Genomic DNA, 54450 nt, shown 5'->3' on the forward strand with positions numbered 1-54450 from the left:
CGTCCTCGACCTCGGCGCGACGCTGAGGCAGGACTTCATCGGCCCCAACGGCTACGGCTGGCAGGTCTACACCGACCCGATCGGCCACCCCTTCTGCCTGTGCCGCAACAAGGGCGTCATCTGGACCGACCAGGGCCCGGTCTGGCCCAAGCGTGACTGACTGGCCGCCCACTTCCTCACCCACCACTCTCCCCAGCGCGCACACCCCTACGGACCCGCACCCGCGTAGGCCGCCCCCTCCATCCCGGCGCCGGCCGATCCCCCGCCGGAGACATGTTCTTGATCGGGCCGCGATATGCGGTGATCGACTCATGGCCACCGGCCCTATCCATGTGGGCGCGGGTCGGCGCAGCGTGCGCGCAGCGGAGCCGGGACGTGCGCCCGGCGAAGCGGAGCCGGGGCGTGATGAAGCAGGGAATGTCTTGTCCCGCAGGGATGAAACGCCGCCCACCAGAGCCGGAGCAGTCGGCCAAGGAGGCCACGGTGAGGAATATGTCGGGTCGCCTGCCTTGCAGCGCCTGATCGAGGACGCCCAGCTCGGTGTCCGGCCGGCAGAAGGAGCACGGCTCGATGTTCGGATCGGTCAGCGAGACGCGGGCCTCGTGATCGCGGATGGGGTGGGGCGTGCCCTCGATCATCGTGCAGTGAGCCCCCGGTGCGTACTCGCCGTTTCTGATCTGTTCCGCGAGCCGATCCGCCGGCTCGCGCCACTTCGGTGCCACAGCCGAACTCCCTTCGACAGGCATTGAACTTTGCTTCCAGTGGGGTGCGCCGTGGCTCTGCACTCCGCCGGTGAGCTGCGTAGTTGCTGTCGATGACTGTCGTCGTCGGTCGTCGGTCGAACTCATCTCGCGCGGGCGTGCAACCTGCCGTGAGTGTTTGGGAGTACCTACGGGCGGACGTCCAAGCTGCGGCCACCGCTCCTGGTGGTCGCTGCAGGTCGGCATGCGGGCCCAGCGCGCCGGCCGTCGACGACCGCCCGGCATGGCGCCGGGCGGCAGCTTTGAAGGAGAAATGCTCCGTGGCTCTCAGTTTTGCCAGGAAGGCAGCCATGGCGGCCGTCGCGGTCGCCGCGCTCGGAGGGGTCTCGTTCGGCGCCTCCGCGAGCGAGGCGGCGCCGAGCCCGGCCGCCCACCCGGCGTCCGCACCTGCCTCCGCCGTCGCCAAGCGGTCTGCTTCCGCTCACCGGCAGGAGCCGCAGGTGGTCACGCAGGTGATCGGCAGGGGCAGGGTGGACGGGCACCGTTGGTCGGTGGCGCTGGAGTTCCACCGGACGTTGCCCAGGGGCTACACCCTGCCCACGCTTCCCGACGGATCGACGGCCCCCGGCACATCGTTGTTGTGCCAGCGCATGTACATCGGCGGCGTTCGTATTGATCACCAGGGCGGCCGGTGGGCCGACTGCCAGCCCGTCACCGGCACGCAGGACCCCCACGCCTCGGGCGAATTGGGGTTGTGGGGTCTGCACGACAAGGGTCTCAGCGGTAGCCGGCTCATGGTCTCCAACCCCGAGGCCGACGTCGCCTACGGCGTGGTCTCGCTCTCCGACGGCAGCCAGGTCAAGGCCACCACCGTCACCGTCCCCGGCACCACCTACCGCGCCTGGGCCGCACCCATCCCCGACGGACGGACCATCACCGCGGTCGACCAGTACGACACCCACCACAACCGACTCACTCACGACACCAACTGGCGCTGATCAGCCAGGCGAAGGACGGGCACCTCCTGCTGTGCAGCCAAGTGACCGCAAGGCCGCGGACCGCGGACCGGATTCGGAGTTCACCCGGTTCGTCGCCGCCCGTTGGCGAGCCTTGACCCACACCGCGTACCTGCTCACGGGCGACTTCCACGAAGCGGAAGACCTGGTGCAGACGACGCTGGCCAAGGTGTACCCGCACTGGCGGCGACTGGAGCCGGAGCGCGCCGAACACTATGTTCGCCGCGCACTGGTCAACACCAACCGCAGCCGGCATCGCCGCCGCAGGATCACCCACCTCCTTCTCCCGTCACTGCCCGACACCGGCCCCGTCCACGACGACGGGGCCGGTGTCGGAGGCGTGGACGTGTACGACGCCCTGGCTCGCGAGCTCGCCGACCTGCCCGAGCGCCAGCGGGCTGTCGTGGTGCTGCGCTACTGCGAGGATCTGTCCGTCGAGGAAGTGGCAGACGTTCTCGGCTGTTCGGTCGGCACCGTGAAGAGCCAGGCGTCCCGGGCCCTGGCCAAATTGCGCAGCCGGTCGACCCTCGCCTGCAACTACCCGCCCAGTCGCCCTGCAGAGGCACGATGACTCCAGACCACGGCCAAGAAGACTGGGCACGCGCCGCCTTCGCCCGGTCACGCGAGGCCTACCCCTCGTCCCAGGCCCCCGTCGACCAGATCCTGACCGCCGCGCGCGCCCGCAGGAAACGCCGCCGTGCGGCGGCTGCCGTGGCAAGTGCCGCCTGCGTCCTCGGCCTCGGCCTGACGGCTGCGTTCCTGAAGCCACCGGCTGATGCCGTCGAGCCTGCGCGCCGGCCCTCACCCCCCGCGAGCTCCTCCTTCACCCCGACTCCCGGCCCGGTCGGTGTCCGGGTGGCCGAGGGGACGACGGACGGGCACCGTTGGTCGGTGGCGCTGGAGTTCCACCGGACGTTGCCCAGGGGCTACACCCTGCCCACGCTTCCCGACGGATCGACGGCCCCCGGCACATCGTTGTTGTGCCAGCGCATGTACATCGGCGGCGTTCGTATTGATCACCAGGGCGGCCGGTGGGCCGACTGCCAGCCCGTCACCGGCACGCAGGACCCCCACGCCTCGGGCGAATTGGGGTTGTGGGGTCTGCACGACAAGGGTCTCAGCGGTAGCCGGCTCATGGTCTCCAACCCCGAGGCCGACGTCGCCTACGGCGTGGTCTCGCTCTCCGACGGCAGCCAGGTCAAGGCCACCACCGTCACCGTCCCCGGCACCACCTACCGCGCCTGGGCCGCACCCATCCCCGACGGACGGACCATCACCGCGGTCGACCAGTACGACACCCACCACAACCGACTCACCCACGACACCAACTGGCACTGACCACCACCGCCAGTAGATGCGGTGAACGCCAGGATGTGGATCGAGATCGACTTCCTGTACGACAGCCGACCGCCGGGTCAGCTGCCGCCCTTCTCCCTCCTGGCCGGCACGCTCAGCCATGCGAGGACCGCGGCGGCCAGGTAGGCGAGGGCTCCGATGGCCATGCTGGTGCGCACTCCGGCGCCGTAGCCGGTGCTGGTGGCCAGCAGGCTGCCGCCGAGTGCCACCCCGGTGGCGCTGCCGATCTGGCGGGTCGTGTTGAACAGCGCGGACGCGGCCCCCGCGTACGCCGGGGGCGCGGAGCCCATCACGGTGGCGGTCGAGCCGGTGAGGGCGAAGGACGTGCCGAACCCGGTGGCCATCATCGGTGCCACCAGCAACGGGTAGGCGGGGTCGGGTCCGGCCGCGGCCCACCCGCCCAGGCCGAGGGCGCCCAGGAGCATGCCGGAGACCACCAGGGGACGGTCGCCGGTGCGGCGGCTCAGTCGCCCGGAAATGACGGAGGCGAACATGGTCATCGCCACCGCCGGGAACAACGCGGCCCCGGTCTCCAGGGCACTGAATCCGCGGCGGCGCTGGAAGTCCAGGCTGGCGGTGAACACCATGCCGTAGAAGGCGAAGTTGAACAGCAGGCCGACGACGGCCGCGCCGCTCATGGTGCGTGAGCGCAGCAGCCGCAGCGGGAGGGCGGGAGCCCGGGCCAGCCGCTCCCGCAGCACGAACGCGGCCACGGCGAGCGCGGCCAGGCCCAGTCCGGCGAGCACGGCGGGGTCGGACCAGCCGCGCCGCCCGGCCTCGTTCAGCGCAGTGGTCAGCAGGGCGACCGCCGCCACCACGGCGCACTGCGCCGGCCAGTCCAGGGCCCGGGCGGCGTTCCGCGGTGAGGGCGCCACGTACCGCAGTGTCAACGCCAGGCAGACCACACCGACGGGCAGGTTGATCAGGAAGACCCACCGCCAGCCCGCCGTGGACACCAGCAGCCCGCCCAGCAGCGGCCCGGCGGAGGCCGCGATGCCCGCCATCGCCCCCCAGAGTCCGAAGGCGCGCGAGCGTGCCGCCGGCGCCGGGTAGGCCTCCTGAAGCAGGGCGAGGGAGCCGGGGACGATCAGTGCCGCGCCGAGTCCCTCCACCAGCCGGGCGGCGACGAGGAAGACCGCGTTCGGCGCGAAGGCGCACGCGGCCGAGGACACCGTGAACACCACGACGCCGAAACAGAAGACGCGCCGGTTGCCCAGCCGGTCGCCCAGCGCGCCTCCGGTCATCAGCAACCCGGCGAAGACCAGGGTGTACCCGTCCGTGATCCACTGGATGCCGGTGAGCGAGGCCGACAGGTCCCGGCCCACCACGGGCACGGCGACGTTGATGATCGTGACGTCCAGGATGACCATGAAGTACCCGGCGCACACGGCCAGCAGCGGAGCCGTGGAGCGCCGCCCGGCGTCCGGGTCCGGCCCCGGGCGTTCCGGCTCACCGTCGCCCGGCTCCGCGAAGGGCACGTCGTCAACTCCGTCCTGTCCGCGGACCCCCTGAGCACTCAGCATGCCAAGCGGCGCGAAACGCCGCATCGGCGACCTGCGCCCCGGAGAGCACACGGACCCCCTGGAGCGACCTCACATGTCGCCATGCCGTCAGTAGCGCCCGTTCAGATACCCGAGCAGCTCGTCGTGCAGCAGGCCGTTGGACGCGGCCGCGTTGCCGCTGTGCGGGCCCGGGCGGCCGTCGAGGCCGGTGAAGGTGCCGCCGGCCTCGGTGACGATGATCGCGTTGGCGGCCATGTCCCACAGGGACAGCTCCGGTTCGGCGCAGATGTCGACCGAGCCCTCGGCGACCATCATGTAGGGCCAGAAGTCGCCGTACGCGCGCGTGCGCCACACCTCGCGGGTGAGGTCGAGGAAGCCGTTCAGGCGGCCCTGCTCCTCCCAGCCGGAGAGCGAGGAGTACGCGAAGGAGGCGTCCGGGAGCTTGCCGACGCGGGACACGTGGATGCGGGTCGCGGCGGACAGGCTGCGGCCGGTGAAGGCGCCGTGCCCCTTCGCGGCCCACCAGCGGCGGCCGAGGGCGGGGGCGGAGACGACGCCGACGACGGGGTGGTAGCCGCCCTCGCCCGCTTCCGTCAGGGAGATGAGGGTGGCCCAGACGGGGACGCCGCGGACGTAGTTCTTGGTGCCGTCGATCGGGTCGATCACCCAGCGGCGGGGGCCGGTGCCCTCGACGCCGTACTCCTCGCCGAGGACCGCGTCCCGGGGGCGGGCCCGCTGGAGCTGGCCGCGGATGAGCTCTTCCGCCGCCTTGTCCGCTTCGCTCACCGGGGTCATGTCCGGCTTCGTCTCCACCTTCAGGTCGAGGGCCTTGAAGCGGTCCATGGTGGCGGCGTCGGCCGCGTCGGCGAGGACGTGGGCGAGGCGGAGGTCGTCGAGGTAGTCCGGCATGTGAGGAACGGTATCCGGCGAGGGAGTACGGGGCCATAGGGGGGACGGGGGACGGGAGCCGGGCCGGTTCCTTCGGTGCATCGGTGGCGGAGGGCGCCCCTCCGCACCACCGCGAACCCTTGACAGTGCATGTACGCGCGTCAAATCTGGGCGCAGAGTTGCTCGCCCCAGGGAGGCGATGATGCCTGCAGCCCGGGAATCGCTACTGGACGCCGCCCGCACGGCGCTCGGGCGGCGGCCGTGGTCCGCGGTGCGGATGGTCGACGTGGCAGCGGCGGCCGGGGTGTCCCGGCAGACGCTGTACAACGAGTTCGGGAGCAAGGAGGGGCTGGCCAGGGCCCTGGTGCGGCGAGAGGCCGACGGGTATCTCGCCGGCGTGGAACGGGCCCTCGCCGCGCACACCGACCCGCGGGACCGGCTGAGCGCCACCGCCGAGTGGATGGCGACGGCCGCCCGGGACAACGCGCTGGTACGGGCCATGCTCACCGGCTGCTGGAGCGAGCGTCTGCCCACGCCGACCCTGTCCGCCGTGCCGTCCTCGTCCGCCGTACCCGCGCAGCGCCGGGCGGACGGACCGCTGCCCTCGCCCCGCGACTTCGTGCAGATCGTGCGGGACCGGGCGGTGACGGTGCTGGCCGGTCCGGGTGTGGCCACCACGGACACCGCCGAACTGGTCCGCTCCTGTGAGCTGGCCGTACGGGTCGCCCTGTCGTGTGTCGCGGCCCCGCCGGGTGAGGGGGGAGTGGCCGAGCTGGTGCGCAGCGCCCTGGTGCGGCAGCGCGTCGGCTAGAGGTCTGCCGGGCGGGTCAGGGCGCAAAGACTCCGAGTCCCGGGTCCGGGTCGCGGGTCATGCCGGAAGGCCCGGGGCCGGGCCGGCCGGCGAGTCGGGACCCGGAACGCCTAGTGCGCCGACCCCGACAGCTGCAGCCCGATTACGCCGACGATCACCAGGGAGATCGAGACGATCTTCAGGGTCGACACCAGGTCGCCGAGGAAGACCATGCCGTAGATCGCGGTGCCCGCCGCGCCGATCCCGGTCCATACCGCGTACGCGGGACCGACGTCGAGCTTCTTCAGGGAAAGGGTCAGCAGACCGAAGCTGCCCAGCGCGAAGGAGGCGAAGGCGACCGTCGGCCACAGGCGGGTGAAGCCGTGGGAGAGCTTGAGGCACACGGCGAAGCCGGTCTCCAGAATCCCGGCCACGATGACCAGCAGCCACGCCATGTGCTGTCCTCCCGTAGGTCCGGCCGTCCGGCTGGGTGCGATTATGCACTTACCGTCCCGGCACCCCGGCAAACAACGCGATGCTCAGTCGCCTTCCCGACGCTCCCGCGTGGCCAGCAGCCGGCGCAGGGAGAACAGCCGCGCCGGGTCCGCGTGACCCTCCTCGACCCACGCGTCCAGCGCGCAGTCCGGTTCGTCGTGGCTGCACGCACGCGGGCAGCCCTCGGTGCCCGTTTCCAGGTCCGGGAAGGCGTGGATCACCCGGGACGGGTCGATGTGCGCGAGACCGAAGGAACGCACGCCCGGGGTGTCGATGACCCAGCCGCCCGCGCTGTTCAGGGGCAGCGCCAGCGCCGAGGTGGTGGTGTGCCGGCCGCGGCCGGTCACCGCGTTGACGCGCCCCGTCGTACGGCGGCGGTCCTCCGGGACCAGCGCGTTGACCAGGGTCGTCTTGCCGACGCCCGAGTGGCCCACGAACGCGGTGATCTTGCCGTTCAGGTGCTCGCGCACCTGGTCCGCGGCACCACCGCTCTCCAGCTCCTCGCGGCTGGTGACGACGTAGGGGATGTCGAGGGTGCCGTACAGCTCCAGCAGCTTGTCCGGCGGGGCCAGGTCCGACTTGGTCATCACCAGCAGCGGTTCCAGACCGCCGTCGTAGGCCGCGACCAGACAGCGGTCGATCAGCCGGGGGCGGGGCTCCGGGTCCGCCAGGGCCGTGACGATGGCCAGCTGGTCCGCGTTGGCGACGACCACCCGCTCGAAGGGGTCGTCGTCATCGGCCGTACGACGCAGCAGCGAGCTGCGCTCCTCGATGCGCACGATCCGCGCGAGCGTGTCCTTCTTGCCGGACAGGTCGCCGACCAGGGCCACCCGGTCGCCCACCACGGCCGCCTTGCGGCCCAGTTCGCGGGCCTTCATGGCCATGACCGGGCGGTCTTCGACCAGGCAGGTCAGCCGGCCCCGGTCGACGGTGAGGACCATGCCCTCGGCCGCGTCCTCGTGCTTGGGCCGGATGTTCGTACGCGGCCGGTTGCCCTTGCGGTTGGGGCGGCTGCGGATGTCGTCCTCGTCGGTGTGCTTGCCGTAGCGGCGCATGGTTCCAGTCCGCCCGTCAGTTCCCGAGCATCCCGGCCCACAGGTCGGGGAAGTCCGGCAGGGTCTTCGCCGTCGTCGCCACGTTCTCGATCTGCACGCCCTCGACCGCCAGGCCGATGATCGCACCGGCCGTTGCCATGCGGTGGTCCTCGTAGGTGTGGAAGGTGCCGCCGTGCAGCGGTCGCGGGCGGATGTGCAGGCCGTCGGCCGTCTCGGTGACGTCGCCGCCGAGTTCGTTGATCTCCTTGGTGAGCGCGGCCAGCCGGTCCGTCTCGTGCAGCCGCAGGTGGGCCACGCCACGGAGCGTGGAGGGCGAGTCCGCGAGGGCCGCGACCGCCGCGATGCCCGGGGTCAGCTCGCCCACGTCGCCCAGATCGACGTCGATGCCGTGGATGGCGCCGGAGCCGGTGAACTCCAGCCCGTACTCGGTCAGCTCGCAGGAGCCGCCCATCTCGGTGAAGATCTCCCGCAGCCGGTCACCCGGCTGGGTGGTGCGGGCCGGCCAGTCCGGGATCAGCACCTTGCCGCCGGTGACCAGGGCCGCCGCCAGGAACGGCTGGGCGTTCGACAGGTCCGGCTCGATCGTCAGGTCCCGGCCGAGCAGTGCGCCCGGCGTCACCCGCCACACGTTCGGCTCGCCGCCCGACTCCGGGGTGTCCACCTGGGCGCCGACCGCGCGCAGCATGTCCACGGTCATCCGGATGTGCGGCATGGAGGGCAGGGACGTGCCGGTGTGGCGGACCTCGACACCCTGGTTGAAGCGCGGGCCGGACAGCAGCAGCGCCGAGACGAACTGGGAGGACGAGGAGGCGTCGATCGACACCGGGCCACCGTCCAGCGCGCCGCTGCCGTGCACGGTCAGCGGCAGCGCGCCCCGGCCGTCGTCGTCGATCCGGGCGCCGAGCACGCGCAGCGCGTCGATCACACCGTTCAGCGGGCGCTCGTACGACCGCGGGTCCCCGTCGAACCGGATGGGACCGTCGGCCAGCGCGGCCACCGGCGGCAGGAAGCGCATCACCGTGCCGGCGTTGCCGACGTCGACGGTGGCCGGACCGCGCAGGCCCGTGGGCAGCACCCGCCAGGCCTCACCGGAGCCGTCCGGTCCCACCCCCTCCTCGATCTCCACGCCCATGGCCCGCAGGGCACCGGCCATCAGCAGCGTGTCGCGGGAGCGCAGCGGGCGGCGCAGCCAGCCGGGCTCGGAGGCCAGGGCGGCGAGCACGAGGGCGCGGTTGGTGACCGACTTGGACCCGGGCACGTGGACCGTCGCGTCGACGGCTCCGCTCGCGTGCGGGGCGGGCCAGAGGGCGGGGTGGGCGGTGTTCGGGGCCATGGGGCCACTTTATAAGGAGGGCCCGGAGTCAACCTTCCAGCAGCCAGCGGCCCCCACCGATGAGCGAACACAGCGACACCGCGTGGAACAGGAACAGCCACAGCCCCGCCGGTACGTGCGTCAGCCGCGACAACTGGTCCGCGTCCGAGTCCCCCGCGCCTCCCCGCGCCCGCTTGGCCTGCAGTTCGAAGGGCGGTCGTACGCCCCCGAAGAGCAGGAACCACACCACCGCGTACGCGAACGCTGCCTGCACCTGCGGTCCCGCCAGCCAGGACACGAGGAGGAAGGCGCCCCCGGTGAGGACCACGGTCAGGACCCCGTACGCGTTGCGGATCATCACCAGCATCACCACGAGCAGCGCGGTCGCGGCCCACAGCAGCAGCGTGATGTGGCCCGCGGCCAGGAGCGCGGCGCCGCCGAGGCCGAGCAGCGAGGGGGCCGTGTAGCCCGCGGCCGCCGTGAGGATCATGCCGAGGCCGTACGGCTTGCCGCGGCTGACCGTGAGGCCGCTGGTGTCGGAGTGCAGGCGTATGCCCGTGAGCTGCCGGCCCGTGAGCAGGGCCACCAGCCCGTGGCCGCCCTCGTGCGCGATGGTGATGGCGTTGCGCGAGAGCCGCCACAGGGAGTGCGGGACGACGACGGCGAGGGCGGCGACGAGGGTGGCGAGCACCACCCACAGATCGGGGTCGGGCTGGGCGCCGGTGAGCCGGTCCCAGAGGTCGGGCAGCGCGGTGGCGGCGAGGCTGTCCATTCTGGATGTGGCTCCCTGTCGTCGAGATCAGTAGGGGGCGGCGCGAAGCGCCGTCGTTGAGGGGTGGTGGCCGGGTGACGGGTGGGCCTGGCAGTGTGGCACGTATGTGCGGACGGTATGCATCCAGTCGTAGGCCCGAGGATCTCGCAGGAGTCTTCGAGATCGAGAAGTGGGAGCCCGAGGAGACCCTGGAGCCGGACTACAACGTGGCTCCGACCAAGGAGGTCTACGCAGTCCTGGACCGTCCTCTCAAAGACGCGTCCGAGCCCCGGCCGGTTCGGCAGCTGCGCAGGCTCAAGTGGGGACTCGTGCCCTCCTGGGCCAAGACGCCCGAGGGCGGCGCCCGGATGATCAACGCGCGCGCGGAGACCGTGCACGAGAAGCCGTCGTATCGCCGCGCCTTCGCCACCCGGCGCTGCATCCTGCCCGCCGACGGCTACTACGAGTGGGTCACCGGCAAGGACGAGCGGGAGCTGGAGGTCGAGGGGAAGAAGAAGCGGCCCCGCAAGCAGCCGTACTTCGTGCTGCCCGCCGACGGCTCGGTGTTCGCGATGGCCGGGCTGTACGAGTTCTGGCGGGACCGGACCCTGCCCGACGACCACCCGCAGGCCTGGTGGGTCACCTGCTCGGTGATCACCACGGAGGCGGAGCACACCCCGCTGGCCGTCGCCCCCGCCGAGGGCCCGCACACCCTCGCCGAGATCCACCCCCGGATGCCGCTGATGCTCACCCCGGACCGCTGGGACGCCTGGCTGGACCCCGCCCGCACCGACGCGGACGACGTCCGCGAGCTGCTCGCCCCGCCGCCGCCCGGCCTGATGCGCGCCTACCCGGTCGGCACGGCCGTCAGCAACGTCCGCAACAACGGCCCGGAGCTGCTGAAGGAGCTGGAGGCGCCGGAAGTGGGCACCCTCTTCTAGCCTTCTGGTGTGATCGAGATTGTCGAGACCGACGCCGGGACCGCCCGCATCACCTGGCACCGGGCGAAGAAGGCGCGGCTGGTGCTGGCCGTGAGCCACGGGGCCGGCGGCGGCATCGAGGCGCGGGACCTGCGGGCGCTCGCCCAGGTGCTCCCGGGGCACGGCGTGACCGTGGCCCTGGTCGAGCAGCCCTGGCGGGTCGCGGGCAGGAAGGTCGCGCCCGCTCCGAAGACTCTGGACACCGGGTGGCGCGGCATCTGGCCCGCGCTGGCCGGGATGGCGCTGCCGGTGATCTCCGGCGGCCGCAGCGCGGGCGCCCGGGTCGCCTGCCGCACCGCGACGGAGCTGGGCGCGCACGCCGTGCTCGCGCTGAGCTTCCCGCTGCACCCGCCGGGCAGGCCGGAGCGCTCCCGCGCCGACGAGCTGCTCGGCGCCGGGGTGCCCACGCTCGTCGTGCAGGGCGGAAACGATCCCTTCGGCAGGCCGGACGAGTTTCCCGAGGGGTCCTTCGGGCTGGTCGAGGTGCCGTACGGCGATCACGGGTTCGCCGTGCCGAAGCGCGCGGAGATCACCCAGGAGCGGGCGCTGGAGATCGTCACCGGCGGTGTCGTGGAGTGGGCCGCGTCACTCGGCTGACCCCCGGGAATGTTGCACGGTGGAGTGCTGTTGTGGCGGACAGGAGTGCTGAAGCACCGGCACCGACGTCGTGGAGAGGAAGTCCGCCGCATGGGTTCGACCATCTGCCCGCCCGTCGCCCACCACCACCCCGTGGACGGGCTTCGCCCGGCAGAGTCCGATCCGAGCCGCAGCAGCCGCGCTGACCTGGACTGGACGGTGCTGCACGCGGCCAAGGCCGCTCCTATTCGAGCGGCGGCAGGCACGGGTGGTGTTCTATCCTCCGAAACGAGTGGGATCGGTTTCGGTCCTGCCCGGGATCTTGAGGAGGTGGGTCCGGTCACTGGGACCGACGCAGGGACCGACAACGGCCAGGCGGAGCTGCCCGAGGGCCGGGGCGACAGCGCGGAGACGACCGCCGAGCGCAGTGCGCGCTTCGAGCGGGACGCGCTCGAATTCCTCGACCAGATGTACTCGGCCGCGCTGCGCATGACGCGCAACCCGGCGGACGCCGAGGACCTGGTGCAGGAGACGTACGCCAAGGCTTACGCGTCCTTCCACCAGTTCCGCGAGGGCACCAACCTCAAGGCGTGGCTGTACCGGATCCTCACGAACACCTTCATCAACTCGTACCGCAAGAAGCAGCGCGAGCCCCAGCGCAGTGCGGCCGAGGAGATCGAGGACTGGCAGCTCGCCCGTGCCGAGTCGCACATGTCGACGGGTCTGCGCTCCGCCGAGTCGCAGGCGCTCGATCACCTGCCCGACTCGGACGTGAAGGAAGCGCTGCAGGCGATCCCCGAGGAGTTCCGCATCGCCGTCTATCTCGCGGACGTCGAGGGCTTTGCGTACAAGGAGATCGCGGACATCATGGGGACACCCATCGGTACGGTGATGTCCCGGCTGCACCGGGGACGCCGTCAACTGCGCGGCATGCTCGAGGACTACGCCCGTGACCGCGGGCTGGTCCCGGCGGGCGCCGGAGAGTCGAACGAAGCGAAAGGTTCGGGCTCATGAGCTGCGGAGATCCGCACGAGACGGACTGCAGTGAGGTCCTCGACCACCTGTACGAGTTCCTCGACAGCGAGATGCCGGACGTCGATCGCGACAAGTTCCAGCACCACTTCGAGGAATGCTCTCCGTGCCTGGAGAAGTACGGCCTGGAGCAGGCCGTGAAGAAGCTGGTCAAGCGCTGCTGCGGCCATGACGACGTGCCGGCCGATCTGCGCGCCAAGGTCATGGGGCGGATCGACCTGATCCGCTCCGGACAGACCGTCCCCGAGCACGACGTGACCGCCACTCCTCAGGAGAGCTGAGGACCGGCCATCACCCGAATGTGCTAATCCTCGGGTCATGAGCCCCCGGACCCCCCGATTCCCGCCCTAGGCTCCGAGCCCGGACAGGCACGGTCGGGGGAGGGGCGTCATGGAGGCGGTTCCAGCGAGGGCACGGGCCTATGTGGTCTGCGTCGCCCTGCTGGCCGTGGTCTGTGTCCTGCCCCTGCCGGTCACCCGCACGCCCTGGTGGGTGCTCGCCCTGCTCACCGCCCTGTACGCGGCCTGCGAGCACGCCGCACGGCGCCGCCTGGGCGGTACTTTCTACCCCGTTCTGCTCGCCGGGGCGTTCCTGCTGCCCCCGCCCGCCGCCGCCCTGGTGCCGGTGCCGGCCGCCCTGCTCGCCTGTGTGGAGGAGCGGCCTGTGGGGCTGCGCCGCATGTGGCGGGCCGCGCAACCCTCGCTCGCCGTGTGGGGCGCGGCCCAGGTGCACTGGGTACTCGGCGGCCGGGACACCGTCGTGGCCTGCGACTTCCCCCATGCGCTCGTGCCCGCAGGGGCGGCCGTCCTCGCCTTCTGCCTGGTGCTCGCCACGCTCGACGGCGGCCTCCTCGCGGCGGGCGTGGGGGTACCGCCCACGCCGTTGCGGCAGTGGGGCGGGGTGCCCCTGCGCCGGGCCTGGCGCGGGCTGCTGTCCCGCTCCCTCGCGCCGGTCGCCGTGCACGGACTCGCCGGACTGATGATGGCCGTGCTGTGGTGCAGCCGGTACGGACCCGTCGCCGCACTGCTCGTGCTGCTGCCGATGTGCGTCTCCTGCTGGGTCTTCGCCCAGTACCACCGGGAACGGGCCGCCCACCAGGCCACCATCCGCGCCCTGGTGCAGGCCGTCGACCTCAAGGACGGTTACACCCGCGGCCACAGCGAACGGGTCGGCCAGGCCTCGGTGATGATCGCCCGCGAACTCGGCATGGACGACGAACGGGTCGAGGTGCTGCGTTTCGCCGGCATCCTGCACGACGTCGGCAAGCTCGGCGTCCCCACCCGGCTGCTGCGCAAGGACGGCCCGCTGACCCCCGAGGAACGGCGGATCATCGAGCTGCACCCCGAGTACGGCCATGAGATGGTCCGCGGGATCTCCTTCCTCGGCGAGGCCCGCGCCGCGATCCTGCACCACCACGAACGGCTCGACGGCAGCGGCTACCCCTACGGACTGGTGGGCGCTCAGATCCCCGAGTGCGCCCGCGTGGTGGCCGTGGCGGACGCCTTCGACGCGATGACCTCCACCCGCTCCTACAGCAGGGCCCGCCCGGTCGAGGTGGCCGTCACCGAACTGGAGCGGTGCGCGGGAACCCAGTTCGACCCGCGCATGGTCACGGCGCTCGCCCGGGCCCTCGACCGCCACGGCTGGCATCCGGCCGTCACGGCCGACGAGACGGCCCAGCCGGTCCCGGAGCGGCAACCGGTCGCCGGCAGTCCCAGCGGGGCATCCCGGTGACCACCCTCCGGTTCATCCACGCCTGCGCCGCCCTCACCGCCGCCGTCTGCCTCGCCGTCACCCTGTGGACCGGCTTGGCGGACCGGGGCGTCGCACTCGCCTTCGGGGTGCTCATAGCCGTCGGCGAGCTGACCCGGTGGAGCGGAGCCCAGGTACGGCAGGCCGCGCCGCTGGGCACCGCCGGATCGCTGTCGTACGCCCTGCTCGGCGCCGACGCGGGACATCCGAGCCTGCACGACGCGCCGCAGGTCGTCACCATCGTCCTCGCCGCCTCCCTGCTCGGCGGCGTCCCGCACATCTGGTGCGGACGCACCCCGACCCTCGACCACCTCGCCCGCCGGGTCCTGAGCGTCGGCTTCGCCGCCGTCTGCTTCCAACCCCTCTACAACGAGGGCGTGTTCGAGTCCTGGAACGGCGCCGCCTACGCGCTGCTGCTCATCGCCCTGCTCGTCCTCACCGCCCTGTGCGACGCCGTCCTCGCCGCGGCCCTCGCCCATTCCCGCACCCACTGGCCCTTCGGCCCGCTCCTGCGTGACGAACTGCGCGGACTGCTCGGCATCGGATCAGCCGTCTGCGCGACCGGCGCGGTGATGGCGCTCGCGGTCGCCGTGGTCGGACTGTGGGCGCTGCCGGTGTTCTGCCTGCCGCTGCTGCTCGCCCAGCTCTCCGTCCGCCGCTACGCCGCCGTGCGCGCCACCTACCGGCAGACCATCGCCTCCCTCGCCCGGGCCACCGAGATCGCCGGGTACACCCCGACGGGACACGCCCGCCGGGTCGCCGCGCTCAGCCTGGCCGTCGGCCGGGACCTGGGCCTGTCCGGGCCCGGGCTGACCGTCCTGGAATACGCGGCCCTCATGCACGACATCGGCCAGCTCAGCCTGGTCGACCCCGTCCCCGCCGGCGCCACCGCCGTCCTGCCCCGAGAGGAGCAGCGGCGTATCGCCCTGCTCGGCGGGGCCGTCGTACGGCAGACCGGGGTGGACGCGGCCGTCGCCGTGGTCGTGGAGCGGCAGGCCGACCCCTGCCGGGAGCAGCCGCTCGCCGCGCGGATCGTCAGCGCCGTCAACGCCTACGAGGAGAAGGCCCGGGACGCGGGGCCCGACGGGCCGCTCAGGGCCCTGGAGGAGCTGCGCCTGGCCACCGCCGGGGACTACGCTCCCGAGGTCGTGGAGTCGCTCGCCCGGGTTCTGGTCCGGGACTGTCTGACGCTGCCCGTGGCGGGGTAACCCATGGGTAATGAGCGGCCCTCCCGCCGTACGTGGTTGGATGCGAGGGAGAGGGTGTCCGGGGGCACAAGCCAGCCCACGTGCGGAACTGGAACTGGCAGGCGGGAATCGTGAGGATCTTCGGCAAGGGACGGCACCGGCCCTCCGCCTCCTGGCGGCAGGCCACAGACCGCGCGTTCACGCTCATCGGCGACGGCCGGTACGAGGACGCGGGCGAGCTGCTGACACGTGCCGCCGACCTGGAACCCTGGCTGGCGGAGTCCTGGTTCAACCTCGCACTGCTGCACAAGTTCCGGCACGACTGGGAGCAGGCCCGCGCGGCCGGACTGCGCGCCGTGGCCCTCCTGGACCGGGAGGCCGGCGCCCCCGACTGGTGGAACGTGGGCATCGCCGCGACCGCCCTGCAGGACTGGCCGCTGGCCCGCCGCGCCTGGCAGGCGTACGGGCTGCGGGTGCCCGGCGGCGCCACGGCCTCCGGCGAGCCGCTCGGCATGGAGCTGGGCAGCGCGGCCGTACGGCTCTCCCCGGAGGGCGAGGCCGAGGTGGTGTGGGGCCGCAGGCTGGACCCGGCCCGGATCGAGGTGCTGTCCATCCCGCTTCCCTCGTCCGGGCGGCGCTGGGGCGAGGTCGTCCTGCACGACGGCGTCCCGCACGGCGAGCGCACGACGTCCGCCGGGCACTCCTACCCGGTCTTCGACGAGATCGAGCTGTGGGCGCCCTCGCCGGTCCCCACCTGGGTGGTGCTGCTGGAGGCGGCCACCGAGGCGGACCGGGACGCGCTGGAGCAGCTGGCCGCCGACGCGGGGTTCGCCGCGGAGGACTGGTCGTCGTCGGTGCGGCTGCTGTGCCGGATGTGCTCGGAGTCGCGGATGCCGTCGGACGAGGGGGACGGGGTCCATCTCGATCCGCACGATCACAGCGAACCGGGTCATCCCGGGCCGCTGGGGCATCGCACGGACGGCCAGCTCTGGGTTCCCGAGCGGGAGTGCGGGGTGGCCGCGCCGGCTTCGCTCGTGAGGGGGTTGCTGGACGGCTGGGTCGCGGACAGTCCGGACTCCAGGGACTGGCGGGATCTCGAAGAGGTGTGCTGAGACCACGGCCGGCCGCGGGTCCGATGCGGCCGGCCGCTCAGTTCCCCGCGCCCCTTCAGGGCGCGCCCACGTACCCTGTACCAGCAACTTAACCCCTGTTTTCCTGAGGAAGGCGTACGTCGGTCATGGCGCAGCAGGACACCGATCAGCAGCACGCGGGCGTGCTCCCCGTCGACGACGAGGGCTATGTCGTCGACACGGAGGACTGCGAGGAGCGCGAGAACGCCTGGCGTGAGCGCGGCACCTCGCGGCCGATCACGGTCGTCGGCAACCCGGTCCTGCACAAGGAGTGCCAGGACGTCACCGAGTTCGGTGCGGAGCTGGACCAGCTGGTCGCGGACATGTTCGCCAGCCAGCGCACCGCCGAGGGTGTGGGCCTGGCCGCCAACCAGATCGGTGTCGACCTGAAGGTCTTCGTCTACGACTGCATGGACGACGAGGGCGTCCGGCACGTCGGTGTGGTGTGCAACCCGAAGCTGGTCGACCTGCCCGCCGACAGGCGCCGGCTCGACGACAGCAACGAGGGCTGCCTGTCCGTACCGACCGCGTACGCGTCGCTCGCGCGTCCCGACTACGCCGAGGTGACCGGCCAGGACGAGAAGGGCAACCCGATCAAGGTCTGCGGCACCGGCTACTTCGCTCGCTGTTTGCAGCACGAGACCGACCACCTGTACGGGTACCTGTACATCGACCGTCTGTCCAAGCGCGACCGCAAGGACGCGCTGCGGCAGATGGCCGAGAACGAGCCACGCTACCCGGTCGTCGCCAACGACTGAGACGTCCGGTCCGACCGTACGGACACCGTACGAGAGCAGCAACGACGCACGTTACGACGCCCGGTCGGGATCCTTCCCGACCGGGCGTCGTTCGTTTGTTCGCCACAAGGTTCCCGCATCATGGGGTGGTGAGTGAAGCAAATCCGTTCCCATAATGGTCAGTTGTGGTGCTGAATGGGAAGGGCGGGGATACGCAACGGCGCACGCCCGGCACGGAACGGAGGGGTGTGCGCTCCTGGCGGCTGAGAGGGGACTGTTCGTGCACGCTTTCTCACACGGCACCACATCGTCGACAGCGGTCGCAGTACCGCCGTCTCTCGCCCTCCCGGTGATCGAGGACGTGATTCCCCGACAACTGCACCCGTATTGGCCGAAGCTTCAGGAGAAGACCCGGCAGTGGCTCCTGGAAAAACGGCTGATGCCGGCGGACAAGGTGCGGGAATATGCCGACGGTCTTTGCTACACCGACCTGATGGCTGGGTACTACACCGGCGCCCCCGAAGAGGTCCTGCAGGCCATTGCGGACTACAGCGCCTGGTTCTTCGTCTGGGACGACCGGCACGACCGTGACCGGGTGCACGGCCGGGTGGCCGACTGGCGCCGGCTGCGGCACCGCCTGCACGCGGCCCTCGACGCACCCCTGCACCATCTGCACCACCGGGACCCCCTGGTCGCGGGTTTCGCGGACAGTGTGCTGCGGCTGTACTCGTTCCTGCCGAGCACCTGGAACCTGCGGTTCGCCCGGCACTTCCACGACGTGATCGAGGCCTACGACCGCGAGTTCCGCAACCGGAGCGCCGGGTACGTCCCGAAGGTCGAGGAATACCTCGCCCTGCGGCGGCTCACCTTCGCCCACTGGATATGGACGGATCTGCTGGAACCGAGTGCCGGATGTGAACTCCCGGACTTCGTGCGAAAACATCCGGCATATCGCCGTGCGGCCCTGCTGAGCCAGGAATTCGCCGCCTGGTACAACGACCTCTGCTCACTGCCGAAGGAAATAGCGGGCGACGAGGTGCACAATCTCGGAATCAGTCTCGTCACTCATGAGGGGCTGAAGCTCGAAGAAGCGGTGGAGGAAGTGCGGCGGCGCGTCGAGACATGCATCTCGGAATTCCTCGAAGCCGAGCGGGACGCCCTGCGGTTCGCCGGTGAACTCGCCGACGGCACGGTCCGCGGAAAGGAATTGAGCGCCGCCGTCCGCACCTGCGTCGGCTATATGCGGAACTGGTTCAGCTCCGTCTACTGGTTCCACCACGAGTCCGGCCGGTACATGGTCGACAGCTGGGACGACCGGTCCTCGCCCCCGTACGTCAACAACGAAGCGGCAGGTGACGAATGACCGTCGAGTCTGTGAAGCCCGTGCTCCCCGAGAGCACCGGACTGCGCGAACCGCCCCTCGCCGGCGGCGCCCTCCCGGTCCTCGGCCACGGCCTGAAACTGGTCCGCGACCCGCTCGCCTTCATGTCCGGGCTGCGCGAGCACGGCGACGTCGTGCGCCTGAAGCTCGGCCCCAGGGCGGTGTACGCCGTCACCGCACCGGCGCTCACCGGCGCACTGGCGCTCAGCCCCGACTACAAGATCGACGGCCCGCTGTGGGAGTCCCTCGAAGGCCTGCTCGGCAAGGAGGGCGTGGCCACCGCCAACGGCCCCCGGCACCGCCGCCAGCGGCGCACCATCCAGCCCGCCTTCCGGCTCGACGCGATCCCCGCCTACGGCTCGATCATGGAGGAGGAGGCGCATGCGCTGACCGAGCGCTGGCGGCTGGGCGAGACGATCGACTGCACCTCGGAGTCGTTCCGGGTCGCCGTGCGCATCGCCGCCCGCTGTCTGCTGCGCGGCGACTACATGGACGAGCGCGCCGAGCGGCTGAGCGTCGATCTCGCCACCGTCTTCCGCGGTATGTACCGCAGGATGGTCGTCCCGCTCGGACCGCTGTATCGGCTGCCGTTCCCCGCCAACCGCGAATTCAACCGGGCACTGGCCGATTTGCATCTGCTGGTCGACGAGATCGTCGCCGAGCGGAGGGCATCTGGTCAAAAGCCGGACGATTTGCTGACGGCATTGCTGGAGGCGAAGGACGACAATGGCGACCCCATCGGAGAACAGGAGATCCACGACCAGGTGGTCGCGATACTCACCCCCGGCAGCGAAACGGTCGCCTCCACGATCATGTGGCTGCTCCAGGTGCTCGCGGAACATCCGGAACACGCCGAGAAGGTGCGCGCCGAGGTCGAATCCGTGACCGGCGGCCGGCCCGTTGCATTCGCGGACGTCCGCGAGCTCAGGCACACCAACAATGTCGTCGTCGAGGCCATGCGGATGCGGCCCGCCGTATGGATATTGACGCGGCGCGCGGTGACCGACACCGCGCTCGGCGGCTATCGCATTCCGGCGGGGGCGGACATCGTGTACAGCCCGTACGCCATCCAGCGCGACGGCGGTTCCTACGCCCACCACCTCGACTTCGACCCCGACCGCTGGCTGCCCGAGCGGGTGAAGGAGGTGCCCAAGTACGCGATGAGCCCGTTCAGCGTGGGCAACCGCAAGTGCCCCAGCGACCACTTCTCCATGTCCCAGCTGAGCCTGATCACCGCGGCGATCTCGGCGAAGTACCGCTTCGAGCAGGTCAGCGGGTCGAACGACACCACCCGTGTGGGCATCACGCTCCGGCCCCACCGGCTGCTCCTGCGGCCCGTGGAGTGGTGAGCCACGTGTGGTGAGAGACGTGTGGTGAGCGACGAGTGGTGAACGACAGCCGCCGACGACCGGCGCGCGCTCAGGCGGCTTGCGAGCCCCGGAACGCGCGCCGGATCGATGGTCGGCCGAGAGCGACCGGACTCAGAAGTCCTCGTCCAGGTCGACCGTGCCCTCGACGGCCACCTGGTACGCCGACGGGCGCCGCTCGAAGAAGTTGGTCAGCTCCTGGACGCCCTGCAGCTCCATGAAGGAGAAGGGGTTCTCGGAGCCGTACACCGGGGCGAAGCCGAGGCGGGTGAGGCGCTGGTCGGCGACGCACTCGAGGTACTGCCGCATCGAGTCGGTGTTCATGCCCGGCAGGCCGTCACCGCACAGGTCGCGCGCGAACTGCAGCTCGGCCTCGACGGCCTCCCGCAGCATGTCCGTGACCTGCTGCTGCAACTCGTCGTCGAAGAGCTCCGGCTCCTCCTTGCGGACGGTGTCGACCACGTCGAAGGCGAAGGACATGTGCATCGTCTCGTCGCGGAACACCCAGTTGGTGCCGGTGGCGAGACCGTGCAGCAGACCCCGGCTGCGGAACCAGTAGACGTACGCGAAGGCGCCGTAGAAGAACAGGCCCTCGATGCACGCGGCGAAGCAGATGAGGTTGAGCAGGAAGCGCCGGCGGTCCGCCTTGGACTCCAGTCGGTCCAGCTTCTCGACCTCGTTGATCCACTTGAAGCAGAAACCGGCCTTCTCGCGGATGGACGGGATGTTCTCCACGGCCGCGAAGGCGGCTGCGCGGTCGTCCGGGTCGGGCAGGTAGGTGTCGAGCAGCGTCAGATAGAACTGGACGTGCACGGCCTCCTCGAAGAGCTGGCGCGACAGGTACAGGCGCGCCTCCGGGGAGTTGATGTGCTTGTACAGCGTCAGCACCAGGTTGTTCGCGACGATCGAGTCGCCCGTAGCGAAGAAGGCCACCAGGCGGCCGATCAGGTGCTGCTCGGCCGGCGTCAGCTTGGCCAGGTCGGCGACGTCCGAGTGGAGGTCGACCTCCTCGACGGTCCAGGTGTTCTTGATGGCGTCCCGGTAGCGCTCGTAGAAGTCGGGGTAGCGCATCGGGCGCAGCGTCAGCTCGAAGCCCGGGTCGAGCAGGTTCTTGGCAGTCATCTCTGTCGGCGCGGAGCGCCGTCCTCCAGGGGTGGTGGTCGGGCGACGGGCGGGCATTACTGGCAGGCCTCGCAGGACTCGGGGTTCTCGAGGGAGCAGGCGACGGCGTCGGGGTCGGCGGCCTGCTGCACGGGGATGGGGGTCTGGGCCTGCGCCCGGGCGGCGCGCGCGATGCGGGTCGCCGGGCGGGAGCGCAGGTAGTACGTCGTCTTCAGGCCCCGCTTCCAGGCGTACGCGTACATCGAGGAGAGCTTGCCGATCGTCGGCGTCTCCAGGAACAGGTTCAGGGACTGCGACTGGTCCAGGAACGGGGTGCGGGCAGCGGCCATGTCGATCAGGCCGCGCTGCGGGATCTCCCACGCCGTGCGGTACAGCGCCCGCACGTCGGCCGGGATCCACGCGAAGTCCTGCACCGAGCCGTTGGAGTCGCGCAGCGCCTCACGGGTGCGCGCGTCCCAGACGCCCAGCTCCTTGAGGTCCTGCACCAGGTAGGAGTTGACCTGCAGGAACTCGCCGGACAGCGTCTCGCGCTTGAACAGGTTGGAGACCTGCGGCTCGATGCACTCGTACACGCCCGCGATGGACGCGATGGTGGCGGTCGGGGCGATCGCCAGCAGCAGCGAGTTGCGCATGCCGACCTCGGCGATCCGCTCGCGCAGGGCCGCCCAGCGCTCGGGCCAGGTCAGTTCGGCGTCGTAGTGGTCGGGGTGCAGGACACCGCGGGCGGTGCGGGTCTTCTCCCAGGCCGGCAGCGCGCCGTTGCGCTCGGCCAGGTCGGCGGAGGCCTCGTACGCGGCGAGCATGATCCGCTCGGCGATCCGCGTCGACAGGGCCTTGGCCTCGGCGGAGTCGAAGGGCAGGCGCAGCTTGAAGAAGACGTCCTGCAGACCCATCGCGCCCAGGCCCACCGGACGCCACTTGGCGTTGGAGCGGCCCGCCTGCTCGGTCGGGTAGAAGTTGATGTCGACGACGCGGTCGAGGAAGGTGACGGCCGTGCGGACGGTCTCGTCGAGGCGCTCCCAGTCGATGTCCCCGTCCCGCACGAAGGCACCGAGGTTGACCGAACCCAGGTTGCAGACCGCCGTCTCGCCGTCGTCGGTGACCTCCAGGATCTCCGTGCAGAGGTTCGAGGAGTGGACGACGTGGCCCGCCTCGGCCGTCTGGTTGGCGGTGCGGTTGGCGGCGTCCTTGAAGGTCATCCAGCCGTTGCCGGTCTGCGCGAGGGTGCGCATCATGCGGCCGTACAGGTCGCGGGCCGGGATGGTCTTCTTCGCGAGCCCGTTCGCCTCCGCCTTGCGGTACGCGGCGTCGAACTCCTCGCCCCACAGGTCGACCAGCTCCGGCACGTCCGCCGGGGAGAACAGCGACCACTGCTCGTCGGCGTTCACCCGGCGCATGAACTCGTCCGGGATCCAGTGCGCGAGGTTGAGGTTGTGCGTACGGCGCGCGTCCTCGCCGGTGTTGTCGCGCAGCTCCAGGAACTCCTCGATGTCGGAGTGCCAGGTCTCCAGGTACACCGCGGCCGCGCCCTTGCGCCGGCCGCCCTGGTTCACGGCGGCCACCGAGGCGTCCAGGGTCTTCAGGAACGGGACGATGCCGTTGGAGTGTCCGTTGGTGCCGCGGATCAGCGAACCGCGGCTGCGGATCCGGGAGTACGACAGACCGATGCCGCCGGCGTGCTTGGAGAGGCGGGCGACCTGGTGGTAGCGGTCGTAGATGGAGTCCAGCTCGTCCAGCGGTGAGTCGAGGAGGTAGCAGGACGACATCTGCGGGTGCCGCGTGCCGGAGTTGAAGAGCGTGGGGGAGGAGGGCAGGTAGTCGAGGCGGCTCATGAGCCCGTAGAGCGCGGCGACTTCGTCGGCGGAGCGGGTCGTGTCGTCCTCGGCGAGACCAGCGGCGACGCGCAGCATGAAGTGCTGGGGCGTCTCGATCACCTTGCGGGTGATGGGGTGGCGCAGCAGGTAGCGGCTGTGCAGGGTGCGCAGACCGAAGTAGCCGAAGCGGTCGTCGCCGGCCGCGTCGATCAGCGTGTCGAGACGCGCGGCGTGCAGTCGTACGAACTCCGCCGTGCGGTCGGCGACCAGGCCCTCGCGGTGGCCCACGGCGACGGACTCGGTGAAGGACGTCACGCCCTGCGAGGCGGCCTCGGCGCGGATCGAGATGGTCAGCAGCCGGGCGGCCAGCCGGGAGTAGGCAGGGTCCTCGGAGATGAGGCCGGCGGCCGCCTCCGTGGCCAGCTCGCGCAACTCCGCCTCGTCGGCCCGGGCGGAACGGCCCCGCAGCGCGGCCGCGGCGACCCGGCCGGGGTCGGCGTCGGGGAGGTCGGCGGTCAGCTCGGTCAGGGTCCGCAGCAGCGCGGCACCGGGACCGTCGGTCTCCACCGGTGCTGCGGTCGCCTGGACGGCTGAAGCCGGGTCGGCTGGCGCGATGGTCACGTGGGGCTCTCCCTCGCTCGGCACAGGGCCTGGCGGAGGGCGGGGGGCAGCACGAGCGCGCACGGCGTCGCGTCCACCGGCCCACTCCACGAGGCCCGGACGTCTCAAGGCACCCGGACCGGACGGCCGGGCGCGCGCTGCCGGCAGGTCCTCGGACTGAACGGGCGTGCGGATACACGCAAGTACACCGTTGCGGGACAGTTCCGGATTCGCACCGGATTCCCCTGCGGCGACAGCGAGGATGAGCATACATCTAGTGCCGGGTTGTGGTGTCACCCCCAGATGTTGTGTCTGCTGCGTGTTGTGGCGGCTTCAGAGGGTCAACAGCGGGCCGCCGTGGTGCTTGTTGCCGGCGGCCCGCTGCGGGTGGATCGTGGTTGCTCGCGCCCCCTTCGGGGCGCCTCTCAGTGCCCGGCGCCCGCCGTGGCCGGGGGGAGTTCCACCTGAACTCCCGCGTCGCCCGCGTCCGCCGTGTAGTCCGCGGGGCTCGTCTCGTCGAGGCCCTCAGGGGCCTTGAGAGCCTTCAGGACGAAGGTCAGGACCACCGTGACGGCGACGTTCAGGACGAAGGCCGTGAGGCCGATGTAGCCGATCTCACCGATACCCGGGATCTCCTTGGCGGAGCCGCCGAAGTGCTTCTGGGTCGGCGAGGCCACGCCGTACGCGGCGGCGGTGCCGTAGACCATGCCGACCGCCCAGCCGGCGAGCAGCGCCCAGCGGTGGAACCAGCGCGTGAACAGGCCGCCGACCAGGGACGGGAAGGTCTGCAGGATCCAGATGCCGCCCAGCAGCTGGAAGTTGATGGCGACCGTCTTGTCCATGGTGAGGACGAAGACCAGGGCGCCGACCTTCACCAGCAGCGACACGAGCTTGGAGACCTGGGCCTCCTGCCTCGGCGTGGCGTCCGGCCTGATGAAGTCCTTGTAGATGTTGCGGGTGAAGAGGTTCGCCGCCGCGATGGACATGATGGCCGCGGGCACCAGGGCGCCGATGCCGATCGCCGCGAAGGCGACGCCCGCGAACCAGTCCGGGAACATGTCCTCGAACAGCTGCGGAATCGCCAACTGCCCGTTGGTGACGTTCACCCCGGCCGCGATCGCCATGAAGCCGAGCAGCGCGAGCAGGCCCAGCATCAGCGAGTACAGCGGCAGGATCGTGGTGTTGCGCCGGATCACCTCACGGCTCCTGGACGAGAGCGTCGCGGTGATCGAGTGCGGGTACATGAACAGCGCGAGCGCCGAACCGAGCGCCAGCGTGGCATACGTCCACTGGCCCGCGGGGGCGGGGACGAGCCCGCCCGCACCCGCCTTCGTGAACTTCTCGCCGGCCTTGGCGAAGATGTCGTCGAACCCGCCCAGCTTGATCGGGATGTAGATGATCGCCACCGCGATGACGATGTAGATCAGCGTGTCCTTGACGAACGCGATCAGCGCGGGCGCGCGCAGGCCCGACGAGTACGTGTAGGCGGCCAGCACACCGAAGGCGATGAGCAGCGGGAGGTCCTTCACGAACCAGTTGGTGTTCTCGCCGCCGCCGACGCCCATCACGTCCAGCACCGCCTGGATGCCGACGAGCTGGAGCGCGATGTACGGCATCGTCGCGAGGATGCCGGTGAGCGCCACGGCCAGCGACAGGCCCTTGGAGCCGAAGCGGCCGCGCACGAAGTCCGAGGTCGTCACATAGCCGTGCTTGTGCGAGACCGACCACAGGCGGGGCAGGAACGTGAAGATCAGCGGGTAGACCAGGATGGTGTACGGCACGGCGAAGAAACCGGCCGCGCCCGCCGTGTAGATCGCCGCCGGCACGGCGACGAAGGTGTACGCCGTGTACAGGTCGCCGCCGAGCAGGAACCAGGTGACCCAGGTACCGAACGACCGTCCGCCCAGGCCCCATTCGTCCAGGGAGTGCTCGTCGTCGGCCCTGCGCCAGCGGGCGGCCAGGAAGCCCATGACCGTGACGGCCAGGAAGAAGAAGATGAAGACGCCGAGCGCGACGCCGTTGACGCCGTTCTTCACTGCGCCGCCCCCTTGCCCTGAGTCGCCCTGCGGGCGCTCTGGTCACGCTGCCAGAGCTTGTACGCGAGCACCGTGAGCACGGTGGAGACCGGCACCCACAGCATCTGGTACCAGTAGAAGAAAGGGATCCCGATGAACGCGGGGTCCGTCTTGGCGTACGAGCCCACCCACAGCATCGCCACGAAGGGCGCGACGAGACACAGGCCGATGATCACTCGGGCCGGCGTCACAACCGGTGGTCTCACTTCAGGCGTTTCGGACATGCCACGGCTCCGTCCCCTGGTTGATCACCTGTGTAATGCGCAGGCAATCTAGGTGACGGTGTCGTGGCAGCGGAAGACCTCGTCCGTATAACGGCATGTCGATTTGGAGGTTGTGGCGTGAAGACGCCAACTTCCCTCAGTCCTGCGGGCGCTTGAGCCTCGCCACGAACTTGTACCGGTCGCCCCGGTAGACGGAGCGCACCCACTCCACCGGCTTGCCCTCGCGGTCCAGGGAGTGGCGGGAGAGCATCAGCATCGGCAGGCCCACGTCGGTGCCGAGCAGGCCCGCCTCGCGCGGGGTGGCCAGGGAGGTCTCGATGGTCTCCTCGGCCTCGGCGAGATGGACGTCGTAGACCTCGGCGAGGGCGGTGTACAGGGACGTGTACTTCACCAGCGAGCGCCTGAGCGCCGGGAAGCGCTTGGCCGAAAGATGGGTGGTCTCGATCGCCATCGGCTCACCGTTGGCCATGCGCAGCCGCTCGATGCGCAGCACCCGTCCGCCGGCCGTTATGTCGAGCAGCTCGGCGAGCCGGTCGTCGGCCGTGATGTAGCCGATGTCCAGCAGCTGCGAGGTGGGCTCCAGGCCCTGGGCCCGCATGTCCTCCGTGTACGAGGTGAGTTGCAGCGCCTGCGAGACCTTCGGTTTGGCGACGAAGGTGCCCTTGCCCTGGATGCGCTCGAGGCGGCCCTCGACGACGAGCTCCTGCAGGGCCTGGCGGACGGTGGTGCGGGAGGTGTCGAACTCGGCCGCCAGCGTGCGCTCGGGCGGGACCGGCGTGCCCGGCGCCTGCGTCTCCGTCATGTCGAGCAGATGCTTCTTCAAGCGGTAGTACTTGGGCACGCGCGCGGTACGGACCGTCGTCCCGGCCTCGTTCTCCGCACTGCCGACGTCGGTGCTCATGCTCTGCCTTCCCGGCTCCTGATGCCGAAAGCGACCGACATCCCATCGGCCACGGCTCACATCGTGGCACGGCTTCGTGTGTCAGGGCTCCACCCGCACGCTCCGTGATCTCCTCTGTATACCGTCGCACCCGTTGTTGGTCTAGTCCAACGGATGGTGTGCCGGTACCGGTGCGGGTACCGGTGCCGACGCCGGTGTCCGGGCTAGATCCCCTGCCAGTCCGGCTTGTTCGCGTAGGTGTGCCGGAAGTAGTCGGCCAGCTTGAGCTTGGACGCGGCCGCCTCGTCCACGACCACCGTGGCGTGCGGGTGCAGCTGGAGCGCGGAGGCCGGGCAGACCGCCGCGACCGGGCCCTCGACGGTCGCGGCGACCGCGTCCGCCTTGCCCTCGCCGGTCGCGAGCAGCACCAGGTGCCGGGCCTCCAGGATGGTGCCGATGCCCTGGGTGATCACGTGGTGCGGCACCTGCTCGATGTCGCCGTCGAAGAAGCGCGCGTTGTCGACGCGGGTCTGCTCGGTCAGCGTCTTGATCCGGGTGCGCGAGGCGAGCGAGGAACAGGGCTCGTTGAACCCGATGTGCCCGTCCGTCCCGATCCCCAGCAGCTGCAGGTCCACGCCGCCGGCCTCGGCGAGCGCCCTGTCGTACGTCTCGCACGCCGCCTGGACGTCCTCGGCCGTGCCGTCCGGCCCCATGAACGCGTCCATCCCGATGCCGAGCGGCTCCAGCACCTCCCGGCGCAGCACCGAGCGGTAGGACTCGGGGTGCTCGGCGGGCAGCCCCACGTACTCGTCGAGCTGGGCTATCCGGGCCCGCGCGGTGTCCACTGCGCCGGAGCTCACCTTGGCGGTCAGGGCCTGGTAGATGGGCAGCGGGGTCGAGCCGGTGGCCACGCCGAGCAGGGCGTCGGGCTTGCGCCGCAGCAGCTGGGCCATGGCCTCGGCGATCAGCTCGCCGCCCGCCGCCGCGTCCGGAACGATGACAACTTCCACGCTGGGCCTGCCGTTCTGAAGAGGGCCTGGAGAACAGGGGAGAGGTCGGAGCAAGAGTCGCTATGTGGTTTAGACCAATCTAACAGAATCGGACTCCTGGGCCCAGGTGGGACGCCTGCTATGTCAGTGACCCCCCGGTCGCGTCCACCCAGCTCCCCGTCACCCATCGCCCGGCGTCGGACACGAGGAACGCCACCACGTCCGCCACGTCGGCCGGCGTCCCCACCCGGCCGAGCGCCGATATGGCAGCGGCCCGTGCCCAGCCGTCCGGTGTCCCGTGCAGGAGCCCGGCCGTGTTGTCCGTGTCGATGATTCCCGGCGCCACCGAGTTCACCGTGATGCCGCGGGGGCCCAGCACCTTCGACAGGTCGCGGGTGAAGACGTCCAGCGCGCCCTTGGTCATCGCGTAGGCCGTCCTGTCCGGCATGACCGCGGTCCGGGCGAGCCCCGAGGAGACGTTGACGACCCGGCCGCCGTCCCGCAGCCGCGACAGGCCGTGCCTGACGAGGAAGAACGGCGCCTTCACATTGACCGCGAAGACCCGCTCGTACTCCTTCTCGGTGATCTCGCCGACCGGGGGCGCCGTGCCGATCCCGGCGTTGTTCACCAGGATGTCCAGTCCGTCCGCCTGCCGGTCGAACTTCTCCCACAGCCGCTCCGCGTCCCCCGGCGCGCCCAGCTCCACCCCGATCGCGAACGCCGATCCGCCCGCCGCCTCGATCGCGGCCACGGTCTCCCCGGCGGCCGCCTCGTTGCTGCCGTAGTGCACCGCCACCCTCGCCCCGTCCCGCGCCAGCCGCTCGGCGATGCCCCGCCCGATGCCCCGGCTCGCACCCGTGACCAGGGCCGTCCTCCCCGTGAGCACACCCATGTCCGCCACCCCTCCACATTTGTCTAGTGATCGCTACACAAAAACCGTACAACACTCCGCCGACATTTCTCTAGGGGGCGCTATAAAATGCACCCCATGGTGACCAGCGAGGACGCGAAAGCGCAGGCCAAGCCCGCCAGGACGCGCGGCCGCCCGCGCTCCTTCGACCGCGCGACCGCGCTGGAGAAGGCGCTCATGGCCTTCTGGGAGCACGGCTACGAGGCCACTTCCGTCTCCGATCTCACCCGGATCATGGGCATCGGCGCCCCGAGCCTCTACGCGGCCTTCGGTGACAAGCGCAGCCTGTTCGAGGAGGTCGTCCGGGTCTACGGCGACACCCACGGCGCCTTCGTCGACCGCGCCCTCGCCGAGGAACCCACCGCCCGCGCCGCCGTCGAACGCACACTGCGCGAGGCCGCCGCCGAGTACACCGACCCCGCCCACCCCTACGGCTGCCTGGTCGTCCACGCGGCCACCAACTGCACCAGCCCCGAGGTCGAGCAACTGCTGCGGGAACGGCGCAACTCGGGCATCGCCGCCCTCGAGTCCCGCATCCGGGCCGACGCGGCCGAGGGGCGACTGCCGGCCGGCGCCGATCCGGCGACGCTCGCGCGGCACACCGGAGCCATGATCCAGGGCATGTCCCAGCAGGCCCGGGACGGCGCGAGCCGGGCGGAACTGGAGGCGCTCGCGGAAATTGCCATGGCCATCTGGCCCCGTGGCTGACCCGGGCGGGCTAGGCTGCGTGGCATTGCGTGCCAGCAGACTCCAACGCATACCCCCACGCGCATGGACACGCCATCGTGGTCTAGTCCAGAATGCGTAGGGGAAAATCGTAGGGAAAACTGAACAGCTTCCGTCTTCCCCGCACAGGAGGACGGACGAGGAACCGGGGCTCTCTGCCCTGACTGCACCGGCTCCTCGACCTTCGGCCGACCGGGACCGCACACCCCACGGCCGATGATGCTCCGGGCTGCGGTGCCGGGAGGGCTGAGGGTCCCTCCCAGGCGCCGCGGCCCGCGGGTGTTTTTTCGGCCATCACCGGGCCCCGGGTACGCTCACAGCGTGCCCTCCATGAACGAACTCGTACGCCAGCACACGGCCCTCGGTGACTCCGACCTCGAGTGGCTCCACCTGCTGGTCTCGGAGTGGCAGCTGCTCTCCGACCTCTCCTTCGCCGACCTGGTCCTGTGGGTCCCCACCCGCGACGGCACGCGGTACGTCTCGGTCGCCCAGATGCGCCCCAACACCGGCCCGACCTCCTACCAGGACGACATGGTCGGCCACCTGGTCCCGCGCGGCCGGCGGCCCATGCTGGACGCGGCACTGGACGAGGGCCGGATCGTGCGCGAGGGGGACCCGGAATGGCGCGAAGAGGTCCCCGTCCGGGTCGAGTCGATCCCCGTACGGCGTGAGGGCCGTGTCCTCGGCGTCATCGCCCGCAACACCAACCTGCTCACCGTCCGCACCCCGAGCCGCCTCGAACTGACCTACCTCCAGAGCGCCTCGGACCTCGCGCAGATGATCGCGGCCGGCGCCTTCCCCTTCCCCGGCCAGCAGGTCGACATGGACGCCTCCCCGCGTGTCGGCGACGGCCTGATCCGGCTGGACGCCGACGGCATCGTCCAGTACGCCTCCCCGAACGCCCTCTCCGCCTACCACCACCTCGGCCTCGCCGCCGACCTGGTCGGCCAGCACCTGGGGCAGACCACGGCCGAACTCGCCCCGACCCGGGGTCCGGTGGACGAGGCGCTCGCCAAGGTGGCCAGCGGCTGGGCGCCGCGCGAGTTCGAGATCGAGGCGAACGACGGGGTGATCCAGTTCCGGGCCATCCCGCTCAAGCCCAAGGGCACCCGTATCGGTTCCCTGGTGCTACTGCGGGACGTCACCGAACTCCGCCGCCGTGAGCGCGAGTTGATCACGAAGGACGCGACCATCCGGGAGATCCACCACCGGGTGAAGAACAACCTGCAGACCGTCGCGGCGCTGCTGCGGCTGCAGGCCCGGCGCATCGGGTCCGAGCGCGGCCGGGAGGCCCTGGAGGAGGCCGTGCGACGGGTCGGCTCGATCGCGATCGTGCACGAGACGCTCTCCCAGAACCTGGACGAGCGGGTGGAGTTCGACGACATCGCCGACCGGGTTCTCGCGATGGTCGCCGAGATCTCGCCGGGCAAGGTGACCGGCCGGCGCAGCGGACGCTTCGGCATCCTCGACGCCGAGGTCGCCACCCCGCTGTCGATGGTTCTCACCGAGATCCTGCAGAACGCGCTGGAGCACGGCTTCCGCGAGGGCGACACCGGCACGGTCGAGGTCTCCGCGGTCCGCGGCGGCACCACCAAGGAGGCCCGCCTCCTCGTCACCGTCCAGGACGACGGCGTCGGCCTGCCCGAGGGCTTCGACCCGCAGACGGCGGGCAACCTGGGTCTGCAGATCGTACGGACGCTGGTGGAGGGCGAGTTGGGCGGCACCTTCGACATGGTCCCGGCACCGGAGCGGGGCACACAGGTCATCCTGGACATTCCGGTGCGCTCGCAGAAGTAGGACCTGCCCGGCAGGCCCGACCTGCAGTGCCCCGAACAGCATTGAGCCCCGGACCACCAAGTGGCCCGGGGCTTAAAGCTCGTTGCTGCTCTGCTTGTCGCTAAGCGCATCGGGGGTACTGCGCGCTGCGGCTCGGGGGCGGGAGATGCGTACTCGCTGTACGCGCCGCCAAGCTCAGGCTGTCAGCAGGGGTGGGACTGTCAGGCGGAGGCCTGACGGGCCCGGTTGCGGGCGGCGCGGCGCTTCATGGCGCGGCGCTCGTCCTCGCTGAGACCACCCCAGACGCCGGAGTCCTGGCCGGACTCGAGCGCCCACTGCAGGCACTGCTCCATGACGGGGCAGCGACGGCAGACGGCCTTGGCTTCCTCGATCTGCAGCAGCGCAGGACCGGTGTTGCCGATGGGGAAGAAGAGCTCGGGGTCTTCCTCGCGGCAAACGGCGTTGTGACGCCAGTCCATGGCTGCTACCTCTCCTTGGTATTACATGCAAGTTGCTTGTGAATGTGAACGCTTTCACGAATCCCTCAACAAGTGAAGGGCCGACCGCCGAGTGTTCCCCGGCGTGGTCCTTGGTTCGAAGAGGGGTTCTGGTGATCAGTGGAGGCCGGTGTTGCGGGCCGTCCCGATCGCCACGTAGAGACTCGCAAACCTCAGCGACGGATACAACCCCTTCCGGAAAGTTTTTTTTGATTCCTCGGTGTCGACTGGGTCACAGCCGTACTTCCATGGGGTGGATCCTGGCCTAAACGTTCGAGTGAAAGGACTTTGGCCCGTTCCGCTCACACAATCACACGCAGTGCGCGGCGTACGCCTGTGAACGTCACGCTCGTACGCAGTCCGAGGTGGTCGCCGTCCATCTGAAGGGGCAGGGGGGCCTTCGAATGCAAGGTGAACTGGTCCATGTCGTGCAGTGAGACCGCATGCCTGCCATGGGGTCCGCGCTCGGGGGACGAAGTGAGCAACTGCGTGCCATACCGGGCAACCGCGGCCGTCGACAGGCGGCTGAGACCGAGCACGTCGATCCCTGTATCGAACGACGCCTTAGGTGACGTGTACATCGGGCGATTGCCGAGATACGTCCAAGGGGACGTGTTCGAGACTATGGCGACAACTAGATCGGTGATCGGGTCGGCGCCGGGGCGCTCCAGAGTGATCGCGCCGTGCCGGCGGTGCTGCTCGCCGAGGAACTGCCGGACCACCTGTCGCACGTACAGCGCGTGGGTCGACTTCCTGCCGCGCTCGCGCTGCTGCTCGACCCGGCCGACCACACCCGCGTCGAAGCCGAGCCCGGCGTTGAAGGTGAACCAGCGGTCGGGCACCGCCTCGTCCTCGGTGCCGGGCGTGCCCGAGGTCAGGCCGAGCCCGACGACCCGCTCGGTTCCGTCGCGCAGCGCGTCCAGCAGGGCGCCGGTGGCCTCGACGGGATCGTTGGGCAAGCCCAGGGCGCGGGCGAAGACGTTGGTGGAGCCGCCGGGGACCACGGCGAGGCCGGGCAGGCGGTCCGGGTCGGGGCCGTCGTGCAGCAGGCCGTTGACGACCTCGTTGACGGTGCCGTCGCCACCGAGGGCCACGACCAGGTCGATGTCGTCGCTCTCCGCGGCCTGCCGGCCCAGGTCGCGCGCGTGGCCGCGGTACTCGGTGGTGACCGCCTCCAGCTTCATCTCGCTGGCGAGTGCGTGGATCAGCACGTCACGCCTGCGTGCGCTTGTGGTGGTTGCCGCCGGATTGACCACGAGAAGTGCACGCATGGATGGCAGCGTACCTACTGGGGGGTACCCGGCCCAGACCGAGGTAGGGATCAGGTAAGAGGCGAGGGCGTGAGCCTGGACACTCACCACCGCGCCGGACCCGGGGCGGAGGCCGCCGCCGTAGGGTGCGGGGCTACGCTTCTGGCGTGAGCAGTGAGCAGAAATCCGCCCCGGAAACGACCGAAGCCGCCGAGCCCCGCCCGCGCCGGCTGACGTACGCGGCGGCGCTGGCCGGGCTGGAGGGTGCCGCCCTGGTGGTCGGTGGCGTCTGGATCCTCGTCCTCGGACTCACGGGCGATCCCGACGACCGGCAGCAGGCCGTGACCGGTGGGATCACCCTGATGGTGCTCGCGCTGCTGCCGCTGCTCGCCGCGCGCGGTCTGCTGCTCAGGCGCAGCTGGAGCCGTGGCCCCGCCGTCATCACGCAGATCATGGCGCTTCCGGTGGCCTACAACCTGCTCAAGGCCGACAGCATGGCCATCCCGGGCGGCATCGCTCTGGCCGTCGTGGCGATCGCCGCGCTGGTGCTGCTGGTGAACTCGGCGACGACCCAGGCCCTCGGGATCAAGGGACCGGGCCGGGCCGAGTAGGGCTCACCCCTGGGCGCCCACCCAGTGGCGCTCACCCGTCGACGCTCACTCCTCGACGAGCAGCTTCTCCCGCAGCTGGGCGAGGGTTCTGGCGAGCAGCCGGGAGACGTGCATCTGCGAGATGCCGACCTCCTGCGCGATCTGCGACTGGGTCATGTTCCCGAAGAAGCGCAGCAGCAGGATCCGCTTCTCGCGCGGCGGCAGGTCCTCCAGCAGCGGCTTGAGGGACTCGCGGTACTCCACGCCCTCCAGCGCCTCGTCCTCGGCGCCGAGGGTGTCGGCGACCGCCGGGGACTCGTCGTCGGTGTCGGGGACGTCCAGGGACAGGGTGGAGTACGCGTTGGCGGACTCCAGGCCCTCCAGGACCTCCTCCTCGGAGATGGCCAGCTTCTCGGCCAGCTCGTGGACCGTGGGGGAGCGGCCGTGCTGCTGGGACAGCTCGGCCGTCGCCGTCGTCAGCGCGAGGCGCAGCTCCTGCAGCCGGCGCGGCACGCGGACCGCCCAGCCCTTGTCGCGGAAGTGCCGCTTGATCTCGCCGACGACGGTCGGGGTGGCGTACGTGGAGAACTCCACGCCGCGCTCGGGGTCGAAGCGGTCGACCGACTTGATCAGGCCGATCGTGGCGACCTGGGTGAGGTCGTCGAGCGGCTCGCCGCGGTTGCGGAAGCGGCGCGCCAGGTGCTCGACGAGCGGCAGGTGCATACGGACCAGCTGGTTGCGCAGCTCCGCGTACTCCGCGCTGCCCTGGTTCAGTTTGCGCAGCTCGATGAACATCGCACGCGCCCCGCTGCGGTCCTGCGGGTCGTGCTGAGTGGCCTGCACGGCCTTCGCGCCCAGCGCGTCGTCCTCGGCGTATCGCTCGTGCTCGCTCATCGTCCCGCCCGTAGCCCTTCCCCGAGCCCTCGCCTCCGCGTGGGCGGCGGATCCGACCCCGCCGTGTCCCGCCGGAGGAGTGCTCTGCACGGCACCGTCGCTGCCGGCCTCGGCCGAGTCCTCCTCCGGGTGCGGCCTGGCCTGCTCGGGGATGCCGTCGATGCCGTCCGCCATGCGTCGGGAACCGTCCGCGGGGCTTCGGTCCCCCGTCGGCAGCTCCCGTGTGCCGCGCTCTTCGTCCCGCACCGGCCCGTCCCCGTTCCTCACGCCGGCCCGGGGCCCGCGCCGCGCTGTTTGTAGAGGCTGATCGACACGGTCTTGTCCTCGTCGACGGCGGACGAGACCTTGCCCGCGAGGGCCGAGAGCACCGTCCAGGCGAAGGTGTCCCGAGAGGGGGCGTGGCCGTCGGTGGTCGGCGCCGACACCGTGACCTCCAGCGAGTCGTCGACGAGCCGGAAGACGCAGCTGAGCACAGAGCCGGGCACGGCCTGTTGCAGCAGGATCGCGCAGGCCTCGTCCACGGCGATGCGCAGGTCCTCGATCTCGTCCAGGGTGAAGTCCAAGCGGGCCGCAAGACCGGCCGTGGCCGTCCGCAGCACCGACAGGTAGGCACCCGCAGCCGGCAGCCGGACTTCCACGAAGTCCTGGGTCGCGGGCTCGCCTGCGATCTGGGACACCCTCACCTCCATGGTGGTACAAGCTTTACGGGGCCGAGGGTTGCCCCTCGGGGTAACGCACATGTGGTTCCGCGGTGACGCTATCGCGCTCCGAACGGTCCTGTCCCCGGGACCCCAACCCCCTGGCGTCACTCACAGTAAAGCTGTGGATACGCTCCGTGTCTAGAGGGTCTGCGGGCCCAAATGGGAAGAGCGCGCGCCGGGTTGATTGACGTACCCCGGCGTCAGACGCTCGAACCGTCCACGGCCGCGGCCTTATGCCGTGTCAGTGCAGTGTCACACGAGAACGTGGTCGACGAAGCACCACCGCCAGTCCTCGCCGGGTTCGTAGGTCCGCATCACCGGGTGACCGGACGTCTCGTGGTGCTCCGTCGCGTGTCTGCCGGGCGAGGAGTCGCAGCAGCCGATGTGGCCGCAGGACAGGCAGAGTCGCAGCTGCACCGGATGCGTCCCGCGCGCGAGACACTCCGGGCAGGTCTCGCTCAGCGGGTCGGGCTCGGGGTGCGGCAGCGCGTCGGAGTGCGTGCACTGTTTCATGATTGCCAGATTACGACGGGCGTGCGGGTGACCGCGCGGAAAAACGAGGGTGGGCGAGGACCATGGATGTGATGCCGCTGCTGTTGCTGGTGGCGGGCAGTGCCGCGGTGGCGGGGGCCGCCCGGCGCACCCCGGTGCCGGCGCCGCTGCTGCTGGTCGCGGTCGGTCTGGCGGTCTCCTACGTCCCCGGGATGCCGGACTACACCCTCGACCCCAAGATCGTCCTGCCGCTGCTGCTGCCTCCGCTGCTGTACACCTCGGCGACCGACAGCTCCTACCTCGACCTGCGGGCCCAGATCCGGCCCGTGGCGCTGCTGTCGGTGGGCTACGTGCTCTTCGCGACCTTCGCCGTCGGCTGGGCCGCCTACGTGCTCATCCCCGGGATGCCGCTGACCGCCGCGCTGGTGCTGGGCGCGGTGGTGGCGCCGCCGGACGCGGTGGCCGCCACGGCGGTGGCGCGCCGGGTCGGTCTGCCGTCCCGGATCACGACGGTCCTGCAGGGCGAGTCGCTGCTGAACGACGCCACCGCGATCACCGCCTACAAGGTGGCCGTCGCCGCGGTCGTCGGCGAGGGCGCCACCTGGGCGGGCGGGATCCGGGAGTTCCTGCTCGCGGCGGTCGGCGGTGTCGGCGTGGGTCTTGTCCTGATGGCACCCCTGCACTGGCTGCGCACGCACCTGAAGGAACCCCTCCTGCAGAACACCCTCTCCCTGCTGATCCCGTTCGTCGCCTACGGCGTCGCCGAACAGCTGCACGCCTCCGGGGTCCTCGCGGTCGTGGTCGTCGCCCTCTACCTCGGTCACCGCGCGTGGGAGGTCGACTTCGCCACGCGGCTGCAGGAGGAGGCGGTGTGGAAGATGGTCGCCTTCATCCTGGAGTCGGCTGTCTTCGCCCTGATCGGCCTGCAGCTGCAGGTCGTCCTCAAGGGGCTCGGGGGATACGAGGGCGTCAAGGCGACCTGGTACGCCGTCGCCCTCTTCCTCGTCGTCGTCCTCGCCCGGTTCGTCTGGGTGTATCCGGGGACCTTCCTGCCCCGCCTGCTGTCGGCGGGGATCAGGGAACGCGAGGAGAACCCCACCTGGCGGGGCGCGATGGTCACCTCGTGGGCCGGCATGCGGGGTGTGGTCTCCCTGGCCATCGCCTTCTCCATCCCCACCGTGTACGACGGCCACCCCTTCCCGCAGCGCAACCTGATCCTGTTCCTGACCTTCACCACCGTCATCGGCACCCTGGTCGTGCAGGGCCTGACGCTGCCCCCGCTGATCCGCCTACTGAGGTTCCCCGGCCGCGACCGGCAGGCCGAGACGCTCGCCGAGGCCAACGCCCAGGCGCAGGCCTCCCGGGCCGCCGAGAACCGCCTGGACGAACTCCTCTCCGACGAGCGCAACGCCCTGCCCCCGCCGCTCGCCGACCGCCTGCGCATGGTCCTGGAGCGCCGCCGCAACGCTGTCTGGGAGCGCCTCGGCCAGGTCAACCCGGTCACCGGCGAGTCCGTGGACGACACCTACCGCCGGCTGTCGCGCGAGATGATCGGCGCCGAACGCGAGGTCTTCGTCCGCCTCCGCGACCACCGCTACATCGACGACGAGATGCTCCGCGCCCTGCTCCGCAGACTCGACCTGGAGGAGGCGGCCGCGTACCGGGAGGCGGGCTAGGGCCCGTCCCGCCGCGCAGATCGCCGGCCGGCCGTCCGCTCCGCCGTTGCTCCGCCGGCACCCGGCGACGGCTCTCGACCACGTCTACGACACCGCACGTACGACGCGTTCGGCTGCCTCTTCGGGGTCCGGATCCAGTGCTTCGAGCCCCTTGCGGCGGGGCGGGGCCTGGCCCGGGACGCGTCCCGGGCCGTCGCGCGGGCCTTTTGGGAGGAGACTCAGGACAACCACAGCTCTTCCTGGATCATCTGGGCCGAGCTGGAGGCGGCGGACCGGGAGGCGGCGGCGCGGACCGCACAGCTGCCGGCAGGCCCTGGGCCTGCGGGAAGGGCCGTCCGGTGATGACCGCCGCGATCGTCGTGCCGCGGGTGAAGGCGCCCTCCTCCGCCAGCGTGGTGAGTCCGTACAGCAACTTGGCGACATAGAGACGTTCTACGGGCAGTCCGTGGCGCCGCTCGAAGTGCTCGGCGAAGGCGTCGAGCTCGGGGGGCGTGCGGGCGTAGCCGCCGAAGTGGAAGCGGTCGTCGAGGGACCAGGTGCCGGTGCGGCTGCCGAAGGCGTGCTCCTGGAGGGTCTGTATGTCGGTCTCCAGGAAGCCGCCCTTCAGGACCGGTATGCCCAGTGCGCGCTGTCCGGGGGCCAGGCCGGCGGCGAGTCCGGCGAGGGTGCCGCCGGTTCCGCAGGCGACCGCGACGACGTCGGCGCGGCCGCGCAGCTCCTCGCCCAGAGCCCGGCAGCCGCGTACGGCCGCGGCGTTGCTGCCTCCCTCGGGTACGACGTACGCCCCCTCGGCACCGGCCTCGCGCAGGATCGCGGCGAGAGTCGCCGGCTCGCTCTTGTGCCGGTACGTCGACCTGTCGACAAAGTGCAGCCGCATGCCGTCGGCCGCGCAGCGGGACAGGGACGGGTTGAGCGGGCGGTCGGCCAGCTCCTGGCCGCGGACCACACCGACCGTGGCCAGGCCGAGGAGCCGGCCCGCGGCGGCGGTGGCCCGCAGATGGTTGGAGTACGCCCCGCCGAAGGTGACCAGCTCGCGGCCGCGCGCCGCCTCCAGGTTCGGCGCCAGCTTGCGCCACTTGTTGCCGATCAGCTCCGGGTGGATCAGGTCGTCCCGCTTGAGCAGCAGGCGCAGGCCGTGCCGGTCGAACCGGTCGTCCCGGACCTCCACGAGCGGGGAGGGCAGGCGCGGGGCGAGCGGGGCGGTGCTGGTCACCGCCTCATTGTCGCCCTGCGCCGGTCCGGTCCGGCAACCGCACCTACGCCTTCAGGCGCTCCTCGACCCGGTCCCGCAGCCAGGCCATCGAGAAGCCGCGCGGGTCCACCTTGCCCGGCTGCCACTCCAGGTGGCCGATGACCGAGCGCCCGGTCCAGCCGTGGTGCCGGCACACCGCCGTGGCGGCGCGCACGATCGCGTCCAGCTGCGCATCGGGCCAGGAATCCTCGCCGTCGCCCAGGTTCTCGCACTCGAAGCCGTAGAAGTGCCGGTTGCCGTCGGTGTTCACCTCGTTCTCCGGGGGCAGCCGTTTCTCGGCGATCACCGCGCGCAGGACGTCGTCGTCGCCGAGGCCGGCGTGGTTGGCGCGGCCGTAGCCGACCAGGTGGACCGTGCCGTCCTTGGTGATCACTCCATGGCACAGCGGGCCCGGCAGCTCCGCGTGGCCGGTCCGGCAGAGCTCCACGGTGCGGGCGCTGCCCCGGGTCACCGTGTGGTGGATCATCACGCCGTGGACGGGACCCCAGGGGCCCTTGTGATTGCGGTTGTGGGTCCGCCAGTCGCCGACCTCGAGGACCTGGACGCCCTCCGCTCGAAGCGCGTCCAGGAACCCGTTCGCGGACATGGGTGGGGCCATGACCGCCTCCTTCGTGCTGTGCCCGGTGGCCGCGGGGCGCGGCCCTGTCGTACCGCTGCTTCTACCGAAACCGGACGTCCCGGACTACATCGTTCGCACGCTGTGCGAGCCGATCCGGACAGGTCACACGGGGTGGGGCACTGGACAGGGTCCCTCTTTCTGCCCAGTAGTCCGATGATCCATTCCCGCTCTTTCGGGTAATGGCGCGTGCGCTCTCCGTAATGGAAGGCTCGCTCGCGAGACCGGTGTGCGACTCGGCGCCGGACATACATGAGAGGGCATTTCCTTATGTCGGTAGGCGAAGAGGTCCGCACGGAGCAGGGCAAGCCGCAGCAGTCTCTCGGCACGGCGGCAGCGCGGAACCTGGCCACCACGACCAAGTCCGCCCCGCAGATGCAGGAGATCACCTCCCGCTGGCTGCTGCGGACGCTGCCCTGGGTGGATCTCCAGGGCGGCACGTACCGGGTGAACCGGCGCCTGACGTTCGCCGTCGGCGACGGCCGCATCACCTTCGTGAAGACGGGGGACCAGATGGAGGTGATCCCCGCCGAACTCGGTGAGCTCCCCGCCCTGCGGTCGTACGAGGACCAGGAGGTGCTCACCGAGCTGGCCCGGCGCTGCCGGCAGCGGGACTTCGCACCCGGCGACGTCATCGCCTCCTTCGGCAACCAGACCGACGAGGTGTACCTGCTGGCCCACGGCAGGGTCGAGAAGGTCGGCACGGGCCCGTACGGCGACGACGCGGTCCTCGGTGTCCTCGCCGACGGCGCCTACTTCGGCGAGTCGGCGCTGCTGGACCCGGACGCCATCTGGGAGTACACGGCCCGCGCGGACACCGCGTGCACGGTGCTGATCCTCGCCCGCCAGGACTTCGAGCAGGTCGCGGAGCGCTCCGACTCGCTGCGCGAGCACGTCCAGGAGCTGCGCGCGCTCCCGGAGCAGCGGACCAACAAGTACGGCGAGAAGGAGGTCGCGCTGGCGGCCGGCCACAGCGGCGAGCCGGAGATCCCGCACACCTTCGTCGACTACGAGGCCCGGCCGCGTGAGTACGAGCTGAGCATCGCCCAGACCGTGCTGCGCATCCACACGCGCGTGGCCGACCTGTACAACCAGCCGATGAACCAGACCGAGCACCAGCTGCGGCTCACGGTCGAGGCGCTGAAGGAGCGCCAGGAGCACGAGCTGATCAACAACCGCGAGTTCGGGCTGCTGAACAACTGCGAGTACGACCAGCGGCTCCAGCCGCACGACGGTGTGCCCAGCCCGGACGACCTGGACGAGCTCCTCAGCCGCCGGCGCGGCACCAAGCTCTTCCTCGCCCACCCGCGCGCGATCGCCGCGTTCGGGCGCGAGCTGAACAAGCGCGGACTGGTCCCGGAGACCGTCGAGATCGGCGGCAACCGCATCCCCACCTGGCGCGGTGTGCCGATCTACCCGTGCAACAAGATCCCCGTCACGCCGGAGCGCACGACCTCGATCATCGCCATGCGTACCGGCGAGGACGAGCAGGGCGTCATCGGTCTGCGGCAGTCCGGCATCCCGGACGAGATCGAGCCGAGCCTGTCCGTGCGGTTCATGGGCATCAACGAGCAGGCCGTCATCAACTACCTGGTGACGGCGTACTACTCGGCCGCCGTCCTGGTGCCCGACGCGCTCGGTGTCCTGGAGAACGTCGAGATCGGCCGGTGGAGGTGACGTTTCCGCACTTCACGGCCGTGTTCCCGCCCTTCGGGGCGGGTACACCCTCGGGGTATGCGTCCAGCCGGAGCGGAAGCACCACCGTCCGCGGACTGTGCGAGGGGGACTCATGGCCGAGTTCATGACGGAGACCAAACAGCGTTCACCCGCGACGGGCGAACGGCGAGGGCCGGCCGATGACGCCGGGGGCGGCCCGCTCGACGGGCAGGAGGCGGCCGCGCTGCTGGAGCGGACCCGGGCCGTCGTCGACCCGGAGCTGCGTGCGGCGGTCGAGTCGCTGCCCGGCTCGATGCGCCGGATCGCGCTTTACCACCTCGGGTGGGAGCACGCGGACGGCACTGCGGCGGCAGGCAACGCGGGCAAGGCCATAAGGCCCGCGCTGGTCCTCGCCGCGGCCGCCGCGCTCGGCGGCCCGCGGGCGCGGACGGCGGCCGTCCGGGCGGCCGTGGCGGTCGAACTGGTCCACAACTTCACACTGCTGCACGACGACGTGATGGACCGCGACAGCTCCCGCAGGCACCGGCCCACGGCGTGGACCGTCTTCGGCGACGCGGACGCCATCCTCGCCGGGGACGCCCTGCAGGCGCTGGCCCTGCGGCTGCTCGCCGAGGATCCGCACCCGGCCTCGGGCGCGGCCGCGGTCCGGCTCGCCGACTGTGTCGTGGAGCTGTGCGCCGGACAGCACACCGACACGGCCATGGAACGGCGTGCGCCGGGCGAGGTCACCCTGGACGAAGCGCTCGCCATGGCCGAGGCCAAGACCGGCGCTCTGCTGGGCTGCGCCTGCGCGCTCGGCGCGCTGTACGCGGGCGCCGACGCGCAGGACGTGGCGGCGCTGGACGGCTTCGGCCGCCAGGCGGGGCTCGCCTTCCAGCTGATCGACGACGTGATCGGCATATGGGGGGACCCGCAGCACACCGGCAAGCCGGCCGGCGCGGATCTCGCGGTCCGCAAGAAGTCCCTGCCGGTCGTGGCCGCGCTGGTGTCCGGCACCCCGGCGGCCGCGGAACTCGCCGCGCTGTACGGGAAGCCGTATGTGCAGGGGGAGTCCGGGGACGGCGGGGAGATCGCGCGTACGGCCCTCGCCGTCGAGCGGGCCGGCGGCCGGGACTGGGCGCAGGCCGAGGCGGCCGACCGCATGGCCCGGGCCATGCAGGAGCTGGCCCGTGCCGTGCCCGCGCCGGAGGCGGCGGGCGGTCTGCTGGCCCTGGCCGAGTTCGTGACCCGGCGCAGCAGTTGAGGCCGCGGTGACACGCGGCCGGTAAGGACCCCGGAGTCACCGGGACCGTGCGGCTCCTGACCCCGCACGACCTCCCGGGGGCTCCGGCCGGAGGGCCCCGCACATCCCCACGGTGTGCGGGGCTCGCCCACTGCCCGGTCCGGGGGCGGGCTCTCGCTGCCGGCGCCGGAGGGTACCGCTCTTCTGGGGGCGGGCTGCCCCGGCGAGCGGTGCGCCGGGCTACCCCTCCGGCACGATCGTCGTGACGATCCTGTCGACCAGCCCCTCCGGTACGCCCACCCCGTCCAGGACGCCGTCCAGGACGCCCGGCAGGGTCAGATGCTCCAGGATGAGGCCGAGCATCGCGAGGTAGAGCACGGTGACGGTCTCGTCGCCGCCGGGCAGGCCGGACTGCCGGTGGAACTCGATGCCCTGCTCCAGGTCTCCGCGCACCGACTTGGTGAAGGAGGCCCGCAGCTCGGGGCGCCGGGTGGCCTCCAGCCGCATCTCCAGCAGGGCCAGATAGCCGGTCCGGTCACGGGTGGCCCGGTCCATGATGTCCTGCATGAGGGCCCTGACCAGGGAGCGGTCACGGGACCGGCGCAGCAGCGCCTCCATCACCTCGGGATCCGGCGCGAGCCGTACGTGCAGCCGGGCGTCGATCTGGCGGAGCAGGTCCTCACGGCCGGCGAAGTAGTTGGACGCGGTGCCGGTGGGCACGCCCGCCTCGCCGTCCACCGCGCGGAACGTCAGCCCGCGCGCGCCCTCCCGCGAGAGCACCTCGATGCCGGCGTCCACCAGCGCCGCCCGCCGTTCCGGATTGCCCGCCATGCGGAATCCCTTCTCTTACTTGTCCTCGGTGCCGACAGCATCCCGGAAAAAGCTTGCCACCACTACATCCGGAGTACTACAACTGAAGCACTACAGCTGGAGTGGTTGTTTGATCGCTCCGCAGCCTACGGAAAGAGACCGGCTTGCGAAAGCTCACGTACTTCATCGCCTGCTCGCTCGACGGCTTCATCGGCGACGAACACGGCGACGCCACCGCGATGTTCCGCTTCCTGGACGAGGAGTACATCGACTTCCTCAAGGCGGAGTTCGCGGAGACCCTGCCCACCCATGCCCGCAGGCAGCTCGGCATGGACCACCTGGAGAACCGGCGGTTCGACACCGTCATCCAGGGCCGGGCCAGCTACGAGGTGGCGCTGAAGGAGGGCATCACCAGCCCCTACGCCCACCTGCGCGAGTACGTCGCCTCGCGCACCCTGGGCGCCTCGCCCGATCCGAACGTCGAGATCATCGACGGCGACCTGACCGGCCGGGTCCGCGAACTCAAGGCGCAGGACGGTGGGTTGGACATCTACCTGTGCGGCGGTTCCCAGCTCGCGGGGGCCCTGCTCGACGAGATCGACGAACTCGTCATCAAGACCTACCCGATCGTCTACGGCACCGGCATGCCGATGTTCGGCACCGGCCTCGACATCAAGGAGTTCACCCTGGACTCGGTGCGCACCTTCGACAACGGCGCGCTCGTGCGCACGTACCGCAGGAAGCGCTGAGGCCCCGCCCGCCCTACCCTGGGGTCATGGACAGCGAAGAACACGTCTGTCCCGTGTGCGGACAGCCTGTCGACACGGTCGTCCGGCGGCACAAGACGCTGGGCATCTGGGTCCCGCTGTGGGGTCCAGGACCCTGCTACAACCCGAAGTGCGCGGCCCACACCGATCTCACCGTCGGGCAGGAGCACCCCGCCCCGCAGGACTCCGCCGCGAAGAGGTCCTGAGCCCGCGTCGAAAATCCGGCCCGGCTCCGACGTCCCCCGTGCGAGCCGCCCGCAGGGGGCGGCCCCGAGCCGAAGGAGCGGACCATGAAGTACCTGGTCATGGTGCAGGGCACGCAGGCGGACTACGACGCGATGGCCGGCCGGCCCTCCGAGCACGTCCCGTCCTGGTCCGAGGCGGAGCTCAAGGCCATGTACCTGTACATGGGCGCGATCAGCGACGACCTCGCCGAGTCCGGTGAGCTCGTCGAGGCCCAGGGGCTGGCCGAGCCCGCGCGGACCCGGCTGGTCGCGCGCGGCGGGGACGGCCGGACCGTGATCACCGACGGCCCGTACGGCGAGACCGAGGCGCTGATGGCCGGCTACTGGGTGGTGGACTGCGCGAGCCTGGACCGGGTCACCGAGATCGCGGAGCGCGTCACCCGCTGCCCCGGCCCCGAGGGCCTGACCGACTACCCCGTGGTGATCCGGCCCGTCATGGACGGTGCCGGGGACATCCGCGCCGGATGACCCGTCACCGGACTGGTGGTGCCGGCCGTGGAGCCCTGGGGGTGAGCGAACAGCGCGGTGCGCGCCGCCGGTTGTGGCGCTGGGTGCTCTGCGCCTGGGCCGAGGTGGTGCTGGCCGGGGGGGCGGGCTCACCCTGTGGCTCCAGGACTCGGTCCGGCCGCAGGGGCCTTACGGGTGGGAGAACGGGGACGGGGCGACGCCGCGGAACGGGTACGGCAGTACGCCCGGCCCGCTCCACACCTCGGGCGGGGACGACGACGCGTGCCCGGCCGGCCCGGAGCCCGGGCCGACGCAGCGGGCGGGCCGGAGCGCCGTCCTCTGCCTGTACGCGACTACGCGTCGCCGACCGCCGCCGGCAGCCCGCCCGTCTCGGGGTCCCGGCCGGTCAGGCAGTACGTGCCGCCGGCCGGGTCGCGCAGCACCGCCCAGTGCGGGCCCTGGTGGACGCGTACGGCGCCGAGGCGCTCGTGCCGGGCCCGGGTCGCCGCGATGTCCGCGCAGGCGAGGTCCAGGTGGGCGGAGGCCGGGCGCTCGTCGTCGAGCCGCTGGAGCAGGATCCGGACGGGCAGGCCCGCGGGCGGCCGGAGCACCCGGAACTCCGGCAGGGAACCCGCCAGCAGCTCCCAGCCGGTCAGCGTGGCCCAGAACGCGGTCTCGGCGTCGTACACCGAGGGCGGGACGTCCAGGCACACCTGGTCCAGGCGGCTGCCGTCGACCACCGGTGGCCGTACCGCCTCCGTGTGCCACGGCACGGCGCAGAACAGCTGCCCGGCGGGCGAGCGCAGGACCGCCCAGTCGCCGTGGTCCGCCACGAGCCCCGCGCCGAGGTCCAGGGCCGCCCGGACCAGGGCCGCCGGGTCCTCGACGCAGAGGTCGAGGTGCGCGCCGCCCGCCCCCTCGGCGACACCCTGGAGTTTCACGCACGCGTCCGTCCCGTCGGGCAGCAGCGTCATGAACTCGCCCTCGTCACCGCGCGGTTCGGAGAGCCGGGTGCCGGTGACCGCCGTCCAGAAGGCGCGGGCCTCGGCGAGGCGGGCTGTGGGGCGGTCGACGAAGGCGTAGGTCCAGCGGATGGTGTTCATGGCGGGGATCGTAGGCATCCGTCCCCGCCGCGCCGGCGGAATTTCAGTCCGCGGGCCGCTGCAGGAACCGCAGCATGTTCCCGGCCGGGTCCCGGAAGGCACAGTCGCGGACCCCGTACGGCTGGTCCGTCGGCTCCTGGAGCACGTCGCCGCCCGCCTCCCGGACCCGCGCGTACAGACCGTCGCAGTCCTCGGTGGTGAAGATGACCCCGCGCAGCAGCCCCTTGGCGAGCAGCTCGGCGATCGCCTGCTTGTCGGCGGGGGAGATGTCCGGGCTCGCGCCGGGCGGCTCCAGCACGATCTCCACGTCCGGCTGGAGCGGCGAGCCCACGGTGACCCATCGCATCCCCTCGAAGCCCACGTCGTTGCGGACCTCCATGCCGAGCACGTCACAGTAGAAGTGGAGCGCCTTGTCGTGGTCGTCCACGGCGATGAAGCACTGCTTGAGTTTCAGGTCCATGGCTTCACGCTAGGGCCAGACGTCTCCGGCCGCTTCAGTACGGCCGGCGGCGCGGGCGGGTGAACGTACGGGCCACGCAGGACGGGATCACCGCGCTCTCCTCGTGCGGGCGGGCCCGGTAGGCGCTCGGCGTCTCGCCGACCAGTTCGGTGAACCGGGAGCTGAAGGAGCCGAGGGAGGTACAGCCCACCGCGAAGCACACCTCGGTCACGGTGAGGTCGCCGCCGCGCAGCAACGCCTTGGCCCGCTCGACCCGGCGGGTCATCAGATAGCTGTACGGCGTCTCCCCGTACGCCTTGCGGAAGCTGCGCTGGAAGTGTCCGGGCGACATGTGGGCGCCACGGGCCAGCTCGGTCATGTCGAGCGGCTCGGCGTACTCGCGGTCCATGCGGTCACGCACCCGCCGCAGCCGTACCAGGTCCTCCAGAGTCACCTCCCCAGCTTGGCACAGAGCGCCTCGGGCCCGGCCCGGACGTCCACGGCCCGGCCGGAGCGTGTTCACACAGGAACGCACAACAGAGACCCACGAGTTCGACCCGGGCTTCGCCTCCGGTTCGTCTCACATTGGTCCGGGCTTGCTTTCCTCTGGGAATGGACCACATCACGTTCCTCGTGACGGTCGTCATCGTCACGGCTCTGGCCTTCGACTTCACCAACGGATTCCACGACACGGCGAACGCGATGGCGACCTCCATCGCGACCGGGGCGCTGAAACCGCGGACGGCGGTCCTGGTGAGCGGCGTCCTGAACATCGTCGGCGCGTTCCTGTCCACCGAGGTCGCGAAGACGATCTCGGGCGGGATCGTGGACGACACGGTCGTCACCCCGGCGATGATCTTCGCCGGTCTGGTGGGAGCGATCCTGTGGAACCTGCTGACCTGGCTGGCCGGACTGCCCTCCAGCTCCTCGCACGCCCTGTTCGGCGGTCTCATCGGGGCCGTCTGGGTCGGGGCGGGGGCCGACGGCGTGCACTTCGACAAGGTTGCCGAGAAGGTGCTGATCCCGGCCGTTGCCTCGCCGGTGGTGGCGGGCGTCGCGGCGCTGATCGCCACCTACCTCGCCTACCGGCTCACCGAGCGGGCCCGCAAGGAGTCGGTCACCAAGGGCTTCCGGATCGGCCAGATCGCCTCGGCCTCGCTGGTCTCGCTGGCGCACGGCACGAACGACGCGCAGAAGACGATGGGCGTCATCACGCTCACGCTGATCTCGACGGGCGCGCTCGGTCACGAGGCCGGTCCGCCGGTCTGGGTGATCGCCTCGGCGGGCCTCGCCATCGGCCTCGGCACCTACCTGGGCGGCTGGCGGATCATCCGCACGATGGGCAAGGGCCTCACCGAGATCCAGTCCCCGCAGGGCTTCGCCGCCGAGACGGCCTCCACGACCGTGATCCTCACCTCCGCCCACCTCGGCTTCGCCCTGTCCACCACCCAGGTCGCCTCGGGCTCCATCCTGGGCGCGGGCCTGGGCCGCCGTCTGGCGGAGGTCCGCTGGGGCGTCGCCGGCCGCATGGCGGCCGCCTGGCTGATCACGCTGCCCGCGGCCGCGCTGGTCGGAGGACTCGCCGCGAGCGTGGTCAAGCACGGCGGCAACGCCGGTACGGCCGTGATCGCGCTGGTCGCCGTCGCCCTCGCGACGGTCATCGTGCTCGCCTCGCGCCGCAACCCGGTGCACGCGAACAATGTGAACGACCACCACGAGGTCACCGTCCGCACCACCACGCCGGCCGACGTCGACACGGCCGCCTGAGCCACGGAGAGCCGACATGCATCTGGACTGGACCGCACTCGGCCAGGTCACCGCGGTGAGCATCGGCGTCACCGTCGCGGTGGTCGCCGTCTTCGCCCTCGGTGTCCTGGGCCTCGCCCGCGTCGAGGCCGCACGTGAGCAGCCCGGCGCCGGCTCGTCCCTGGGCCTCGCCCAGGCGGGGCTGTGCTTCCTCGCCTGTGTGGCCGTGGTGGCGTACGGGATCTTTCTGATCGTGCCTCAGTTCCACTGAGCGGCGCCGAGGGGACGAGATGACACCGCTGATGACGGACGGCCTGCGGGTCGACCACACCGACCACGACGACCCCGTGCTGATCCGGCCCGACGGCAGCCCGGTGGACACCTGGCGCGAGAACTACCCGTACGACCTGCGCATGGAGCGCAAGGAGTACGAGTGGCACAAGCGGCTCCAGCAGATCGAGCTGCTGAAGCTGCAGAGCTGGATCAAGGAGACCGGACGCCGGCTGGTCATCGTCTTCGAAGGACGGGACGCGGCGGGCAAGGGCGGCACCATCAAGCGGTTCACCGAGCACCTCAATCCGCGTGGCGCGCGGGTGGTGGCGCTGGAGAAGCCGACCGAGCGCGAACGGGGGCAGTGGTACTTCCACCGCTACGTCGAACACCTGCCGACCGCGGGCGAGATCGTGCTCTTCGACCGCTCCTGGTACAACCGCGCCGGTGTCGAGCGGGTGATGGGCTTCTGCTCGGACGACGAGTACCGGCGCTTCATGCGCCAGGCACCCCTGTTCGAACGGATGCTCGTCGACGACGGCGTCGACCTGGTCAAGTTCTGGTTCTCCGTCTCGCAGAGCGAGCAGCGCACCCGCTTCACGATCCGTCAGGTCGACCCCGTACGGCAGTGGAAGCTCAGCCCGATGGACCTGGCCTCGCTGGACCGCTGGGACGACTACACCGCAGCCAAGGTCGCCATGTTCCGCGAGACGGACACCGAGCACGCCCCGTGGACCGTCGTGAAGAGCAACGACAAGAAGCGCGCCCGGGTCGAGGCCATGCGCAGTGTCCTGGCGCGCTTCGCCTACACCGACAAGGACGAGGAGGTCGTCGGCACGCCCGATCCGCGCATCGTGGGTGCGGCGGCGGGGCTGCTGGAGGCGGGGGAGGACGACCAGGGCCACCGGGCCCACCAGGCCCGGTCCTAGGGGCGGTCCCAGGGGCGGGCGGGCCGAGTGCGAGGGCCGCCCTGCCGGGCGCGGAAAAACCACACCCGGCCCCCGGGCGTGCCGTGTTCGGCGGCCCCGGGACCGGGTGTGGGAAGGCGGGACGCTCAGGCCTTCTTGGTCTCCCAGAAGATCTTGTCGATCTGGGCGATGTAGTCCAGGGCCTTCTGGCCCGTGGCCGGGTCGGTGGACGCCTTGGCGGCCGAGAGGGCCTTCAGGGTGTCGTTCACCAGCTGGTGCAGCTCCGGGTACTTCTCGAAGTGCGGGGGCTTGAAGTAGTCGCTCCAGAGCACGGAGACGTGGTGCTTGGCCAGCTCCGCGCGCTGCTCCTTGATGACGGTGGCACGCGCCTGGAAGTGCGGGTCGTCGTTGGCGGCCATCTTGTCCTGAACGGCCTTCACGGACTCCGCCTCGATGCGGGCCTGGGCCGGGTCGTACACACCGCAGGGCAGGTCGCAGTGCGCGCTGACCTTGACCTTGGGGGCAAACAGGCGGGAAAGCATGGAGCATTCCTTCCTCGTGATCGTCTTCTCAGGTGCGACATTACTCCCTGGGGGACGGGTTTTCGTGAGTGCCCCCTAGGGCTTAGGACAAAAGTCCAGGGTCAGACTGAGACTGGTGGAGGAACGGACCGGGGAGGTGCCGGGGATGCCGGAGCTGTCGCAGGAGACCGAGCGGGGGAGGGCCGGGGCGCCCTTCGGGGTGGCCGAGGTGACCGGCCCGTCCATGGTTCCCACGCTGCATCACGGGGACCGGCTGCTGCTGCAGTACGGGGCCGCGGTCAGGCCGGGGGACGTCGTCGTCCTGCGTCATCCCTTCCAGCAGGACCTCCTGGTCGTCAAGCGTGCCGTGGAGCGGCGCGACGGCGGCTGGTGGGTGCTCGGGGACAATCCGTACGCGGGCGGGGACAGTACCGACTACGGGGTCGTGCCCGAGGAGCTGATCCTCGGCAGGGCCCGGTTCCGGTACCGGCCGCTCAAGGACGGTCAGCGCTCGCCGCTGGCGCTGGCGCGCTGGGTGCTCTCGGCCGCCAGGCCCCTGCTGCCCGACCGGTCGGCCTCCAGGCGCTTGCGGGCGCGGTAGGCGGCCACGTTGGCGCGGGTCGCGCAGCGGTCCGAGCAGTAGCGCCGGGAGCGGTTGGTGGACGTGTCGAGGTAGGCGTTGCGGCAGGGCGTGGCCTGGCACAGGCCGAGGCGGTCGACGCCGTACTCGGTCAGGTGGAACGCCAGGCCCATCGCCGCTATGGCCGCGTAGCCCGCGGTGGCGTTGGACGGGTGGTCGGCCAGGTGCATGTGCCACAGCGGGCGGCCGTCGTCGTCGCGGTAGTCGTGCCCGGAGATCTGCGGGCTGACCGGGAACTCCAGCAGCAGGGAGTTCAGCAGGTCCACGGCGAGCGTCTCGTCCCCCTGGTCCGCCGCCTCGAAGACCGCGCGCAGCCTGCCCCGTACCGAGCGGAAGCGCGTGACGTCGGCGTCGGTGGCGCGGCGGGCCGCGGACGCGTTCACCCCGAAGAGGTCGCGGACGGCCTCGACCGAGGTCAGCGAGTCCTTGCCCCGGACCGGTTCCTCGCTGTTGACGAGGCGTACGGCGTAATCCGAGTAATAGGCCAGTTCCACTTGTAGTCCTTACAGAGGCGCTCTATGGTCATGTCTGCGGTCGGGTAACAGCCGGTCGTGCTTCCAGGGTATTACGCATGCATGAGGGGACGGGGAATCCATGACCACCAGTACCGGAACCGACTGGGCCGCCTGGCAGGAGAGCTGGGACCGGCAGCAGGAGTGGTACATGCCGGACCGCGAGGAGCGGTTCCGGATCATGCTCGACATGGTCGAGGCGCTGGCCGGCACCGCCCCGCGCGTGCTCGACCTCGCCTGCGGCACCGGCAGCATCACCGCCCGGCTGCTGGCGCGGTTCCCCGGGGCCACCAGCACCGGCGTCGACCTCGACCCGGCCCTGCTCGCCATCGCGCGCGGCACCTTCGATGGCGACGACCGCGTCTCCTTCGTCACCGCGGACCTCAAGGACCCCGACTGGCCGGCGCGGCTGCCGTACGACTCCTACGACGCGGTCCTGACCGCCACGGCCCTGCACTGGCTGCACAGCGACCCCCTCGCGGCCCTCTACGGTCAGGTCGCGGGGCTGGTCCGCGACGGCGGTGTCTTCATGAACGCGGACCACATGATCGACGAGAGCACGCCGCGGATCAACGCGGCGGAGCGCGCCCAGCGGCACGCGCGTATGGATCAGGCCAAGCGGGACGGTGCCCTGGACTGGGCCGAGTGGTGGCAGGTGGCGGCGAAGGACCCGGTCCTCGCGGAGCCCACCGCCCGGCGCTTCGAGATCTACGGCGAGCACGCCGACGGGGACATGCCGTCCGCGGCGTGGCACGCCCGCGTGCTGCGCGAGAAGGGCTTCGCCGAGGCGCGGCCCGTGTGGTGCTCGCCGTCGGACACGCTGCTCCTCGCACTCAAGTAGGTCCGGTCACGCCGAACAGGCCTGGTCACGCGCTCGAAGGGGCGGTACGAGAAATTCGTACCGCCCTTTCTGCGTCCCCGGCGGCCCCCCACCGCACTGGTACGGGTGAGACGGTCCGTACCCGGTGGACCGGCGGAGAGGGGGAGGGATGACGCGGGGCGCGGAAGCGGCTCTGCACGCCTTCGTCGAGGGCAGACGCACGGCGCTGTTCCGCAGTGCCTACCTGTTGTGCGGCAACCGCGACGAGGCGGAGGACCTCGTCCAGACGACGCTGGTGAAGGTCGTCCTCGGCGCACGCAGGCACGGGCGGCTGGAGAATCTCGAGGCCTATGCGCGCAGGACGCTGGTCAACAGCTTCATCTCGGCCCGCCGCCGGTTCTGGCGGCGCGAGCAGGCGTACGGCGAACTGCCGGATGTGGCCGCAGAGACGGCCGACAACGACACCGGACTCGTGGTGAGGGCCGCTCTCGCCTCTCTCGCGCCCAAACAGCGGGCGGTACTGGTGCTGCGCTACTGGGAGGACCTCAGCGTGGCCGCCACCGCCGAACTGCTCGGGATGCGGGAGAGCACCGTCAAGAGCCACACGGCCAGGGGACTAGCGGCGCTGAAGGCCGCGGTGCGGGAGGAGTACGTATGAGTGAGAACGAGAACGAAGTCGTACGGGAGCTGCTGTGGAAGGCGGCGGCCACCGTTCCGGTTCCGGAGAGCCGGGGCGGCGAGACGGTGTTCGCGCAGGCCTGGCGGCTGCGCCGGCGGCGGCGTGCGGCGGTGACGGGCGCGGTCGCGGCCGTGGTCGCGGCGGGCGTCGTCCTCGGGTCCGGCGTCCTGCCCGGCGGGGAGGGGCAGAGCGTGGCCGCCTCGCCGACCGCCGGGGAGTTCGGCGGCGGCGCGGCCGGGTTCGCCAAGCTGCTGCCGCCGGGCGTCGGCAACGTCCGGGAGGTGTCGCTGCTGCGGCTGATCAAGGGGGTGCCGAAGGCGCCGCCGGCGAAGGACGTGGGGCCGTACGACGGGGACTACGCGGTCGCACGGGACGGCGGGGTCGGGTACGTCACCGTGCGGGTGATGCCGGCCAAGGCCGTGGCCGCCAAGGACGTCGACCCGGATCCCTGCCACATCGGCAACGTGACTCCTCCGGTGCTGAAGTGCACCAACGAGAAGGTGCCCGGTGTCGGCGTGCTGTCGCTCTGGCAGACGCCCGCCCAGAAGCTCACCCGGCCGTCGTACTACGGGGACACGCTGGAGGCACGGATGCTGCTGAAGGACGGCAGCATCCTCGCCGTCCGTGACTGGACGGGCTTCCTGGGCACGGGGTCGCAGGGGCCGGTACTGAAGACGTTCCCGCTGACGCGGGGGCAGCTGCGTGAACTGGCGCTGAAGCCGCAGCTGTTGCCGTAGGGGACACAACGCGCAGGGGCGGTACGAGGATCGTGTACCGCCCCGTCCGTGCGTGCGCTCGCACAATTTTGCGAGGGGCCTGGCGTGGTGCATGATCACCGGCCGAGGGCGTTCCGTCCGGGCGTCCTGGAAACGGGAGGAAGAGTCTGTGATGCAGCTCAGGAAGTCTGCTGCCGTGGCAGCGGTGTGCGCGGCCATGTCGGTGGCGGGTGTGGTCACCGCGCCGTCGGCCTACGCCGAGGGGAACGGCGGGTGCTACTCGTACTCGAACATCGACACGTTCCCCAACAATGACACCGTGATGATCTGGAAGGCCTGCCTCAGCAAGAAGGCCACGCGGGCCGGGCACCCCTCCGCGATCGTCTCCATGGGGAAGAAGCACGCGAAGTGCAAGATCGTGATCACGGCCGTCACCACGGGCGAGAAGGTCGTCTCCCAGAAGACCTACGCCTGCCCGAAGGGGAAGGTGGTCAACAAGCACTACGCCGGTAAGGACTTCCACGGCAGGGGGCAGTTCACGACCTTCGTGCACATGTACAAGGTCAAGACGGAAGGCAATCTGTCGCCGCGCAGTCCGTGGCTCAACCTGCACTGACCTTCGGAAACGGCGGATGCCGCCCACCTTGACCGGGGTGGGCGGCATCCGCCGTTTGTGATCGTTCAGAGCACCTTGGACAGGAACGACTGCGTCCGCTCGTGCTGAGGGTTCGTCAGCACGTCGCGGGGATGGCCGGATTCGACCACCACACCGCCGTCCATGAACACCAGGCTGTCGCCCACCTCGCGGGCGAAGCCCATCTCGTGGGTGACGACGACCATCGTCATGCCCGACTCGGCGAGGTCGCGCATGACGTCCAGGACGTCGCCGACCAGCTCCGGGTCGAGGGCCGAGGTCGGCTCGTCGAACAGCATCAGCTTCGGGTCCATGGCGAGGGCCCGGGCGATGGCGACACGCTGCTGCTGGCCGCCGGAGAGCTGCGAGGGGTAGTTCCCGGCCTTGTCGGCCAGGCCCACGCGCTCCAGGAGCTGCATGGCGCGCTCCTTGGTCTCGGCCTTGGAAGCACCCTTGACCTGGACCGGCGCCTCGATGACGTTCTCCACGGCCGTCATGTGCGGGAACAGGTTGAAGCGCTGGAAGACCATGCCGATGTCCCGGCGCTTGAGCGCGACCTCGCTGTCCTTCAGCTCGTACAGCTTGTCGCCCTTCTGGCGGTAGCCGACCAGCTCGCCGTCCACGTACAGACGGCCCGCGTTGACCTTCTCGAGGTGGTTGATGCACCGCAGGAAGGTCGACTTGCCGGAGCCGGAGGGGCCGATGAGGCAGAACACCTCGCCCGGCTTCACCTCCAGGTCGATGCCCTTGAGGACCTCGACGGGACCGAAGGACTTGTGCACGCCCTCGGACTTGACCATCGGGACGGACGAGTGCTGCGGGGCGGAGTCCGTCTTGCTCAGCTTGTCGGTCATGCCGCGACCTTCCTGCTCGAGAAGGTCGTCAGGTGCGCCCTGACCTTCTGCCACGGGGTGGGCGGCAGGCTGCGGCTGGAGCCGCGGGCGTAGTACCGCTCGATGTAGTACTGGCCGACGCTGAGGATCGAGGTCATGATCAGGTACCAGGCCGCGGCCAGGAAGTACATCTCCACCGGGGCGCCGGAGTTCTGGCCGATGTCCTGCGCGTAGCGGAACAGCTCCGGATACTGGACGGCCGCCACGAGCGAGGTCGTCTTCAGCATGTTGATGACTTCGTTGCCGGTCGGCGGCACGATCACCCGCATCGCCTGCGGGATGACGATCCGGCGCAGCGTCTTGCCGTGG

At 70.8% G+C, this 54450-nt stretch carries 61 protein-coding genes and 1 riboswitch (2 of these 62 cut by a window edge); of the genes, 32 read left to right on the top strand and 29 right to left on the bottom strand.

What is annotated here, in order from left to right; translation table 11 throughout:
• Positions 1 to 160 carry the 3' portion of a VOC family protein gene (locus tag AC07DS_RS18370; RefSeq protein ID WP_479146505.1) on the top strand. Its footprint begins 251 nt before the window's first position, so only the last 160 of its 411 coding nucleotides appear in the window; the start codon falls outside the window, past its left edge; the stop codon is at positions 158 to 160.
• A gap of 16 nt (positions 161 to 176) precedes the next feature.
• Here AC07DS_RS18370 and AC07DS_RS18375 read toward each other — a convergent pair whose 3' ends face one another.
• Positions 177 to 986: a DUF6233 domain-containing protein gene (locus AC07DS_RS18375; RefSeq protein WP_479146507.1), complete on the bottom strand. Its 810-nt coding sequence runs from the start codon at positions 984 to 986 to the stop codon at positions 177 to 179.
• Between the two features lie 35 nt (positions 987 to 1021).
• Here AC07DS_RS18375 and AC07DS_RS18380 point away from each other — a divergent pair, with 35 nt between their 5' ends.
• From AC07DS_RS18380 to AC07DS_RS18390, 3 genes are read left to right on the top strand one after another with little or no spacing between them, the layout of a single operon-like run.
• Positions 1022 to 1699: a hypothetical protein gene (locus tag AC07DS_RS18380; protein ID WP_479146509.1), complete on the top strand. Its 678-nt coding sequence runs from the start codon at positions 1022 to 1024 to the stop codon at positions 1697 to 1699.
• A gap of 31 nt (positions 1700 to 1730) precedes the next feature.
• Complete coding sequence (locus AC07DS_RS18385) at positions 1731 to 2288, top strand: SigE family RNA polymerase sigma factor (protein ID WP_393468962.1); 558 nt, start codon at positions 1731 to 1733, stop codon at positions 2286 to 2288.
• A complete protein-coding gene (locus tag AC07DS_RS18390) occupies positions 2285 to 3055 on the top strand; it encodes a hypothetical protein (protein WP_479146511.1) in 771 nt (256 codons plus the stop codon). Before AC07DS_RS18385 ends, AC07DS_RS18390 begins: the two co-directional genes overlap by 4 nt.
• 77 nt (positions 3056 to 3132) lie before the next feature.
• Here the strand turns inward: AC07DS_RS18390 and AC07DS_RS18395 are convergent, their stop codons facing one another.
• Together AC07DS_RS18395 and hisN are read right to left on the bottom strand one after the other, a co-directional pair.
• On the bottom strand, positions 3133 to 4551 hold the full coding sequence (locus AC07DS_RS18395) for an MFS transporter (protein ID WP_479146513.1): 1419 nt from the start codon (positions 4549 to 4551) through the stop codon (positions 3133 to 3135).
• Positions 4552 to 4683: 132 nt separating this feature from the next.
• On the bottom strand, positions 4684 to 5484 hold the full coding sequence (gene hisN / locus AC07DS_RS18400; RefSeq protein ID WP_145883136.1) for a histidinol-phosphatase: 801 nt from the start codon (positions 5482 to 5484) through the stop codon (positions 4684 to 4686).
• A gap of 178 nt (positions 5485 to 5662) precedes the next feature.
• On the opposite strand from hisN, the gene AC07DS_RS18405 reads away from it, so the two are divergent.
• Positions 5663 to 6274, top strand: coding sequence for a TetR/AcrR family transcriptional regulator (locus AC07DS_RS18405; protein WP_479146516.1), 612 nt, complete (start codon positions 5663 to 5665; stop codon positions 6272 to 6274).
• 110 nt (positions 6275 to 6384) lie between these two features.
• Here AC07DS_RS18405 and AC07DS_RS18410 read toward each other — a convergent pair whose 3' ends face one another.
• The 4 genes from AC07DS_RS18410 to AC07DS_RS18425 all read right to left on the bottom strand — a co-directional run bounded on the left by AC07DS_RS18410 (position 6385) and on the right by AC07DS_RS18425 (position 9887).
• Positions 6385 to 6708, bottom strand: coding sequence for a DMT family transporter (locus tag AC07DS_RS18410; protein WP_055710521.1), 324 nt, complete (start codon positions 6706 to 6708; stop codon positions 6385 to 6387).
• 84 nt (positions 6709 to 6792) lie between these two features.
• Positions 6793 to 7803, bottom strand: a complete 1011-nt coding sequence (rsgA, locus tag AC07DS_RS18415) for a ribosome small subunit-dependent GTPase A (RefSeq protein ID WP_479146518.1) — start codon at positions 7801 to 7803, stop codon at positions 6793 to 6795.
• A 16-nt stretch (positions 7804 to 7819) separates the two neighbouring features.
• Positions 7820 to 9136 (bottom strand): 3-phosphoshikimate 1-carboxyvinyltransferase, encoded by a 1317-nt coding sequence (aroA, locus tag AC07DS_RS18420; RefSeq protein WP_479146519.1) that lies wholly within the window; start codon positions 9134 to 9136, stop codon positions 7820 to 7822.
• 28 nt (positions 9137 to 9164) lie between these two features.
• Entirely contained in the window at positions 9165 to 9887 is a 723-nt protein-coding gene (locus AC07DS_RS18425; protein ID WP_479146521.1) for a M50 family metallopeptidase, read from the bottom strand.
• 104 nt (positions 9888 to 9991) lie between these two features.
• On the opposite strand from AC07DS_RS18425, the gene AC07DS_RS18430 reads away from it, so the two are divergent.
• The 10 genes from AC07DS_RS18430 (at position 9992) to AC07DS_RS18475 (ending at position 19990) form a co-directional block, all read left to right on the top strand.
• Positions 9992 to 10807, top strand: a complete 816-nt coding sequence (locus AC07DS_RS18430; RefSeq protein WP_479146523.1) for an SOS response-associated peptidase — start codon at positions 9992 to 9994, stop codon at positions 10805 to 10807.
• 9 nt (positions 10808 to 10816) lie between these two features.
• Complete coding sequence (locus AC07DS_RS18435; protein ID WP_145883131.1) at positions 10817 to 11443, top strand: alpha/beta hydrolase family protein; 627 nt, start codon at positions 10817 to 10819, stop codon at positions 11441 to 11443.
• Between the two features lie 309 nt (positions 11444 to 11752).
• A complete protein-coding gene (gene sigR, locus AC07DS_RS18440; RefSeq protein WP_145883130.1) occupies positions 11753 to 12436 on the top strand; it encodes an RNA polymerase sigma factor SigR in 684 nt (227 codons plus the stop codon).
• Positions 12433 to 12735 carry a mycothiol system anti-sigma-R factor gene (gene rsrA, locus AC07DS_RS18445; RefSeq protein WP_336113539.1) on the top strand — a complete coding sequence of 101 codons (303 nt, stop codon included), beginning with the start codon at positions 12433 to 12435 and terminating at the stop codon, positions 12733 to 12735. The genes sigR and rsrA overlap by 4 nt, the downstream gene beginning before the upstream one ends.
• Before the next feature lie 109 nt (positions 12736 to 12844).
• Positions 12845 to 14188, top strand: a complete 1344-nt coding sequence (locus tag AC07DS_RS18450; protein WP_479146526.1) for an HD-GYP domain-containing protein — start codon at positions 12845 to 12847, stop codon at positions 14186 to 14188.
• On the top strand, positions 14185 to 15414 hold the full coding sequence (locus AC07DS_RS18455; protein WP_479146528.1) for an HD-GYP domain-containing protein: 1230 nt from the start codon (positions 14185 to 14187) through the stop codon (positions 15412 to 15414). The genes AC07DS_RS18450 and AC07DS_RS18455 overlap by 4 nt, the downstream gene beginning before the upstream one ends.
• A gap of 110 nt (positions 15415 to 15524) precedes the next feature.
• A complete protein-coding gene (locus AC07DS_RS18460) occupies positions 15525 to 16505 on the top strand; it encodes a hypothetical protein (RefSeq protein ID WP_479146530.1) in 981 nt (326 codons plus the stop codon).
• Between the two features lie 125 nt (positions 16506 to 16630).
• Positions 16631 to 17281: a peptide deformylase gene (gene def / locus AC07DS_RS18465; RefSeq protein WP_479146532.1), complete on the top strand. Its 651-nt coding sequence runs from the start codon at positions 16631 to 16633 to the stop codon at positions 17279 to 17281.
• Between the two features lie 259 nt (positions 17282 to 17540).
• Positions 17541 to 18623 (top strand): epi-isozizaene synthase, encoded by a 1083-nt coding sequence (cyc1, locus tag AC07DS_RS18470; RefSeq protein ID WP_479146534.1) that lies wholly within the window; start codon positions 17541 to 17543, stop codon positions 18621 to 18623.
• Positions 18620 to 19990: a bifunctional albaflavenone monooxygenase/terpene synthase gene (locus AC07DS_RS18475; RefSeq protein ID WP_479146536.1), complete on the top strand. Its 1371-nt coding sequence runs from the start codon at positions 18620 to 18622 to the stop codon at positions 19988 to 19990. Before cyc1 ends, AC07DS_RS18475 begins: the two co-directional genes overlap by 4 nt.
• Before the next feature lie 132 nt (positions 19991 to 20122).
• Here the strand turns inward: AC07DS_RS18475 and AC07DS_RS18480 are convergent, their stop codons facing one another.
• The 7 genes from AC07DS_RS18480 to AC07DS_RS18510 all read right to left on the bottom strand — a co-directional run bounded on the left by AC07DS_RS18480 (position 20123) and on the right by AC07DS_RS18510 (position 28604).
• Positions 20123 to 21130 (bottom strand): ribonucleotide-diphosphate reductase subunit beta, encoded by a 1008-nt coding sequence (locus AC07DS_RS18480; protein WP_479146538.1) that lies wholly within the window; start codon positions 21128 to 21130, stop codon positions 20123 to 20125.
• A 56-nt stretch (positions 21131 to 21186) separates the two neighbouring features.
• Positions 21187 to 23565, bottom strand: coding sequence for a ribonucleoside-diphosphate reductase subunit alpha (locus tag AC07DS_RS18485; protein ID WP_479146540.1), 2379 nt, complete (start codon positions 23563 to 23565; stop codon positions 21187 to 21189).
• A gap of 125 nt (positions 23566 to 23690) precedes the next feature.
• A riboswitch (cobalamin riboswitch) is annotated at positions 23691 to 23814 on the bottom strand.
• A 155-nt stretch (positions 23815 to 23969) separates the two neighbouring features.
• Positions 23970 to 25580 carry a monocarboxylate uptake permease MctP gene (gene mctP, locus AC07DS_RS18490; protein ID WP_479146542.1) on the bottom strand — a complete coding sequence of 537 codons (1611 nt, stop codon included), beginning with the start codon at positions 25578 to 25580 and terminating at the stop codon, positions 23970 to 23972.
• Complete coding sequence (locus AC07DS_RS18495) at positions 25577 to 25843, bottom strand: DUF3311 domain-containing protein (RefSeq protein WP_479146544.1); 267 nt, start codon at positions 25841 to 25843, stop codon at positions 25577 to 25579. Before AC07DS_RS18495 ends, mctP begins: the two co-directional genes overlap by 4 nt.
• A 136-nt stretch (positions 25844 to 25979) precedes the next feature.
• Positions 25980 to 26744, bottom strand: a complete 765-nt coding sequence (locus AC07DS_RS18500; protein WP_145883119.1) for a GntR family transcriptional regulator — start codon at positions 26742 to 26744, stop codon at positions 25980 to 25982.
• A gap of 203 nt (positions 26745 to 26947) precedes the next feature.
• Positions 26948 to 27733, bottom strand: coding sequence for a glucosamine-6-phosphate deaminase (gene nagB / locus AC07DS_RS18505; protein ID WP_479146547.1), 786 nt, complete (start codon positions 27731 to 27733; stop codon positions 26948 to 26950).
• A 118-nt stretch (positions 27734 to 27851) separates the two neighbouring features.
• Positions 27852 to 28604, bottom strand: coding sequence for an SDR family oxidoreductase (locus AC07DS_RS18510; RefSeq protein WP_479146548.1), 753 nt, complete (start codon positions 28602 to 28604; stop codon positions 27852 to 27854).
• 96 nt (positions 28605 to 28700) lie between these two features.
• On the opposite strand from AC07DS_RS18510, the gene AC07DS_RS18515 reads away from it, so the two are divergent.
• Positions 28701 to 29330 (top strand): TetR/AcrR family transcriptional regulator, encoded by a 630-nt coding sequence (locus AC07DS_RS18515; RefSeq protein WP_479146549.1) that lies wholly within the window; start codon positions 28701 to 28703, stop codon positions 29328 to 29330.
• Between the two features lie 339 nt (positions 29331 to 29669).
• Positions 29670 to 31145 carry a sensor histidine kinase gene (locus AC07DS_RS18520; RefSeq protein WP_479146551.1) on the top strand — a complete coding sequence of 492 codons (1476 nt, stop codon included), beginning with the start codon at positions 29670 to 29672 and terminating at the stop codon, positions 31143 to 31145.
• A gap of 200 nt (positions 31146 to 31345) precedes the next feature.
• Here AC07DS_RS18520 and AC07DS_RS18525 read toward each other — a convergent pair whose 3' ends face one another.
• Both AC07DS_RS18525 and AC07DS_RS18530 read right to left on the bottom strand, forming a co-directional pair.
• On the bottom strand, positions 31346 to 31603 hold the full coding sequence (locus tag AC07DS_RS18525) for a WhiB family transcriptional regulator (protein WP_016639615.1): 258 nt from the start codon (positions 31601 to 31603) through the stop codon (positions 31346 to 31348).
• A 320-nt stretch (positions 31604 to 31923) separates the two neighbouring features.
• Entirely contained in the window at positions 31924 to 32892 is a 969-nt protein-coding gene (locus AC07DS_RS18530) for a diacylglycerol/lipid kinase family protein (protein WP_479146552.1), read from the bottom strand.
• Positions 32893 to 33038: 146 nt separating this feature from the next.
• Here AC07DS_RS18530 and AC07DS_RS18535 point away from each other — a divergent pair, with 146 nt between their 5' ends.
• Positions 33039 to 33482, top strand: a complete 444-nt coding sequence (locus AC07DS_RS18535; protein WP_479146554.1) for a hypothetical protein — start codon at positions 33039 to 33041, stop codon at positions 33480 to 33482.
• Positions 33483 to 33527: 45 nt separating this feature from the next.
• Here the strand turns inward: AC07DS_RS18535 and AC07DS_RS18540 are convergent, their stop codons facing one another.
• The 3 genes from AC07DS_RS18540 to AC07DS_RS18550 form a co-directional block, all read right to left on the bottom strand.
• Positions 33528 to 34601, bottom strand: a complete 1074-nt coding sequence (locus AC07DS_RS18540; RefSeq protein ID WP_479146555.1) for an RNA polymerase sigma factor SigF — start codon at positions 34599 to 34601, stop codon at positions 33528 to 33530.
• A 17-nt stretch (positions 34602 to 34618) separates the two neighbouring features.
• The gene (locus tag AC07DS_RS18545; RefSeq protein ID WP_004925829.1) at positions 34619 to 35032 is read right to left on the bottom strand and encodes an ATP-binding protein; all 414 of its coding nucleotides are present in this window, start codon (positions 35030 to 35032) and stop codon (positions 34619 to 34621) included.
• A 276-nt stretch (positions 35033 to 35308) separates the two neighbouring features.
• Positions 35309 to 35569, bottom strand: coding sequence for a UBP-type zinc finger domain-containing protein (locus AC07DS_RS18550; protein WP_479146557.1), 261 nt, complete (start codon positions 35567 to 35569; stop codon positions 35309 to 35311).
• Between the two features lie 62 nt (positions 35570 to 35631).
• Between AC07DS_RS18550 and AC07DS_RS18555 the strand changes: the two genes are divergently transcribed.
• The gene (locus AC07DS_RS18555) at positions 35632 to 37224 is read left to right on the top strand and encodes a Na+/H+ antiporter (protein WP_479146559.1); all 1593 of its coding nucleotides are present in this window, start codon (positions 35632 to 35634) and stop codon (positions 37222 to 37224) included.
• Between the two features lie 244 nt (positions 37225 to 37468).
• Here the strand turns inward: AC07DS_RS18555 and AC07DS_RS18560 are convergent, their stop codons facing one another.
• Together AC07DS_RS18560 and AC07DS_RS18565 are read right to left on the bottom strand one after the other, a co-directional pair.
• Positions 37469 to 38437 carry a 1-aminocyclopropane-1-carboxylate deaminase/D-cysteine desulfhydrase gene (locus AC07DS_RS18560; protein WP_479146561.1) on the bottom strand — a complete coding sequence of 323 codons (969 nt, stop codon included), beginning with the start codon at positions 38435 to 38437 and terminating at the stop codon, positions 37469 to 37471.
• 43 nt (positions 38438 to 38480) lie between these two features.
• Positions 38481 to 39074 (bottom strand): N-acetylmuramoyl-L-alanine amidase, encoded by a 594-nt coding sequence (locus AC07DS_RS18565; protein WP_479146562.1) that lies wholly within the window; start codon positions 39072 to 39074, stop codon positions 38481 to 38483.
• A 288-nt stretch (positions 39075 to 39362) separates the two neighbouring features.
• Here AC07DS_RS18565 and AC07DS_RS18570 point away from each other — a divergent pair, with 288 nt between their 5' ends.
• Positions 39363 to 40769 carry a family 2B encapsulin nanocompartment shell protein gene (locus AC07DS_RS18570; RefSeq protein ID WP_479146564.1) on the top strand — a complete coding sequence of 469 codons (1407 nt, stop codon included), beginning with the start codon at positions 39363 to 39365 and terminating at the stop codon, positions 40767 to 40769.
• A gap of 112 nt (positions 40770 to 40881) precedes the next feature.
• A complete protein-coding gene (locus tag AC07DS_RS18575) occupies positions 40882 to 42012 on the top strand; it encodes a family 2 encapsulin nanocompartment cargo protein polyprenyl transferase (protein ID WP_479146566.1) in 1131 nt (376 codons plus the stop codon).
• A gap of 219 nt (positions 42013 to 42231) precedes the next feature.
• Here the strand turns inward: AC07DS_RS18575 and AC07DS_RS18580 are convergent, their stop codons facing one another.
• Entirely contained in the window at positions 42232 to 42822 is a 591-nt protein-coding gene (locus AC07DS_RS18580; RefSeq protein WP_479146568.1) for a TetR/AcrR family transcriptional regulator, read from the bottom strand.
• Between the two features lie 143 nt (positions 42823 to 42965).
• On the opposite strand from AC07DS_RS18580, the gene AC07DS_RS18585 reads away from it, so the two are divergent.
• The 3 genes from AC07DS_RS18585 (at position 42966) to AC07DS_RS18595 (ending at position 44281) form a co-directional block, all read left to right on the top strand.
• Positions 42966 to 43550: a dihydrofolate reductase family protein gene (locus AC07DS_RS18585; RefSeq protein ID WP_479146570.1), complete on the top strand. Its 585-nt coding sequence runs from the start codon at positions 42966 to 42968 to the stop codon at positions 43548 to 43550.
• A gap of 26 nt (positions 43551 to 43576) precedes the next feature.
• A complete protein-coding gene (locus AC07DS_RS18590; protein WP_479146572.1) occupies positions 43577 to 43774 on the top strand; it encodes a hypothetical protein in 198 nt (65 codons plus the stop codon).
• Positions 43775 to 43858: 84 nt separating this feature from the next.
• Positions 43859 to 44281, top strand: coding sequence for a YciI family protein (locus AC07DS_RS18595; protein WP_479146574.1), 423 nt, complete (start codon positions 43859 to 43861; stop codon positions 44279 to 44281).
• Between the two features lie 332 nt (positions 44282 to 44613).
• On the opposite strand, the gene AC07DS_RS18600 is transcribed toward AC07DS_RS18595, so the two are convergent.
• The 3 genes from AC07DS_RS18600 to AC07DS_RS18610 are packed head-to-tail and all read right to left on the bottom strand — an operon-like array spanning position 44614 to position 46256.
• Entirely contained in the window at positions 44614 to 45381 is a 768-nt protein-coding gene (locus AC07DS_RS18600; RefSeq protein WP_479146576.1) for a VOC family protein, read from the bottom strand.
• A 25-nt stretch (positions 45382 to 45406) separates the two neighbouring features.
• A complete protein-coding gene (locus AC07DS_RS18605; RefSeq protein ID WP_479146578.1) occupies positions 45407 to 45823 on the bottom strand; it encodes a VOC family protein in 417 nt (138 codons plus the stop codon).
• A gap of 34 nt (positions 45824 to 45857) precedes the next feature.
• Entirely contained in the window at positions 45858 to 46256 is a 399-nt protein-coding gene (locus AC07DS_RS18610; RefSeq protein WP_479146580.1) for a helix-turn-helix transcriptional regulator, read from the bottom strand.
• A gap of 158 nt (positions 46257 to 46414) precedes the next feature.
• Between AC07DS_RS18610 and AC07DS_RS18615 the strand changes: the two genes are divergently transcribed.
• Genes AC07DS_RS18615 through ppk2 form a run of 3 tightly spaced genes read left to right on the top strand, consistent with a single transcriptional unit; the run spans position 46415 to position 48747 of the window.
• On the top strand, positions 46415 to 47569 hold the full coding sequence (locus AC07DS_RS18615; RefSeq protein ID WP_479146582.1) for an inorganic phosphate transporter: 1155 nt from the start codon (positions 46415 to 46417) through the stop codon (positions 47567 to 47569).
• Between the two features lie 16 nt (positions 47570 to 47585).
• Positions 47586 to 47819 carry a hypothetical protein gene (locus tag AC07DS_RS18620; protein ID WP_479146584.1) on the top strand — a complete coding sequence of 78 codons (234 nt, stop codon included), beginning with the start codon at positions 47586 to 47588 and terminating at the stop codon, positions 47817 to 47819.
• A 19-nt stretch (positions 47820 to 47838) separates the two neighbouring features.
• Positions 47839 to 48747, top strand: coding sequence for a polyphosphate kinase 2 (ppk2, locus tag AC07DS_RS18625; RefSeq protein WP_479146586.1), 909 nt, complete (start codon positions 47839 to 47841; stop codon positions 48745 to 48747).
• Between the two features lie 125 nt (positions 48748 to 48872).
• Here ppk2 and sodN read toward each other — a convergent pair whose 3' ends face one another.
• Positions 48873 to 49268, bottom strand: coding sequence for a superoxide dismutase, Ni (sodN, locus tag AC07DS_RS18630; protein ID WP_019075224.1), 396 nt, complete (start codon positions 49266 to 49268; stop codon positions 48873 to 48875).
• 145 nt (positions 49269 to 49413) lie between these two features.
• On the opposite strand from sodN, the gene sodX reads away from it, so the two are divergent.
• Entirely contained in the window at positions 49414 to 49848 is a 435-nt protein-coding gene (gene sodX, locus AC07DS_RS18635; RefSeq protein ID WP_479146713.1) for a nickel-type superoxide dismutase maturation protease, read from the top strand.
• Here the strand turns inward: sodX and AC07DS_RS18640 are convergent.
• Positions 49752 to 50381, bottom strand: coding sequence for a CGNR zinc finger domain-containing protein (locus tag AC07DS_RS18640; RefSeq protein ID WP_479146588.1), 630 nt, complete (start codon positions 50379 to 50381; stop codon positions 49752 to 49754). The genes sodX and AC07DS_RS18640 overlap by 97 nt on opposite strands.
• A gap of 100 nt (positions 50382 to 50481) precedes the next feature.
• On the opposite strand from AC07DS_RS18640, the gene AC07DS_RS18645 reads away from it, so the two are divergent.
• The 4 genes from AC07DS_RS18645 to AC07DS_RS18660 all read left to right on the top strand — a co-directional run bounded on the left by AC07DS_RS18645 (position 50482) and on the right by AC07DS_RS18660 (position 53230).
• A complete protein-coding gene (locus AC07DS_RS18645) occupies positions 50482 to 51240 on the top strand; it encodes a class I SAM-dependent methyltransferase (protein ID WP_479146590.1) in 759 nt (252 codons plus the stop codon).
• A gap of 148 nt (positions 51241 to 51388) precedes the next feature.
• Positions 51389 to 51877 carry a SigE family RNA polymerase sigma factor gene (locus AC07DS_RS18650; protein WP_479146592.1) on the top strand — a complete coding sequence of 163 codons (489 nt, stop codon included), beginning with the start codon at positions 51389 to 51391 and terminating at the stop codon, positions 51875 to 51877.
• Entirely contained in the window at positions 51874 to 52635 is a 762-nt protein-coding gene (locus AC07DS_RS18655) for a hypothetical protein (protein WP_479146593.1), read from the top strand. The genes AC07DS_RS18650 and AC07DS_RS18655 overlap by 4 nt, the downstream gene beginning before the upstream one ends.
• Positions 52636 to 52786: 151 nt before the next feature.
• Positions 52787 to 53230, top strand: coding sequence for a hypothetical protein (locus AC07DS_RS18660; protein WP_479146595.1), 444 nt, complete (start codon positions 52787 to 52789; stop codon positions 53228 to 53230).
• 65 nt (positions 53231 to 53295) lie between these two features.
• Here AC07DS_RS18660 and AC07DS_RS18665 read toward each other — a convergent pair whose 3' ends face one another.
• Both AC07DS_RS18665 and AC07DS_RS18670 read right to left on the bottom strand, forming a co-directional pair.
• Entirely contained in the window at positions 53296 to 54048 is a 753-nt protein-coding gene (locus tag AC07DS_RS18665) for an amino acid ABC transporter ATP-binding protein (RefSeq protein WP_145883205.1), read from the bottom strand.
• A 50-nt stretch (positions 54049 to 54098) separates the two neighbouring features.
• Positions 54099 to 54450: the 3' end of an amino acid ABC transporter permease gene (locus tag AC07DS_RS18670; protein ID WP_479146597.1), read on the bottom strand. The gene runs 581 nt beyond the window's last position; the window shows 352 of its 933 coding nt (coding positions 582–933); its start codon lies beyond the right edge, outside the window; the stop codon is at positions 54099 to 54101.

The organism is Streptomyces sp. NPDC044064 (genome assembly GCF_056434245.1).

Coding starts and splice junctions, on each gene's coding strand:
- AC07DS_RS18375 (WP_479146507.1), bottom strand. CDS start 986: ATGCCGGGCGGTCGTCGACGGCCGGCGCGCTGGGCCCGCATGCCGACC.
- AC07DS_RS18390 (WP_479146511.1), top strand. CDS start 2,285: ATGACTCCAGACCACGGCCAAGAAGACTGGGCACGCGCCGCCTTCGCC.
- hisN (WP_145883136.1), bottom strand. CDS start 5,484: ATGCCGGACTACCTCGACGACCTCCGCCTCGCCCACGTCCTCGCCGAC.
- AC07DS_RS18405 (WP_479146516.1), top strand. CDS start 5,663: ATGATGCCTGCAGCCCGGGAATCGCTACTGGACGCCGCCCGCACGGCG.
- AC07DS_RS18410 (WP_055710521.1), bottom strand. CDS start 6,708: ATGGCGTGGCTGCTGGTCATCGTGGCCGGGATTCTGGAGACCGGCTTC.
- rsgA (WP_479146518.1), bottom strand. CDS start 7,803: ATGCGCCGCTACGGCAAGCACACCGACGAGGACGACATCCGCAGCCGC.
- aroA (WP_479146519.1), bottom strand. CDS start 9,136: ATGGCCCCGAACACCGCCCACCCCGCCCTCTGGCCCGCCCCGCACGCG.
- AC07DS_RS18425 (WP_479146521.1), bottom strand. CDS start 9,887: ATGGACAGCCTCGCCGCCACCGCGCTGCCCGACCTCTGGGACCGGCTC.
- AC07DS_RS18430 (WP_479146523.1), top strand. CDS start 9,992: ATGTGCGGACGGTATGCATCCAGTCGTAGGCCCGAGGATCTCGCAGGA.
- rsrA (WP_336113539.1), top strand. CDS start 12,433: ATGAGCTGCGGAGATCCGCACGAGACGGACTGCAGTGAGGTCCTCGAC.
- AC07DS_RS18450 (WP_479146526.1), top strand. CDS start 12,845: ATGGAGGCGGTTCCAGCGAGGGCACGGGCCTATGTGGTCTGCGTCGCC.
- def (WP_479146532.1), top strand. CDS start 16,631: ATGGCGCAGCAGGACACCGATCAGCAGCACGCGGGCGTGCTCCCCGTC.
- AC07DS_RS18475 (WP_479146536.1), top strand. CDS start 18,620: ATGACCGTCGAGTCTGTGAAGCCCGTGCTCCCCGAGAGCACCGGACTG.
- AC07DS_RS18480 (WP_479146538.1), bottom strand. CDS start 21,130: ATGACTGCCAAGAACCTGCTCGACCCGGGCTTCGAGCTGACGCTGCGC.
- AC07DS_RS18495 (WP_479146544.1), bottom strand. CDS start 25,843: ATGTCCGAAACGCCTGAAGTGAGACCACCGGTTGTGACGCCGGCCCGA.
- AC07DS_RS18500 (WP_145883119.1), bottom strand. CDS start 26,744: ATGAGCACCGACGTCGGCAGTGCGGAGAACGAGGCCGGGACGACGGTC.
- AC07DS_RS18510 (WP_479146548.1), bottom strand. CDS start 28,604: ATGGGTGTGCTCACGGGGAGGACGGCCCTGGTCACGGGTGCGAGCCGG.
- AC07DS_RS18515 (WP_479146549.1), top strand. CDS start 28,701: ATGGTGACCAGCGAGGACGCGAAAGCGCAGGCCAAGCCCGCCAGGACG.
- AC07DS_RS18525 (WP_016639615.1), bottom strand. CDS start 31,603: ATGGACTGGCGTCACAACGCCGTTTGCCGCGAGGAAGACCCCGAGCTC.
- AC07DS_RS18530 (WP_479146552.1), bottom strand. CDS start 32,892: ATGCGTGCACTTCTCGTGGTCAATCCGGCGGCAACCACCACAAGCGCA.
- AC07DS_RS18550 (WP_479146557.1), bottom strand. CDS start 35,569: ATGAAACAGTGCACGCACTCCGACGCGCTGCCGCACCCCGAGCCCGAC.
- AC07DS_RS18555 (WP_479146559.1), top strand. CDS start 35,632: ATGGATGTGATGCCGCTGCTGTTGCTGGTGGCGGGCAGTGCCGCGGTG.
- AC07DS_RS18565 (WP_479146562.1), bottom strand. CDS start 39,074: ATGGCCCCACCCATGTCCGCGAACGGGTTCCTGGACGCGCTTCGAGCG.
- AC07DS_RS18570 (WP_479146564.1), top strand. CDS start 39,363: ATGTCGGTAGGCGAAGAGGTCCGCACGGAGCAGGGCAAGCCGCAGCAG.
- AC07DS_RS18575 (WP_479146566.1), top strand. CDS start 40,882: ATGGCCGAGTTCATGACGGAGACCAAACAGCGTTCACCCGCGACGGGC.
- AC07DS_RS18580 (WP_479146568.1), bottom strand. CDS start 42,822: ATGGCGGGCAATCCGGAACGGCGGGCGGCGCTGGTGGACGCCGGCATC.
- AC07DS_RS18590 (WP_479146572.1), top strand. CDS start 43,577: ATGGACAGCGAAGAACACGTCTGTCCCGTGTGCGGACAGCCTGTCGAC.
- AC07DS_RS18595 (WP_479146574.1), top strand. CDS start 43,859: ATGAAGTACCTGGTCATGGTGCAGGGCACGCAGGCGGACTACGACGCG.
- AC07DS_RS18600 (WP_479146576.1), bottom strand. CDS start 45,381: ATGCCTACGATCCCCGCCATGAACACCATCCGCTGGACCTACGCCTTC.
- AC07DS_RS18605 (WP_479146578.1), bottom strand. CDS start 45,823: ATGGACCTGAAACTCAAGCAGTGCTTCATCGCCGTGGACGACCACGAC.
- AC07DS_RS18615 (WP_479146582.1), top strand. CDS start 46,415: ATGGACCACATCACGTTCCTCGTGACGGTCGTCATCGTCACGGCTCTG.
- AC07DS_RS18620 (WP_479146584.1), top strand. CDS start 47,586: ATGCATCTGGACTGGACCGCACTCGGCCAGGTCACCGCGGTGAGCATC.
- ppk2 (WP_479146586.1), top strand. CDS start 47,839: ATGACACCGCTGATGACGGACGGCCTGCGGGTCGACCACACCGACCAC.
- sodN (WP_019075224.1), bottom strand. CDS start 49,268: ATGCTTTCCCGCCTGTTTGCCCCCAAGGTCAAGGTCAGCGCGCACTGC.
- sodX (WP_479146713.1), top strand. CDS start 49,414: ATGCCGGAGCTGTCGCAGGAGACCGAGCGGGGGAGGGCCGGGGCGCCC.
- AC07DS_RS18645 (WP_479146590.1), top strand. CDS start 50,482: ATGACCACCAGTACCGGAACCGACTGGGCCGCCTGGCAGGAGAGCTGG.
- AC07DS_RS18650 (WP_479146592.1), top strand. CDS start 51,389: ATGACGCGGGGCGCGGAAGCGGCTCTGCACGCCTTCGTCGAGGGCAGA.
- AC07DS_RS18655 (WP_479146593.1), top strand. CDS start 51,874: ATGAGTGAGAACGAGAACGAAGTCGTACGGGAGCTGCTGTGGAAGGCG.
- AC07DS_RS18660 (WP_479146595.1), top strand. CDS start 52,787: ATGCAGCTCAGGAAGTCTGCTGCCGTGGCAGCGGTGTGCGCGGCCATG.
- AC07DS_RS18665 (WP_145883205.1), bottom strand. CDS start 54,048: ATGGTCAAGTCCGAGGGCGTGCACAAGTCCTTCGGTCCCGTCGAGGTC.